Annotated in this window: 52 protein-coding genes, 2 tRNA genes, 3 rRNA genes and 1 pseudogene (2 of these 58 cut by a window edge); 44 read left to right on the plus strand and 14 right to left on the minus strand. The window is 39.0% G+C overall.

Annotated features, from left to right (window positions below):
• From ilvN to BTR42_RS02110, 4 genes are all read left to right on the plus strand, one after another.
• Nucleotides 1-317, plus strand: the 3' portion of a protein-coding gene (gene ilvN / locus BTR42_RS02095; RefSeq protein ID WP_009853388.1) for an acetolactate synthase small subunit. It extends 166 nt beyond the left edge of the window; only the last 317 of its 483 coding nucleotides appear in the window; the start codon falls outside the window, past its left edge; its stop codon occupies nucleotides 315-317.
• A 69-nt stretch (nucleotides 318-386) separates the two neighbouring features.
• On the plus strand, nucleotides 387-1409 hold the full coding sequence (gene ilvC / locus BTR42_RS02100; protein WP_012961418.1) for a ketol-acid reductoisomerase: 1023 nt from the start codon (nucleotides 387-389) through the stop codon (nucleotides 1407-1409).
• 132 nt (nucleotides 1410-1541) lie between these two features.
• Nucleotides 1542-2792 (plus strand): threonine ammonia-lyase IlvA, encoded by a 1251-nt coding sequence (gene ilvA / locus BTR42_RS02105; RefSeq protein ID WP_077496192.1) that lies wholly within the window; start codon nucleotides 1542-1544, stop codon nucleotides 2790-2792.
• Between the two features lie 214 nt (nucleotides 2793-3006).
• Nucleotides 3007-3891: an SPFH domain-containing protein gene (locus BTR42_RS02110; protein ID WP_061459100.1), complete on the plus strand. Its 885-nt coding sequence runs from the start codon at nucleotides 3007-3009 to the stop codon at nucleotides 3889-3891.
• Nucleotides 3892-3979: 88 nt separating this feature from the next.
• Here BTR42_RS02110 and BTR42_RS12490 read toward each other — a convergent pair whose 3' ends face one another.
• The 4 genes from BTR42_RS12490 to BTR42_RS02125 form a co-directional block, all read right to left on the minus strand.
• On the minus strand, nucleotides 3980-4099 hold the full coding sequence (locus BTR42_RS12490; protein ID WP_009853392.1) for a putative metal homeostasis protein: 120 nt from the start codon (nucleotides 4097-4099) through the stop codon (nucleotides 3980-3982).
• Nucleotides 4100-4194: 95 nt separating this feature from the next.
• A complete protein-coding gene (locus BTR42_RS02115) occupies nucleotides 4195-4803 on the minus strand; it encodes a VanZ family protein (protein ID WP_061459101.1) in 609 nt (202 codons plus the stop codon).
• 175 nt (nucleotides 4804-4978) lie between these two features.
• The gene (locus BTR42_RS02120; RefSeq protein ID WP_077496193.1) at nucleotides 4979-5719 is read right to left on the minus strand and encodes an amino acid ABC transporter ATP-binding protein; all 741 of its coding nucleotides are present in this window, start codon (nucleotides 5717-5719) and stop codon (nucleotides 4979-4981) included.
• Nucleotides 5719-7290 (minus strand): ABC transporter permease subunit, encoded by a 1572-nt coding sequence (locus BTR42_RS02125; protein WP_009853395.1) that lies wholly within the window; start codon nucleotides 7288-7290, stop codon nucleotides 5719-5721. The genes BTR42_RS02120 and BTR42_RS02125 overlap by 1 nt, the downstream gene beginning before the upstream one ends.
• Nucleotides 7291-7422: 132 nt before the next feature.
• On the opposite strand from BTR42_RS02125, the gene BTR42_RS02130 reads away from it, so the two are divergent.
• The 9 genes from BTR42_RS02130 (at nucleotide 7423) to sufB (ending at nucleotide 17539) form a co-directional block, all read left to right on the plus strand.
• A complete protein-coding gene (locus tag BTR42_RS02130; RefSeq protein WP_077496195.1) occupies nucleotides 7423-9318 on the plus strand; it encodes a DUF2207 domain-containing protein in 1896 nt (631 codons plus the stop codon).
• A 51-nt stretch (nucleotides 9319-9369) separates the two neighbouring features.
• Nucleotides 9370-10209, plus strand: coding sequence for an undecaprenyl-diphosphate phosphatase (locus BTR42_RS02135; RefSeq protein ID WP_003063292.1), 840 nt, complete (start codon nucleotides 9370-9372; stop codon nucleotides 10207-10209).
• A gap of 100 nt (nucleotides 10210-10309) precedes the next feature.
• Complete coding sequence (gene mecA / locus BTR42_RS02140) at nucleotides 10310-11065, plus strand: adaptor protein MecA (RefSeq protein WP_009853397.1); 756 nt, start codon at nucleotides 10310-10312, stop codon at nucleotides 11063-11065.
• Nucleotide 11066: 1 nt separating this feature from the next.
• Entirely contained in the window at nucleotides 11067-12230 is a 1164-nt protein-coding gene (locus BTR42_RS02145) for a glycosyltransferase family 4 protein (protein WP_077496197.1), read from the plus strand.
• Between the two features lie 113 nt (nucleotides 12231-12343).
• Nucleotides 12344-13114, plus strand: a complete 771-nt coding sequence (gene sufC / locus BTR42_RS02150) for a Fe-S cluster assembly ATPase SufC (RefSeq protein ID WP_003063299.1) — start codon at nucleotides 12344-12346, stop codon at nucleotides 13112-13114.
• A 73-nt stretch (nucleotides 13115-13187) separates the two neighbouring features.
• On the plus strand, nucleotides 13188-14450 hold the full coding sequence (sufD, locus tag BTR42_RS02155; RefSeq protein ID WP_077496199.1) for a Fe-S cluster assembly protein SufD: 1263 nt from the start codon (nucleotides 13188-13190) through the stop codon (nucleotides 14448-14450).
• A 1-nt stretch (nucleotide 14451) separates the two neighbouring features.
• A complete protein-coding gene (locus tag BTR42_RS02160) occupies nucleotides 14452-15684 on the plus strand; it encodes a cysteine desulfurase (protein WP_077496201.1) in 1233 nt (410 codons plus the stop codon).
• On the plus strand, nucleotides 15671-16108 hold the full coding sequence (gene sufU, locus BTR42_RS02165; protein ID WP_077496203.1) for a Fe-S cluster assembly sulfur transfer protein SufU: 438 nt from the start codon (nucleotides 15671-15673) through the stop codon (nucleotides 16106-16108). The genes BTR42_RS02160 and sufU overlap by 14 nt, the downstream gene beginning before the upstream one ends.
• A gap of 12 nt (nucleotides 16109-16120) precedes the next feature.
• A complete protein-coding gene (sufB, locus tag BTR42_RS02170; protein ID WP_009853401.1) occupies nucleotides 16121-17539 on the plus strand; it encodes a Fe-S cluster assembly protein SufB in 1419 nt (472 codons plus the stop codon).
• 49 nt (nucleotides 17540-17588) lie between these two features.
• Here sufB and pbp3 read toward each other — a convergent pair whose 3' ends face one another.
• Nucleotides 17589-18827, minus strand: coding sequence for a D-alanyl-D-alanine carboxypeptidase PBP3 (pbp3, locus tag BTR42_RS02175; RefSeq protein WP_077496204.1), 1239 nt, complete (start codon nucleotides 18825-18827; stop codon nucleotides 17589-17591).
• Nucleotides 18828-19000: 173 nt separating this feature from the next.
• Here pbp3 and BTR42_RS02180 point away from each other — a divergent pair, with 173 nt between their 5' ends.
• The 11 genes from BTR42_RS02180 (at nucleotide 19001) to BTR42_RS02230 (ending at nucleotide 30858) form a co-directional block, all read left to right on the plus strand.
• Complete coding sequence (locus BTR42_RS02180) at nucleotides 19001-20656, plus strand: peptide ABC transporter substrate-binding protein (protein WP_077496206.1); 1656 nt, start codon at nucleotides 19001-19003, stop codon at nucleotides 20654-20656.
• A 110-nt stretch (nucleotides 20657-20766) separates the two neighbouring features.
• Nucleotides 20767-21681: an ABC transporter permease gene (locus BTR42_RS02185; RefSeq protein ID WP_009853404.1), complete on the plus strand. Its 915-nt coding sequence runs from the start codon at nucleotides 20767-20769 to the stop codon at nucleotides 21679-21681.
• Nucleotides 21682-21691: 10 nt separating this feature from the next.
• Nucleotides 21692-22723, plus strand: coding sequence for an ABC transporter permease (locus tag BTR42_RS02190; RefSeq protein WP_009853405.1), 1032 nt, complete (start codon nucleotides 21692-21694; stop codon nucleotides 22721-22723).
• A gap of 11 nt (nucleotides 22724-22734) precedes the next feature.
• The gene (locus tag BTR42_RS02195) at nucleotides 22735-23781 is read left to right on the plus strand and encodes an ABC transporter ATP-binding protein (protein ID WP_009853406.1); all 1047 of its coding nucleotides are present in this window, start codon (nucleotides 22735-22737) and stop codon (nucleotides 23779-23781) included.
• Nucleotides 23781-24710, plus strand: coding sequence for an ABC transporter ATP-binding protein (locus tag BTR42_RS02200; protein ID WP_077496208.1), 930 nt, complete (start codon nucleotides 23781-23783; stop codon nucleotides 24708-24710). Before BTR42_RS02195 ends, BTR42_RS02200 begins: the two co-directional genes overlap by 1 nt.
• A gap of 502 nt (nucleotides 24711-25212) precedes the next feature.
• Nucleotides 25213-26761 (plus strand): 16S ribosomal RNA (locus BTR42_RS02205).
• A gap of 57 nt (nucleotides 26762-26818) precedes the next feature.
• Nucleotides 26819-26891 (plus strand) — tRNA-Ala (locus tag BTR42_RS02210).
• Between the two features lie 144 nt (nucleotides 26892-27035).
• Nucleotides 27036-29934: ribosomal RNA gene (locus tag BTR42_RS02215) — 23S ribosomal RNA — on the plus strand.
• An 82-nt stretch (nucleotides 29935-30016) separates the two neighbouring features.
• Nucleotides 30017-30132: ribosomal RNA gene (rrf, locus tag BTR42_RS02220) — 5S ribosomal RNA — on the plus strand.
• Together the 16S, 23S and 5S rRNA genes with 2 tRNA genes alongside form the textbook arrangement of a ribosomal RNA operon.
• A gap of 5 nt (nucleotides 30133-30137) precedes the next feature.
• Nucleotides 30138-30211 (plus strand) — tRNA-Asn (locus BTR42_RS02225).
• Nucleotides 30212-30369: 158 nt separating this feature from the next.
• Nucleotides 30370-30858 carry a sigma-70 RNA polymerase sigma factor region 4 domain-containing protein gene (locus BTR42_RS02230; protein ID WP_077496210.1) on the plus strand — a complete coding sequence of 163 codons (489 nt, stop codon included), beginning with the start codon at nucleotides 30370-30372 and terminating at the stop codon, nucleotides 30856-30858.
• A gap of 110 nt (nucleotides 30859-30968) precedes the next feature.
• Here BTR42_RS02230 and BTR42_RS02235 read toward each other — a convergent pair whose 3' ends face one another.
• Both BTR42_RS02235 and BTR42_RS02240 read right to left on the minus strand, forming a co-directional pair.
• Nucleotides 30969-32591, minus strand: coding sequence for a glycoside hydrolase family 5 protein (locus BTR42_RS02235; protein WP_077496212.1), 1623 nt, complete (start codon nucleotides 32589-32591; stop codon nucleotides 30969-30971).
• A gap of 448 nt (nucleotides 32592-33039) precedes the next feature.
• Nucleotides 33040-34401, minus strand: a complete 1362-nt coding sequence (locus BTR42_RS02240) for an aspartate kinase (RefSeq protein WP_077496214.1) — start codon at nucleotides 34399-34401, stop codon at nucleotides 33040-33042.
• 93 nt (nucleotides 34402-34494) lie between these two features.
• Here BTR42_RS02240 and BTR42_RS02245 point away from each other — a divergent pair, with 93 nt between their 5' ends.
• The 14 genes from BTR42_RS02245 to BTR42_RS02310 all read left to right on the plus strand — a co-directional run bounded on the left by BTR42_RS02245 (nucleotide 34495) and on the right by BTR42_RS02310 (nucleotide 46111).
• The gene (locus BTR42_RS02245; protein ID WP_009853410.1) at nucleotides 34495-35142 is read left to right on the plus strand and encodes an HAD family hydrolase; all 648 of its coding nucleotides are present in this window, start codon (nucleotides 34495-34497) and stop codon (nucleotides 35140-35142) included.
• 209 nt (nucleotides 35143-35351) lie between these two features.
• A complete protein-coding gene (locus BTR42_RS02250; protein ID WP_009853411.1) occupies nucleotides 35352-36140 on the plus strand; it encodes an enoyl-CoA hydratase in 789 nt (262 codons plus the stop codon).
• 115 nt (nucleotides 36141-36255) lie between these two features.
• Entirely contained in the window at nucleotides 36256-36690 is a 435-nt protein-coding gene (gene fabT, locus BTR42_RS02255; protein ID WP_012961424.1) for a fatty acid biosynthesis transcriptional regulator FabT, read from the plus strand.
• Between the two features lie 2 nt (nucleotides 36691-36692).
• Entirely contained in the window at nucleotides 36693-37667 is a 975-nt protein-coding gene (locus tag BTR42_RS02260) for a beta-ketoacyl-ACP synthase III (RefSeq protein ID WP_077496216.1), read from the plus strand.
• Between the two features lie 62 nt (nucleotides 37668-37729).
• Nucleotides 37730-37954: an acyl carrier protein gene (locus BTR42_RS02265; RefSeq protein ID WP_003063346.1), complete on the plus strand. Its 225-nt coding sequence runs from the start codon at nucleotides 37730-37732 to the stop codon at nucleotides 37952-37954.
• A 162-nt stretch (nucleotides 37955-38116) separates the two neighbouring features.
• Nucleotides 38117-39073 carry an enoyl-[acyl-carrier-protein] reductase FabK gene (gene fabK, locus BTR42_RS02270; protein WP_009853414.1) on the plus strand — a complete coding sequence of 319 codons (957 nt, stop codon included), beginning with the start codon at nucleotides 38117-38119 and terminating at the stop codon, nucleotides 39071-39073.
• 60 nt (nucleotides 39074-39133) lie between these two features.
• The gene (gene fabD, locus BTR42_RS02275; protein ID WP_009853415.1) at nucleotides 39134-40054 is read left to right on the plus strand and encodes an ACP S-malonyltransferase; all 921 of its coding nucleotides are present in this window, start codon (nucleotides 39134-39136) and stop codon (nucleotides 40052-40054) included.
• Between the two features lie 9 nt (nucleotides 40055-40063).
• On the plus strand, nucleotides 40064-40798 hold the full coding sequence (fabG, locus tag BTR42_RS02280) for a 3-oxoacyl-[acyl-carrier-protein] reductase (protein ID WP_039694857.1): 735 nt from the start codon (nucleotides 40064-40066) through the stop codon (nucleotides 40796-40798).
• A gap of 62 nt (nucleotides 40799-40860) precedes the next feature.
• On the plus strand, nucleotides 40861-42093 hold the full coding sequence (gene fabF / locus BTR42_RS02285) for a beta-ketoacyl-ACP synthase II (RefSeq protein ID WP_009853417.1): 1233 nt from the start codon (nucleotides 40861-40863) through the stop codon (nucleotides 42091-42093).
• 2 nt (nucleotides 42094-42095) lie between these two features.
• A complete protein-coding gene (accB, locus tag BTR42_RS02290) occupies nucleotides 42096-42581 on the plus strand; it encodes an acetyl-CoA carboxylase biotin carboxyl carrier protein (RefSeq protein WP_043878624.1) in 486 nt (161 codons plus the stop codon).
• Nucleotides 42578-43000, plus strand: coding sequence for a 3-hydroxyacyl-ACP dehydratase FabZ (gene fabZ, locus BTR42_RS02295; protein ID WP_009853419.1), 423 nt, complete (start codon nucleotides 42578-42580; stop codon nucleotides 42998-43000). The genes accB and fabZ overlap by 4 nt, the downstream gene beginning before the upstream one ends.
• Nucleotides 43001-43095: 95 nt before the next feature.
• On the plus strand, nucleotides 43096-44466 hold the full coding sequence (locus BTR42_RS02300; RefSeq protein ID WP_061459038.1) for an acetyl-CoA carboxylase biotin carboxylase subunit: 1371 nt from the start codon (nucleotides 43096-43098) through the stop codon (nucleotides 44464-44466).
• A gap of 8 nt (nucleotides 44467-44474) precedes the next feature.
• Nucleotides 44475-45341, plus strand: a complete 867-nt coding sequence (accD, locus tag BTR42_RS02305; RefSeq protein ID WP_077496218.1) for an acetyl-CoA carboxylase, carboxyltransferase subunit beta — start codon at nucleotides 44475-44477, stop codon at nucleotides 45339-45341.
• On the plus strand, nucleotides 45338-46111 hold the full coding sequence (locus BTR42_RS02310) for an acetyl-CoA carboxylase carboxyl transferase subunit alpha (protein WP_009853422.1): 774 nt from the start codon (nucleotides 45338-45340) through the stop codon (nucleotides 46109-46111). Before accD ends, BTR42_RS02310 begins: the two co-directional genes overlap by 4 nt.
• 132 nt (nucleotides 46112-46243) lie before the next feature.
• Here BTR42_RS02310 and serS read toward each other — a convergent pair whose 3' ends face one another.
• The 6 genes from serS to BTR42_RS02340 form a co-directional block, all read right to left on the minus strand.
• Nucleotides 46244-47521 (minus strand): serine--tRNA ligase, encoded by a 1278-nt coding sequence (gene serS, locus BTR42_RS02315; protein WP_009853423.1) that lies wholly within the window; start codon nucleotides 47519-47521, stop codon nucleotides 46244-46246.
• Between the two features lie 251 nt (nucleotides 47522-47772).
• Entirely contained in the window at nucleotides 47773-48144 is a 372-nt protein-coding gene (locus BTR42_RS02320; protein ID WP_009853424.1) for a DUF956 family protein, read from the minus strand.
• Nucleotides 48145-48220: 76 nt separating this feature from the next.
• A complete protein-coding gene (locus BTR42_RS02325; protein WP_077496220.1) occupies nucleotides 48221-49132 on the minus strand; it encodes a PTS system mannose/fructose/sorbose family transporter subunit IID in 912 nt (303 codons plus the stop codon).
• Between the two features lie 14 nt (nucleotides 49133-49146).
• Nucleotides 49147-49950, minus strand: coding sequence for a PTS mannose/fructose/sorbose transporter subunit IIC (locus tag BTR42_RS02330; protein ID WP_009853426.1), 804 nt, complete (start codon nucleotides 49948-49950; stop codon nucleotides 49147-49149).
• A gap of 159 nt (nucleotides 49951-50109) precedes the next feature.
• A complete protein-coding gene (locus tag BTR42_RS02335) occupies nucleotides 50110-51093 on the minus strand; it encodes a PTS sugar transporter subunit IIB (RefSeq protein ID WP_077496222.1) in 984 nt (327 codons plus the stop codon).
• Nucleotides 51094-51420: 327 nt separating this feature from the next.
• Complete coding sequence (locus BTR42_RS02340; RefSeq protein WP_074658685.1) at nucleotides 51421-52233, minus strand: HAD family hydrolase; 813 nt, start codon at nucleotides 52231-52233, stop codon at nucleotides 51421-51423.
• An 89-nt stretch (nucleotides 52234-52322) separates the two neighbouring features.
• On the opposite strand from BTR42_RS02340, the gene BTR42_RS02345 reads away from it, so the two are divergent.
• The 6 genes and pseudogenes from BTR42_RS02345 to lytR all read left to right on the plus strand — a co-directional run bounded on the left by BTR42_RS02345 (nucleotide 52323) and on the right by lytR (nucleotide 57478).
• Nucleotides 52323-52907, plus strand: coding sequence for a hypothetical protein (locus BTR42_RS02345; RefSeq protein ID WP_009853429.1), 585 nt, complete (start codon nucleotides 52323-52325; stop codon nucleotides 52905-52907).
• A 144-nt stretch (nucleotides 52908-53051) separates the two neighbouring features.
• Nucleotides 53052-53651: a DUF1361 domain-containing protein gene (locus BTR42_RS02350; RefSeq protein WP_077496224.1), complete on the plus strand. Its 600-nt coding sequence runs from the start codon at nucleotides 53052-53054 to the stop codon at nucleotides 53649-53651.
• Between the two features lie 104 nt (nucleotides 53652-53755).
• Complete coding sequence (locus tag BTR42_RS02355) at nucleotides 53756-55177, plus strand: NCS2 family permease (protein ID WP_009853431.1); 1422 nt, start codon at nucleotides 53756-53758, stop codon at nucleotides 55175-55177.
• A 184-nt stretch (nucleotides 55178-55361) separates the two neighbouring features.
• Complete coding sequence (gene tsaE, locus BTR42_RS02360) at nucleotides 55362-55805, plus strand: tRNA (adenosine(37)-N6)-threonylcarbamoyltransferase complex ATPase subunit type 1 TsaE (RefSeq protein WP_009853432.1); 444 nt, start codon at nucleotides 55362-55364, stop codon at nucleotides 55803-55805.
• A pseudogene (locus BTR42_RS02365) lies at nucleotides 55798-56310 on the plus strand (GNAT family N-acetyltransferase). Before tsaE ends, BTR42_RS02365 begins: the two are co-directional and overlap by 8 nt.
• Before the next feature lie 10 nt (nucleotides 56311-56320).
• A complete protein-coding gene (gene lytR, locus BTR42_RS02370; protein WP_009853434.1) occupies nucleotides 56321-57478 on the plus strand; it encodes a glycopolymer--peptidoglycan transferase LytR in 1158 nt (385 codons plus the stop codon).
• Between the two features lie 165 nt (nucleotides 57479-57643).
• Here the strand turns inward: lytR and BTR42_RS02375 are convergent, their stop codons facing one another.
• A protein-coding gene (locus BTR42_RS02375) for a hypothetical protein (RefSeq protein ID WP_077496226.1) crosses the window boundary here: on the minus strand, nucleotides 57644-57671 show its 3' end. 275 nt of this gene lie beyond the right edge of the window; only the last 28 of its 303 coding nucleotides appear in the window; its start codon lies off the right edge, out of view; the stop codon is at nucleotides 57644-57646.

Raw genomic sequence — 57671 nt, forward strand, 5'->3', positions numbered from 1 at the left:
AAGAAGTTGAACAGATTATTAAACAGTTAAATCGTTTAATTGATGTTCTGCGTGTCCGTGATATTACGGATATTCCTCACTTAGAACGTGAAGTCATTTTGGTTAAGTTAACGGCGCCAACAAGCAAACGTGCTGAAATTCTGGCTGTTATTCAGCCATTCCGTGCCAGTGTTGTTGATGTTGCTCCAAAATCAATTACGATTCAGGTAACAGGTGATGCGGATAAAATTGAAGCACTTCTTCGTGTAGTAAAACCGTATGGTATTCAAAATCTTGCTCGCACAGGTGCGACAGGATTCTCAAGAGATTTTTCTTGATAAACATTAATTTAGTTAACTCTGATGCCTTGGGCATTTAAAATAAAAAATAGAAAAGAGATATTTATTATGGCAGTAACAATGGAATACGAAAAAGATGTAAAAGTAGCAGCTCTTGATGGTAAAAAAATTGCTATTATTGGTTATGGCTCACAAGGTCATGCCCATGCACAAAACTTGCGTGATTCAGGTCATGATGTTATCATTGGTGTTCGCCATGGTAAATCATTTGATAAAGCAAAAGAAGATGGTTTTGATACTTATGAAGTAGCAGAAGCAACTAAACTTGCAGATGTTATCATGATTTTGGCACCAGATGAAATTCAAGCGGACCTTTATGCCAAAGAAATTGCTCCTAACCTTGAAGCTGGTAATGCTCTTGGATTTGCCCATGGTTTCAATATCCGCTTTGAATACATTAAAGCTCCAGAAACTGTAGATGTCTTTATGTGTGCTCCTAAAGGACCTGGTCACCTTGTACGCCGTACTTACACTGAAGGATTTGGTGTACCAGCACTTTACGCTGTTTACCAAGATGCTACTGGTAATGCTAAAGATATTGCTATGGACTGGGCTAAAGGTGTTGGTGCTGCGCGTGTTGGACTTCTTGAAACAACATTTAAAGAAGAAACTGAAGAAGATCTTTTCGGTGAACAAGCAGTTCTTTGTGGTGGTTTAACTGCCCTTATCGAAGCTGGTTTTGAAGTTCTTACAGAAGCTGGTTATGCTCCTGAATTGGCATACTTTGAAGTTCTTCATGAAATGAAACTTATCGTTGATCTTATTTACGAAGGTGGTTTCAAGAAAATGCGTCAATCAATTTCAAATACAGCTGAATTTGGTGACTATGTATCAGGACCACGTGTTATCACTAAAGATGTTAAAGAAAATATGAAAGCCGTTCTTGCTGATATCCAATCTGGTAAATTTGCAGAAGACTTTGTTAATGACTATAAAGCAGGTCGTCCAAAACTTGAAGCTTACCGTAAAGAAGCTGCAGACCTTGAAATCGAAAAAGTGGGTAGCGAACTTCGTAAAGCGATGCCATTTGTTGGACAAAACGATGACGACGCATTCAAAATTTATAACTAATTTTTGAAGAAACCTACTGATAAAATGCCGATGTTTGTCATCGGTTTTTTATCTATTGGTTGTTTAAATGGTTTTAAGTTTTCTATGCGTGCATAGAAAAATCGAAATTTTTGAATATAAGAAGGTTGGTTTATGATTTTAGCTAAGGATGTTGTCAATGCCTATGACGTTTTAAAGGGTGTTGTTGAGCGTACACCGCTTGATTTTGACCGCTATTTGTCAGAAAAATATGGTGCAACAGTTTATTTAAAACGTGAAAATATGCAAAAAGTGCGTTCGTTTAAAATTCGTGGGGCATATTATGCTATCCATGAGTTGTCTGATGAGGAGAAAAAACGTGGTGTGGTTTGTGCTTCTGCTGGAAACCATGCACAAGGTGTTGCTTTTACTTGTCACGAGATGAAAATTCCTGCAACAATTTTTATGCCTGTTACGACGCCGCAACAGAAAATTGGACAAGTTAAATTTTTTGGTGGACCTTACGTCACTATTAAGCTTGTTGGTGATACTTTTGATGCTTCCGCACAAGCTGCACAAGAATTCACTAAGTCGGAAGGGATGACCTTTATTGATCCGTTTGATGACGAAGATGTTCAAGCTGGTCAAGGAACGGTCGCTTATGAAATCTATGAGCAAGCCCAAGAAGAAGGTGTTGTTTTTGATCAAATTTATGTTCCAGTTGGTGGAGGAGGTTTGATTTCAGGAGTAGCCACTTACATTAAAGATGTGGCACCTGAAATTGAAGTCGTTGGTGTGGAAGCTTCGGGTGCTCGTAGTATGCGTGCTGCCTTTGATAAAGGGCATCCTGTCAAATTAGAAGAAATCGATAAATTTGCAGACGGTATTGCCGTGCAAAAAGTCGGAGATAAAACATTTGAAACAGCTCGCAAGTATGTTGATAATTTGGTCGGTGTGGACGAAGGTTTGATTTCTGAAACATTGATTGATATGTACTCTAAACAAGGGATTATCGCAGAACCTGCTGGAGCAGCGTCAATTGCAGCACTTGAAGTGATGAAAGATGACATCAAAGGAAAAACAATTGTTTGCATCATTTCTGGCGGGAACAATGACATTAATCGTATGCAGGAAATGGAAGAGCGTGCGCTTATTTACGACGGTGTCAAACACTACTTTGTGGTCAATTTCCCACAACGTCCAGGTGCGTTACGTGAATTTGTAAATAATATTCTTGGACCAAATGATGATATTACGCGTTTTGAGTACATCAAACGTGCCAATAAAGGAAGAGGACCAGTTCTGATTGGTATTACTTTAGGTGATAAAAATGATTACAATGCTTTGATTGATCGTTTGTCAGCATTTGATCCTTCTTACATCAATTTACATGGGAACGAAAGTCTTTATAATTTGCTCGTTTGATAACGACGAAGCCTAGTTATGGTTTACACCCTGACTAGGTTTTTTTATGTCTTTTTGCTTGACTTTTTAGAGAAATGAAATATAATTGTATTAATTAATGGGTACAAGAGGGGATCATATGAATACAGTGTGGTTTATTATTTTTTGTTCTTTTATTACTATCGGATGTGCGATTTTTAGTAGTAAAAAGAAATAATTTTAAAGGAGATTTATCATGATTTTAATTGTTTTAGCTATTTTTCTTATCGTTGTTTTGAGTGTTGTTGCTAGCACGCTGTATGTGGTACGTCAACAAACTGTTGTTATTATCGAACGTTTTGGGAAATACCAAACAACATCTGGTAGTGGTATGCATGTGCGTCTGCCGTTTGGGATTGATAAAATTGCTGCGCGTATTCAGTTGCGTCTTTTGCAATCTGAGATCGTTGTGGAAACGAAAACCAAGGATAATGTTTTTGTGACTTTGAATGTTGCTACACAATACCGTGTTAATGAACAGAATGTTACCGACGCTTATTACAAACTCATGCGTCCAGAAGCTCAAATTAAGTCATACATCGAAGATGCCCTACGTTCATCAGTACCAAAATTGACTTTGGATGAATTATTTGAGAAAAAAGATGAAATTGCGCTTGAAGTACAGCATCAAGTGGCTGAAGAAATGTCAACTTATGGTTATCTTATCGTTAAAACATTGATTACTAAAGTTGAACCAGATGCTGAAGTTAAACAGTCAATGAATGAAATCAATGCGGCACAACGTAAACGTGTGGCAGCTCAAGAATTGGCTAATGCTGATAAGATTAAAATTGTCACAGCTGCCGAAGCTGAAGCAGAAAAAGATCGTTTGCATGGTGTTGGTATTGCACAACAACGTAAAGCTATCGTGGATGGTCTTGCTGAATCAATCCAAGAATTGAAAGATGCTAATGTTGGAATGACAGAAGAACAAATCATGTCTATCCTTTTGACCAACCAATACCTTGATACGCTAAATACTTTTGCGGCTAAAGGCAATCAAACACTTTTCTTGCCAAATCACCCAGAGGGAATCGAAGATGTTCGTACCCAAATTTTGTCATCATTGAAGGCAAAATAATAACCAAAAAAAGACCTATTGCAGGCGGAAGGAAGCCTTGCAATAGGTCTTTTAATCTGGCAATGTTAGGGATTAATAATGTAAGGAATTAATTTGCTTTTCTGAAGCGTTTATAATCATGAATGATTTTCAACGCACGTTTTCGTGTTTTTATATTGGGACTTTTTAATCTACGATAAGCAGATGCTAAATCAACTTTTTCAGCCATACCAACCTCCTTGTGATAGATTTATTAACGTTAACAGAAAATAGTATAACACAAATTACTTAACCAGTAAAGTAATTTGTGTTATACTAAATTTTTTAAGAGAATTTGATTATTTTTTGTGTGATATGTTGACTTAACCATTTTCTTAAAGCGGTTTGATGTAGCATAGTGCCAATACCAATGCTCAAGAGGTTAAGGGTGACATCTCCTAAATCAAAAATACCAAGGTGGAAAACGTATTGGGCTGTTTCAATCGTCAGTAAACCAAAGAAAGCTAGGATAAAATTTTCTTTGGAAGGTCGGAAAAGAAAGCCCAACGGTATAAACATCACAAGGTTCATAATAGGAACAAAGCGGCTACCACTTGTAAAGTCAGAAATAAACGATAATGGATTAAAAGAATAGCCTTGGATACCGATATTTTTCAGCAAAATCACGTAAATCAAAATCATAAAATAAATGAAGTAAGAGACAGCGACTGTCAAACTTGTAATCTTCTTAGTATAAACTAAGTGCATTAGAATGAACGTGAAATAAGTTAAAATCAGTGTAATAATAGTATTTAAGGCAAGGGTAAATGAGACACCATAAGAGGAAATGTAATGGGTATAAGTCATCAGATAGTGTTCATAAAACCAACTTGAAAAAGCAAAAGATACAAGAGTTAATGCGATATTGATGATACTTCTTTTTAAAGTTGCCATTTTGCTTTCCTCCTTCTAGTGATTAATAGTCGGGTTAATTTTTATTATCGTTAGTATAAGCTAGGAAACTTATAATTACATTAAAAAGATTTTTTGGAAAAATGTTAGCAATTTTATGCTATTTAGAAACTAAAAAAAGCTGGGACGTTGTTGTCTCCAGCTTTGTATTTAAACTTTATTTTAAGAAACGTTGTAAGAAAACTTTTGTACGTTCTTGTTGTGGATGTTCAAAGATTTGTTCAGGTGTTCCCTCTTCGGCGATAACGCCTTTATCCATGAAAATCACACGGTCAGAAACTTCTTTGGCGAATTCCATTTCGTGAGTAACGATAATCATTGTTAAACCAGATTTGGCAAGGTCTTGCATTGTTTTTAAAACTTCTCCGACCATTTCTGGGTCAAGGGCTGAAGTTGGTTCGTCAAAGAGCATTGCTTCAGGGTTGACAGAGAGGGCGCGTGCGATAGCCACACGTTGTTTTTGACCACCAGAGAGTTGTTTTGGTTTTGCTTTCCAGTATTGCTCTGTTATACCGACTTTTGTAAGATTTTCTTTGGCGATTTTTTCAGCTTCGTCACGTGAACGTTTGAGAACAGTTGTTTGGGCAACGATGGCATTTTCTAAAACATTAAGATTTTCAAAAAGGTTAAATGATTGGAAAACCATGCCTAATTTTTCACGATATTCTGTCAAATTATAATCTTTTTCAAGAACATTTTGACCGTGAAAGAGGATCTCACCAGCTGTTGGTTCTTCTAAAAGGTTGATAGAACGAAGAAATGTCGATTTTCCTGAACCTGATGAACCGATAATCGAAATAACTTCACCTTTAGTTACTGAAAGTGAAATATCTTTGAGGACTTCATTTTGTCCGTAAGATTTTTTTAAATGTTTAATATCAATGATAGCTTGTGTCATTATTTCACCTCTTTCGTTTGGTTTTGGTTAGCACCAGTTGTGTAAGTGTCCGCATCGAAACGACGTTCAATAAATCGTAGGATACGTGTCACAGTAAAGGTGAGGACAAAGTAAATAATCGCGATAATAGTAAATGTTTGGAAATATTGATAAGTTTGTGTCGCAACGGTGTTACCTGAGAAGTAAAGTTCGACAACGGAAATAACGTTCAATACAGAAGTATCTTTGATATTGATGACAAATTCGTTACCTGTTGCTGGCAAAATATTGCGGACAACTTGTGGAAGAACGATTTTGCGCATGGTTTGTCCGTGGGTAAATCCGAGTGCTGTTGCGGCTTCGAATTGACCTTTATCAACGGCGAAGATACCACCGCGGACGATTTCACTCATGTAAGCACCAGTATTGATTGAAACGATAAGGACAGCGGCTAAGGTACGGTCAATTGAGATTCCAAAAGCTTGAGCAGTACCATAGTAAATAACCATCGCTTGTACAATCATTGGCGTACCACGAAAGACTTCAATATAGACATTGAGTACCCAACCGAAAGCTTTTTGAAGTCCAGCTAATACTTTATTGGCAGCTTTTGGAGCGGTACGATAAACACCGATGAGAAGTCCGATAAAGAGACCGACAACTGTACCAATAATTGAGATGAAGAGTGTCACTCCAGCACCACGTAAGAATTGATTCCAGTTATTTTTGAAAATTGTCCACATGTCAGTGAAGAAGTTGCTGTTTTCATCTTCTTCAGAATTATCAGATGGTTGTTCTTCAATCATTTTATCCATGAGTTCCAAACGTTCATCTTCTGAAATACCAGCTAAAACAGCGTTGACTTTAGCGAGCATTTCTGTGTCGTCTTTGCGAAGACCAACGGCAATAGCTGTATCAGATTCTGATGTTGAAAAACCTTGACCTTCTTCAAAGGAAATCATCTTGAAGTCGCTATTAGCGTTTTCGGCTGAGATGGCATCTGGACGTTCAGAAACATAACCATCAATGATACCAGATTCAAGGGCTTGACGCATTTGGTTGAAGTCACCCATGGCAGTTTCTTTAGTTGCACCGCTAATTTGGTCAATGAGGTTATAAAGGTAAACACCTTGTTGAGATGTTAATTTTGCACCTGAAAAGTCAGCTAGAGATGTTGCATTGGCATAATCGCCTTTTTTAGAAACAACGATTACGGGATAACTTGTGTAGTAACTATCTGAAAAGGCAATTTCTTTTTTGCGTTCATCAGTTGGGCTCATTCCGGCAGCAATCATATCGATTTTCCCAGAAGTAAGTGCAGGAATTAACCCTGTCCAAGTTGTTTTGACAACGAGAAGTTCCTTGCCTAAACTGTCTGCAATTTTCTTAGCAATTTGGACATCATATCCGTTAGCATATTGATTAGTTCCTTCAATAGGAACAGCTCCGTTAGAATCATCATCTTGTGTCCAGTTAAAGGGAGCGTAGGCAGCTTCCATACCGACACGAAGGTATTCGTCAGCGTGTATGCTAGTCATTCCTCCAAAGAGAAGAAGAACAGCTGCAAAACAACTTAAAAGTAACTTTTTCATTTAAGACTCCTGTCTATTCTTATACCCTACCATTTTACAAGAAATAGATTTTGATTTCAATATAATCATCCTAAAAATAGAATATTTATACAATGAAATATGGTAAAATAAGGGAGAGGAAAGGAGTAGGAGATGATGAAAAAATTAACATTATTTTTGTTTGCTATTGTTACATTTTTGGGATTGTCCGTTCAGGTTAATGCTGATGTTGACTACAGTATTAGCCATTATGACGGTGTCTTAGAAATACATGACGATAATTCAGCTGATTTTATTCAGACGATTACGTATCAGTTTGATTCGTCTTATAATGGGCAAATTGTAACATTGGGAGAAGCTGGTAATATGCCAGATGGTTTTTCGGTAAATAGTCAACCTGAAGTTTCGGCAGAAGTTAATGGAACTAGCAGAGAAGTTGACACTAGAATTTCTAATCTTGGTGATGGTTATGAAGTGAAAATTTATAATGCTGGTTCAAGCGGTGATACTGTTGTGGTCACTGTGCACTGGCAATTATCGCAATTGTTGTTTCCGTATTCAGATGTTGTCGAATTAAACTGGGTACCAATCAGTGATTGGGATGAAACCTTGCATAATGTGAATTTTACAGTAACCACGGATAAGTCCACTTCTAATCGCCAATTGTGGGCACATACAGGTTATCTGAATTCAACAACAGTTACCAAAACGTCGAATGGCTATCAGATTTCAGCTAAAAATGTTAGTGGCAAATTGGAGTTACACGCTTATTGGGACCATTCAATTTTTGAAAATGTTAGTTTACTGTCTAAGAATCGAAAGTCAGCTATTATCAAACAAGAAGCTAAAATTGCTCGTAGAAGTCAAGTTTTACAGGTATTGTTATTTTATGTCTTGCCAGCAGTTGTTATTGTATTGATAGTGGGTGCTTTAGTGGTATTTTTCAGAGCATTCAGACTGGCTAGACGATACGAACATTTTGATAGAAAAATACGTTCTTACGAAGCACCAGAAGATTGGTCGCCACTTTTAGTATTGAAATACATTTATGATGTAGATCTGCAACATTTGGATACTAAAGGCAGTTCAATTCCACAAAAATTTAATTTTGAGACAGCTATGCAAGCAACCTTGCTTGATTTGATTGACCGTAAGGTTATTAGCGTTGATGATAAGGAGTTGTTCTGTCATCTTGATATGCCGATGATGGATTATGAAGCCGAAGTGATTGATATGGCATTTGGTGGAAAAGAGAAAATAATTATTGATGATCTCTTTGCTGATTACCATTTTGATGATACTTTGCTGAAGAAGTATAAAAAACAATATAAAGGTAAAACACTAGAAAGCAAGCTTAATAAGATAGGAAATGATTTTAATCGCCGATACAATGCTAAATTGAATAGCATTAATAAGTTAGTGGAAAAAGAGGTGACGAGTCAAAACTTACCAGCTATTCGTCAAGAATTATCTGAAGGAACTAAGAGTACCATTTCGTTGGCACGTCGCTTCCTACTGGTAGCAATGCTCGTAGTAACTTTAAGCGGCGTTTATTCATTTATGCAGGAGCATTGGATTTTTCTCATATACGGTACTTTACTAGCAATTGTGATTTTCATGCTGCTTTACATTAACCGAAAAATGCATTATTCTACCGAACATGGAATCATAACAGCTGAAGGTCAACAACGTGTGCAAGCATGGGTTAGCTTTACCAATATGATGCGTGACATTGATAAATTTGATAAAGTTGATATTCAAGGTGTCGTTGTTTGGAATCGTATCTTGGTTTATGCTACTTTATTTGGTTATGCTAAGCGAGTGCAAAAATACCTTGATTTTAATGATATCAAGCTTGCAAATGAATCGGTTATTTTAACCAATCAAGAACTAGGTTATATGATTGGTATGCATACTCATCAGCTAGGTTTAGCTAGTCACAATGCGAACATGGCTGCTCATTTTTCCGTTTCCTCTGGTAGCTCTGGCTCAGGTGGCGGGGGAGGATTCTCTGGCGGCGGAGGCGGAGGTGGAGGCGGAGCGTTTTAAAAACGCTTCAAATCTGCTATAATTGAAGAGATATAAATTTAAGGAGAACTTATGTTATTTTTCGAACTACTAAAGGCTATCTTTTTAGGGATAGTTGAGGGAATTACAGAGTGGTTGCCTGTTTCAAGTACAGGACACTTGATTTTGGTTCAAGAGTTTATCAGTTTGAACCAAAGCAAAGCGTTTTTGGATATGTTCAATATTGTTATCCAATTGGGAGCAATCTTGGCTGTTATCGTAATTTACTTTAAACGTTTGAACCCATTTCAACCTGGTAAAACAGCGCGTGAGGTCCAATTAACATGGCAATTATGGTTAAAAGTTGTTATTGCTTGTATTCCATCAATTTTGATTGCGTTGCCGCTTGATGATTGGTTTGAAGCACATTTTAATTACATGGTTCCAATCGCCATTGCTTTGATTGTTTATGGGATTGCTTTTATCTGGATTGAAAAACGCAATGCTAATGTTGAACCGCAGGTTACTGAACTTGCTCGTATGCCTTATTTAACCGCTTTTTGGATTGGTTGCTTCCAAGTTCTTAGTATTATTCCAGGGACAAGTCGTTCAGGTGCTACAATTCTAGGGGCAATTATTGTGGGAACAAGTCGTTCAGTTGCTGCTGACTTTACTTTCTTCCTCGCTATCCCAACAATGTTTGGTTATAGTGGTTTGAAGGCGGTTAAGTTCTTCTTAGATGGAAATGTTCTTAGTTTCAGTCAATTTTTAATTTTAATGGTTGCTAGTGTAACAGCATTCCTTGTCAGCCTTTACGTTATCCGCTTCTTGACTGACTATGTTAAAAAACATGATTTCACTATTTTTGGTAAATATCGTATCGTTTTAGGTTCGATTCTTATTGTTTATAGTATCTTGAAAGCTATCTTTTAATAACTAAGCAGCCTCTCAAGGGCTGCTTTTATAGCGTAAAAATTGAAAAAGTCCGACTTTTCTTGTATAATAAAATGACTACTCGTGCGAGGTAATTAGTATGGAAATGAAACAGATTAGCGAGACAACGCTAAAAATAACGATTAGTATGGAAGATTTAGAAGAACGTGGCATGGAGTTGAAAGACTTTTTGATTCCACAAGAAAAGACAGAAGAGTTCTTCTACTCAGTAATGGACGAATTAGATTTACCAGATAATTTCAAAGATAGTGGAATGCTTAGCTTTCGTGTGACACCAAGAAAAGACCGTATTGATGTCTTTGTTACAAAATCTGAGATCAATAAAGAAATTAATTTTGAAGATTTAGCTGCATTCGACGACGTGTCAAACATGTCACCTGAGGAATTTTTCAAAACATTGGAACAAACAATGCTTTCTAAAGGTGATACTGAGGCGCATGAAAAATTAGGAAAAATCGAAGAAATGATGGAAGGTGCTGTTGAGGAAGTTCTCACAGAACAAGCTCAAGCAGAGCCAACAGAAGAGGATATTAATCCATCTGATTATGTTCATTATGTCCTTGATTTTCCAACACTTGAAGCTGTCGTAGCTTTTGCTAAAGCAATTGATTTTCCAGTTGAAGCATCAGAACTCTACAAAGATGGCGGTCTTTACCACATGACCATTTTACTTGATTTGCAAAATCATCCGTCTTACTATGCGAATTTGATGTATGCTCGTTTGTTGGAATATGCTAGCGCAGGTACAAAAACGCGTGCTTATTTGCAAGAGCACGGTGTTGAAATGTTAGCAGATGACGCTGTTGCAAAATTAAAAATGATTGAGTTGGTATAATATGGCACCCTTTACAATTGAATATGTTCTTGTTTTAATCGGCGCTTTCTTACTGTCATTATTTTTGACACCGATTGTTCGTTTTATTGCATTTCGTGTTGGAGCTGTTGATAATCCAAATGCTAGACGTGTCAACGAAGTACCTATGCCAAGTAGTGGTGGATTAGCGATTTTTATCTCTTTCTTAATTTCAGCCTTAATTCTAATGCCAAGGGTTTTGAAAGAGCCGATATGGACAACATCTTATTTTGATTATATTTTGCCAGTTGTTATTGGTGGATTAATTATCACAACGACTGGTTTTATTGATGATATTTACGAATTGAAACCTAAGACAAAAATGGCAGGCATTATTCTTGGAGCTGTTGTTGTCTGGGCATTTACAGATTTCCGCTTTGATAGTTTTAAAATACCATTTGGCGGTCCCTTGCTCGAATTTAATTCAGTGATTACTTTCTTTTTAACCGTCTTTTGGATTATTTCGATTACCAATGCAATGAATTTGATTGACGGTTTAGATGGTTTGGTTAGCGGTGTATCAATCATTAGCCTTGTTACAATGGCTTTGGTTTCGTATTTCTTTTTACCGCAAACTGATTTTTACCTAACGTTGACAATCTTACTCTTGATTGCTTGTATTGCAGGTTTCTTCCCTTATAATTACAACCCTGCGATTATTTATCTGGGAGATACAGGTGCCCTGTTTATAGGGTTTATGATTGGTGTTTTATCATTGCAAGGGTTGAAAAATTCAACAGCTGTTGCTGTGGTAACGCCTGTTATCATCCTTGGTGTGCCAATACTAGATACTACTGTGGCGATTATTCGCCGTAAATTGTCAGGGCGTCCAGCGACGGAAGCAGACAAGATGCACTTGCATCACCGCCTTTTGGCAATGGGGTTCACGCATCGTGGAGCGGTTTTAGTGGTTTATGGTATTGCCATTCTCTTTTCACTTATCGCCTTGTTGCTAAATGTTTCTAGTCGCCTCGGTGGTGTGCTTCTAATGGTTGGTGTTGCCTTTGCTTTAGAAGTCTTTATTGAAGGGCTAGAAATTTGGGGAGTAGGGCGTACACCACTCTTTGATATGCTTAAATTTATCGGAAATAGCGATTATCGCCAAGCAACCATGCTAAAATGGAAAAATCGCAAAAATAATAAGTGATTGAAAAGCCTATTATGGCTTTTTTTTGATATAATGATTAGTAACCCTATAGAACTGCGGTAATTTTCAGAAAAAAGTTACTGTCGTATTTGATTAATTGGAGGAATGTACACATGTCTGTACTTGAAATAAAAGATCTTCATGTTTCTATTGAAGATAAAGAAATTTTAAAAGGTGTCAATCTAACCCTTAAGACTGGTGAGATTGCTGCGATTATGGGACCTAATGGTACTGGTAAATCAACTTTATCAGCAGCTATTATGGGAAATCCAAATTATGAGGTTACTCAAGGGGAAATTTTGCTTGACGGTGAAAATATCCTTGAACTGGAAGTTGACGAACGTGCACGTCTCGGGCTTTTTCTTGCTATGCAATACCCATCTGAAATCCCAGGAATCACCAATGCTGAATTTATCCGTGCAGCTATGAATGCTGGAAAAGAAGATGACGATAAAATTTCAGTTATGGATTTCATTACAAAACTTGATGAAAAAATGGAATTTCTTGGCATGAAAGAAGAAATGGCAGAACGTTACCTTAACGAAGGTTTCTCAGGTGGTGAGAAAAAACGTAATGAAATTCTTCAACTGCTAATGCTCGAACCTAAATTTGCACTTCTTGACGAAATTGATTCAGGACTTGATATCGATGCTCTTAAAATTGTTTCAAAAGGTGTTAACGCTATGCGTGGCGATAATTTTGGAGCTATGATTATCACTCACTATCAACGACTTCTCAACTATATTACACCAGATGTGGTGCATATTATGATGGATGGACGTGTTGTTCTTTCAGGTGATGCTGAACTTGCTGCCCGTCTTGAAAAAGAAGGTTATGCAAAAATTGCAGAAGAACTTGGACTAAAATACGAAGAAGAAGTGTAATTGATGATGTCAAAGTCTGCTTTTGGCAGACGATACTCGTATGATGACTATGAAAAGGAGTAAACATCAAATTATGACGAAAGAATCTATCCTAAATTTTTCACAAACAAAGGCAGAACCTTTATGGCTACAAGAACGTCGTTTGACTGCCTTTGATAATATAGATAAATTGCCATTACCTGAAATCAACCGTGTTAAATTTCACCGCTGGAACTTAGGTGATGGGACGATTTCAGAGGACCAAGCACTTGCTAATGTCCCTGATTTCACAGCACTTGGAGACAATCCAAAACTTGTTCAAGTCGGTACACAAACCGTTTTAGAACAATTACCAACTGATTTGATTAATAAAGGTGTTATTTTCACCGATTTCTATACAGCTTTGGAAGAAATTCCTGATATTATTGAAAAGTATTTTGGAGCAGCGCGTGATTTTAAGGAAGATAAGTTAGCTGCTTATCATACCGCTTATTTTAATAGCGCAGCTGTTCTTTACGTTCCTGATAATGTTGAGATTGAAGAGCCAATCGAAGGCTTATTTTATCAAGATAAAGCTAGTGATGTGCCGTTTAACAAGCATATTTTAATCATTGCAGGACGCAATAGTCGCATTAATTATTTGGAACGCTTTGAAACAATTGGTGAGGGTGATGTTCAAGCAACAGCGAATATCAGCGTTGAGGTTATTGCGCTTGATGATAGCCAAGTGAAATTTTCAGCGATTGACCGTCTGGGTGAGAATGTCACAACATACATTAGTCGTCGTGCTCGCCACGGTAAAGATGCTAGTGTCGATTGGGCACTCGGTGTCATGAATGAAGGCAATGTTATCGCTGATTTCGATTCAGATTTGTATGGAAATGGTAGCCATGCCAATCTTAAAGTTGTTGCAGCATCATCAGGACGTCAAGTTCAAGGCGTGGATACACGTGTGACAAACTACGGCTGCAATTCAATTGGTCACATTTTACAACATGGTGTTATTTTAGAACGTGGGACACTGACATTTAACGGTATTGGACATATTATCAAGGGAGCAAAAGGAGCAGATGCGCAACAAGAAAGCCGTGTTTTAATGCTTTCTGATAAAGCACGTTCTGACGCCAATCCAATTTTGTTAATTGATGAAAATGATGTAACGGCAGGTCATGCGGCTTCAATTGGACAAGTTGACCCAGAAGATATGTATTATTTGATGAGTCGTGGACTTGATAAGGATACAGCAGAGCGCTTGGTTATTCGTGGTTTCTTGGGCGCTGTTATTACGGAAATTCCTGTAAAAGAAGTCCGTGATGAAATGATTGCGGTATTAGACCGTAAATTGGAGAATCGTTAGAATGTCAGCATTAGATGCGCATAACATTTATCAAGACTTTCCTATTCTTGACCAAATTGTCAATGATGAACCATTAGTTTACCTTGACAATGCGGCAACAACACAGAAACCACAACAAGTTCTTGATACACTTAACGATTATTACCATAAGACAAATGCCAATGTTCACCGTGGTGTTCATACTTTGGCTGAACGTGCAACGGCTGCTTACGAAGCTAGTCGCGAAAAGGCACGCCAATTTATTAATGCCAAGTCAACAAAAGAAATTCTTTTCACACGAGGCACTACAACTGGACTAAACTGGGTAGCACGTTTTGCAGAAGAAGTGCTCCAAAAAGACGATGAAGTTCTCATTTCAATCATGGAACACCATTCTAATGTCATTCCATGGCAAGAAGCTTGCCGTAAAACGGGAGCAAAATTAGTCTACGCTTACCTCAAAGACGGACAACTTGACATGGCAGACTTGCAAAGCAAATTGTCACCCAAAACAAAATTTGTTAGTGTTGCCCACGTTTCAAATGTCCTTGGTTCAATTCAACCTGTCAAAAAAATAGCAGAGCTAGCTCACCAAGTTGGGGCATATATGGTTGTTGACGGTGCGCAATCAGCACCTCACATGAGCATTGATGTTCAAAATTTGGACTGCGATTTCTTTGCTTTTTCGGGACATAAAATGCTAGGACCAACGGGTATTGGTGTCCTTTATGGTAAAGAAGAATTGTTTAATCAAATGTCACCAGTCGAATTTGGTGGCGAAATGATTGATTTTGTCTATGAACAAGAGGCAACATGGAAAGAATTACCATGGAAGTTTGAAGCAGGAACACCCAATATTGCGGGGGCTATTACTTTGGGAGCAGCTATTGATTACTTAACCGATATTGGTATGGACGCCGTATATGCTCACGAACAAGAATTAGTAAATTACGTCCTTCCGAAATTGCAAGCTATTGATGGTTTGACGGTTTACGGACCACAAGACCCAAGTCAACACATGGGAGTAATTGCCTTTAACTTAGATGGCTTACACCCACATGATGTGGCAACGGCACTAGATTATGAAGGTGTCGCTGTGCGTGCAGGACACCATTGTGCACAACCATTGATTACTTATCTTGGTATTCATTCAGCGGTGCGTGCAAGTTTTTATATCTATAATACGAAAGAAGATTGTGATAAACTGGTAGAAGCAATTCTTAAAACAAAGGAGTTTTTCAATGGCACTTTCTAGATTAGATAGTCTTTATATGGCGGTAGTTTCTGACCACTCCAAAAGTCCACATCACCATGGAAAATTAGAAGATGTTGACCAAGTCAATCTTAACAATCCAACTTGTGGCGATGTGATTTCTTTATCAGTGAAGTTTGACGGTGATCGTATTTCGGATATCGCCTTTGCAGGTGATGGTTGTACCATTTCGACAGCTTCATCAAGCATGATGACAGATGCCGTTATCGGTAAAACAAAAGGAGAAGCACTTGAACTGGCTGAGATTTTTTCTAAAATGGTTCAAGGTGAAAAAGATGACGCTCAAAAAAGACTAGGCGAAGCTAGTTTTTTAGCAGGGGTTTCAAAATTTCCACAGCGAATCAAGTGTTCAACACTTGCTTGGAATGCTCTGAAAAAAGCTATTGAAAACGATAGTAAGGATTAGAAAGGTAACTAGATGCCTGAAAAAAATGAAAAAGTAACCCCAAAGCCAATTGATATCGGTGATTATCAATTTGGTTTTCATGACGATGTAACGCCTATTTTTTCGACAGGAAAAGGAATCAGCGAAGCTGTTGTTCGTGAAATGTCAGCAGAAAAAGGCGAACCAGAATGGATGCTTGAGTTCCGCTTGAAATCATTGGAAATTTTCAATAAAATGCCAATGCAAGATTGGGGACCTGATTTGTCAGACATTAATTTTGATGAGATTAATTATTATCAAAAAGCTTCTGACAGACCAGCACGTTCATGGGACGATGTTCCAGATAAAATTAAAGAAACGTTTGAACGTATCGGAATTCCTGAAGCCGAACGTGCCTACCTTGCAGGAGCGTCAGCTCAGTACGAATCAGAAGTCGTTTATCATAACATGAAAGATGAGTACGATAAGTTAGGAATCATTTTCACAGATACGGATTCTGCTTTGAAAGAGTATCCTGACCTCTTCAAAAAATATTTTGCCAAACTAGTTCCGCCAACGGATAACAAATTAGCAGCTTTGAATTCAGCGTTTTGGTCAGGTGGAACATTCATCTACGTGCCAAAAGGGGTTAAGGTCGATATTCCTTTGCAAACTTATTTCCGTATTAACAATGAAGCAACAGGGCAATTCGAACGAACATTGATTATCGTTGATGAGGGGGCAAGCGTTCATTATGTCGAAGGATGTACCGCACCAAATTATTCATCAGCAAGTCTGCATGCTGCTATCGTTGAAATTTTTGCACTTGAAGGCAGTTATATGCGTTATTCAACGATTCAAAACTGGTCAGACAACGTGTATAACTTGGTAACAAAACGTGCCACAGCCAAGAAAAATGCAACTGTTGAATGGATTGACGGTAACCTTGGTGCGAAAACAACCATGAAATACCCATCTGTTTACCTTGACGGCGAAGGTGCGCGTGGCACAATGTTGTCAATTGCTTTTGCTAATAAAGGGCAACACCAAGACACAGGTGCAAAAATGATTCACAATGCACCACACACCTCATCTTCGATTGTTTCAAAATCCATTGCCAAAGGTGGCGGAAAAGTTGACTATCGTGGTCAAGTGACTTTCAATAAGGAATCTAAAAAATCAGTTAGTCATATTGAATGTGATACCATTATCATGGATGATATTTCACGTTCAGATACCATTCCTTTCAACGAAATTCACAATTCACAAGTTGCACTTGAGCATGAAGCTAAAGTTTCAAAAATCTCAGAAGAACAACTTTATTATCTTATGAGCCGAGGGCTTTCAGAACAAGAAGCAACAGAGATGATTGTTATGGGATTTGTTGAACCATTCACAAAAGAATTACCAATGGAATACGCCGTTGAACTTAATCGATTGATTAGTTATGAAATGGAAGGTTCTGTTGGGTAATAGACTAAAAGAGACAAGCCAAAGGCTTGCCTCTTTTATATATATGAAATTAAAGTTTTTCATTAACAAAAGTAACGAAATGGTTCCACCATACCTTGAAGAAAATACTTCTATCAACATCTGTCTTAGCAACCGCAGTTACGCTTGGTTCAGAATCAAGATAACCAGTTCCTACAATTTGGGTGTCATTATAAGTAATGGTTCCAACTTTTTGCCCTTTAGTAATAGGAGCATCATAGCCGTCTGCATTAGTTGAAAAATCAGCAGAAACATCAGTATTAATACGACGGACAACTTTTAAATCTTCAGAAGCGACAGCAGCAACTGATTTTGCTTTACCGTCATTAATCGTAGCTTTACTACTTTGGTAAGATTTCCCTGCTTTAACAAGTGTCACCATTTCATAGTTTGATTTGACATAATCTAGCAAGTCATTTGTTGCTTCAAAACGAGCGTATTCATCATCTTCCCAACCATCTGCATTCATAACAACAGAAATAATACGCATACCATTTTCAGTTGAAGTAGCCACAAAAGAAGCGCCAGCTAATTCTGTCGTACCTGTTTTAAGACCGTCAACCCCTGAGCGTTCATATGGCATACCTTCTAACATATAGTTGTAGGTATTCATCGTAGTGCCATCAAAGTCAGCAGTTGTTTGACTTGTGATTTTTAAAATATCAGGATATTCAGTGATTAAGTGTTGAGCGATAATAGCAACATCTCGAGCACTCATCATATTTTCATCGGTCGAACTTGAACCTGGGTAGATATTGTCACCAAGATAGCTATTATTAAGACCAGAAGCATTGACGATTGTGGCGTCTGTGATGCCCCATTCTTCCAATTGTGCTTTCATCATATCGACAAATTTACTTTCAGTACCGCCGATTTGTTCCGCAAGGGCAATGGCTGCGCTGTTTGCACTAGCGACCATTGCTGCATTTACAAGTTGTTCAACCGTATATTCGCGTGCTTCCATAGGGACATTACTAGCATCAGAATTCGCTGTTAAATCATAAGCATAATCTGAAATAGAAACTTTGGTATCCCAAGAAAGTTTTCCTTCATCAATAGCTTTATAAACTAAGTAAACAGTTAAAATCTTAGTCATAGATGCAATGCCGTCAGGTGTGGTTGCATCTTTTTCATATAATACTTTTCCTGTGGTAGCTTCAACAGCAATAGCGTGTTCGGCAGCTACATCAAAATCATCATCTGCGCTAACTTTGCTTCCTACTGCAAGAAAAGTCAGAAAAATTGCAAAAAACGCAAAAATCTTCTTCATTAGAAGTTCCATCCTTTGTAAAAAAATTAATCATTATGATTATACCATATAATTACCGTGTTAGATAATCTGACAAAAAATTCTGACAAAAGTATTTTCTTTAAGAAAAGTTTATGATATAATTCTATTTGTCAAATAATATAATTTAGAGAGAACACCAGGAGGGGCGTCACGTGTTATTAAAAAGTAAAACATGGAAACGCATTGGCTTGGGGGCGGTTACGCTAGTTTCTGCAGCTGTTTTGGCAGCTTGTGGGGGTAGCAGTTCATCGTCATCTTCAAGCAGTGATGAAATTAATTGGTATGTGCCAACAGAAATTAGCACTTTGGATATTTCAAAAGTTACAGATACTTATTCGTCAATTGCTATTGGTAACTCAGGAAGTAACCTTCTTCGTCGTGATGAAGATGGTAATTTACAACCTGACTTAGCTGAAAGCGTTGAGGTATCTGATGACGGTTTGACATATACAGCAACATTACGCGACAATTTAAAATGGTCTGACGGTAGCGATTTGACTGCTGAAGACTTCGTTTATACATGGCAACGTATTGTTGATCCATCAACAGCTTCAGAGTATGCTTATCTTGTATCAGATGCGCACGTTTTAAACGCTGAAGAAGTTATTGCAGGAACTAAAAGTGTTGACGAACTAGGCGTTAAAGCTGACGGAAATAAAGTCATCTTTACATTGTCTAGCCCATCACCACAATTTGAAAGTCTTCTTTCATTTGCAAACTTTATGCCACAAAGCAAAGAGTTTGTTGAAGAACAAGGAGATGATTACGGAACAACTTCTGACAACGCTTTGTACTCAGGACCATATACTGTTGAAGATTGGGATGGTACGAGCGGAACATTCACACTTGTGAAAAACAAATATTATTGGGATGCTGATAACGTTAAAACTAAAAAAGTAAACGTTCAAACTGTTAAGAAAGCTGACACAGCCGTACAAATGTATAAAGACGGTGAGCTTGATACAGCTAGCATTTCAGGAACAGATGCAATCTATAACGCTAATAAAAACCGCGATGATGTTGTAGATGTTCCAGAAGCAACAACAGCTTACATGGTTTACAATGAATCCGGTTCAACAGAAGCTTTGACAAATACAAAAATTCGTCAAGCACTTAACTTGGCAACTGACCGTGAAGGTATTGTAAAAGCAGCTATTGATACAGGTTCTACGGCAGCTAATGCTTTGGTTCCAACAGGACTTGAAACATTACCTGACGGAACTGACTTGTCTGATTATGTTGCTGCTGATTACAGCTATGATGAAGACGAAGCTGCAAAACTCTTCAAAGAAGGTTTGGCAGAGCTTGGTACTGACTCAATTACATTGACAATCACAGCTGATTCAGATAACGCTGTTGCTAAAGCTGCAGTTGACTATATTAAACAAACATGGGAAAATGCTCTACCAGGTTTGACAATTGAAGAAAAATTCGTCACTTTCAAACAACGTCTGCAAGACTCTAAGAATCAAAACTTTGATATTGTAGTATCGCTTTGGGGTGGTGACTATCCAGAAGGTTCTACTTTCTACGGATTGTTTACTTCAACATCTTCATACAACTATGGTCAAATTTCTGATGCTGCCTACGATGCTGCTTACCAAAAAGCTCTTACAACAGATGCTTTAGATCCAGCTGCAGCAGCTGAAGATTATAAGACAGCGGAAGCAGAGCTTTATAACAATGCTCACTATAACCCACTTTACTTCCGCAGTACAAAATCACTTCAAAACCCATCAATCAAGGGACTTGTTCGTAATTCTACTGGATTACAAGTTGACTTTACATACGCTTATAAAGAGGATTAATCTTTAATAGTGACTATATTGGGCAAGAATTGGTTGCGACCAATTCTTGCTTTTGTTGACAGGAAATTTTCTTCTCCTGCCAACAAAAGCAATAAAGAGAAGGAAATATTATGGTAAAATACATTCTTAAACGTGTTGCGATTCTGCTTGTAACACTCTGGGTCGTGGTTACCCTGTCGTTTTTCCTCATGCAAGTTATGCCTGGGACACCTTACAATAACCCAAAACTAACTGATGAGATGATTGCTCTAATGAACAAACAATATGGTTTGGATAAGCCAGTATGGCAACAATACCTTACTTATCTTTGGAATGTTCTTCACGGTGACTTTGGTACAAGTTACCAATCAATTAACCAACCAGTATCACGTTTGATTTCACAACGTTTGGGTGTTTCTATCCAACTTGGTGTTCAAGCACTTGTTATTGGACTTATTGCTGGTATTTTGGTTGGTGCTGCTTCAGCACGTAACAAAAATAACTGGATTGACGGTGTCCTTAGTGTCATCTCAACATTAGGTATTTCTGTGCCTTCATTCATTATCGGTCTTTTCCTTTTGGTACTTCTTGGTTTCAAATGGAGCTTATTCCCACTTGCTGGTTGGGGAACATTTGCACAGACTGTCATGCCATCAATTGCCTTGGCAATTCCAGTATTTGCTCAAGTAACACGTTTCTTCAGGGGACAAATGATTGAAACATTGAGTTCAGATTATATCCAATTAGCAACTGCTAAAGGGTTGACTAAACGTCAAGTAACTCGTAAGCACGCTTACCGTAACTCAATGATTCCAGTATTAACTTTGGTTGGACCTATGGCGGCAAACCTTTTGACAGGTTCAGCATTGATTGAACAAATTTTCTCAATTCCAGGAATTGGTCAACAATTTGTCACATCTATTCCAGCTAAAGACTACCCAGTAATCATGGGGACAACTATTGTATATGCAATGATGTTGATGGTTGCCATTTTGGTAACAGATATTGCAACAAGTATCGTTGACCCTCGTGTACGCTTGCAGTAAGGAGAATAACATGGCAGAAAAAAATAGAGAATTTAAACTTGTTGGCGTTGGTTCAGCCAGCTCACAAGAAAAAATCGAAAAGCCTGCTCTTTCTTTCATGCAAGATGCTTGGCGTCGTTTGAAAAAAAATAAATTAGCTGTCGTTTCAATGTGGTTCTTGGCTATCTTGATTGTCTTTTCAATGATTTCAGTCGTTTTAGTTCCGCGTGATGATGCTAATGCATTTAACACAAAAGAAGTTACGACATATCGTAACCTTCCACCAAAAATTAGTGATAATCTTCCATTCTGGAATGGTACAATTACTTATTCTGGAAATACAGAAGCAACAGATGTTTATGCTGACCAAGGTGTACCAGAAGGAACAAAATTCATTTTAGGTACTGATAATTTGGGACGTAGTATCGCCAAACGTATTATTGTCGGTGTTCGTATTTCCCTTCTTATCGCAATCGTAGCTACTTTGATTGACCTCTTGATTGGTGTAACATACGGTTTAATTTCAGGTTATGTCGGTGGTAAAGTCGATATGATTATGCAACGTATCATTGAAGTTATTTCATCAATTCCTAACTTGGTTATTGTAACAATGCTAGGACTTTTGCTTGGTAATGGTGTCACATCAATCATCATTTCAATCGCTATCGTCGGTTGGACTTCAATGGCTCGTCAAGTGCGTAACTTAACACTTTCTTATCGTGAACAAGAGTTTGTCCTTGCAGCTCGTTCATTGGGTGAAAGTGCGCCAAAAATTGCCTTTAAACATATTCTTCCAAACATTTCAGGGATTATTATTGTTCAAATCATGATGACAGTTCCAAGTGCCATCATGTACGAAGCTGTTCTTTCAGCTATCAACCTTGGGGTGAAACCACCTACAGCATCACTTGGTTCATTGATTACTGATGCCCAAGAATATTTACAATATTACCCTTATCAAGTTATTTTACCAGCCCTTGCTTTGGTATTGATCTCACTTGCTTTCATCTTATTAGGTGATGGACTTCGTGATGCATTCGATCCAAAATCTGGTGATCGTTAGGAGGAAAAACTATGACTGAAGAAACAATTTTACAAGTTAAAAACCTCCGTGTAGATTTCCATACCTATGCTGGGGAAATTAAAGCTATTCGTGATGTCAGCTTTGACTTAAAAGAAGGTGAAACGCTTGCCATTGTTGGTGAGTCAGGTTCAGGTAAATCTGTAACAACAAAAACGTTGATGGGCTTGTCAGCTTCAAATGCAGAAGTTACAGGAGACATCGATTTCAAAGGTAAAAAATTAACAGAATTAAAAGAAGACGAATGGATTAAGGTTCGTGGAAATGAAATTGCAATGATTTTCCAAGACCCTATGACAAGTCTTGATCCAACAATGAAAATTGGTCAACAAATTGCTGAACCAATTATGATTCATGAAAAAGTTTCTAAACAAGAAGCTTTAAAACGTGCTTTGGAACTCATGAAAAATGTCGGTATTCCAAATGCAGAAGAACATATTAATGATTATCCGCACCAATGGTCAGGTGGTATGCGTCAACGTGCTGTTATTGCGATTGCCTTGGCAGCAAACCCAGATATTTTGATTGCTGATGAACCTACAACAGCCTTGGACGTAACCATTCAAGCACAAATTTTGAATTTGATGAAACAAATTCAAAAAGAACGTGGTTCATCAATCGTCTTTATCACACATGACCTTGGTGTTGTTGCGGGTATGGCTGATCGTGTTGCTGTTATGTATGCTGGTAAGATTATTGAATATGGAACAGTAGATGAAGTATTCTATAACCCACAACATCCATATACTTGGGGGCTTTTGAATTCAATGCCAACAACTGATACTGAAGCAGGAAGCCTTCAATCTATCCCAGGGACACCGCCAGATCTCCTTAATCCACCAAAAGGTGATGCTTTTGCACCACGTAACGAGTTTGCTTTAGATATTGATTACGAAGAAGAACCACCAATGTTTAAAGTTAGTGATACGCATTTTGCAGCTACATGGTTGTTAGATGAACGTGCACCTAAAGTAACACCACCATTACCAATTCAAAAACGTTGGGCAAAATGGAAAGAACTTGAAGGGAGAAAAGCTTGATGACTGAAAATAGAAAAAAGCTTGTTGAACTTAAAAATGTATCATTGACTTTTAATGAAGGTAAAAAGAACGAAGTAAAAGCTATTGATAATATCAGTTTTGATATTTACGAAGGTGAAGTTTTCGGTCTTGTTGGAGAATCAGGTTCTGGTAAGACAACCATTGGTCGTGCTATTTTGAAATTGTACGACATTAATAAAGGTGAAATTGATTTTGATGGCGAAACTATCTCTCACCTTAAAGGAAAAGAATTGCACGAATTCCGTAAAAATGCTCAAATGATTTTCCAAGACCCACAAGCTAGTCTTAATGGTCGTATGAAAATTCGTGACATTGTTGCGGAAGGACTTGACATCCATAAATTAGTTAACAGTAAAGAAGAACGTGACCAAAAAGTTCAAGATTTACTTGCTTTAGTTGGACTTAACAAAGACCATTCAACACGCTATCCACATGAATTTTCAGGTGGACAACGTCAACGTATTGGTATCGCTCGTGCTCTTGCTGTTGAACCAAAGTTCATCATTGCCGATGAACCAATTTCAGCCCTTGACGTGTCAATCCAAGCTCAAGTTGTTAACCTTATGCAAAAACTTCAAAGAGAACAGGGGTTAACATATCTCTTTATCGCTCACGATTTGTCAATGGTTAAATACATCTCAGATCGTATTGGGGTTATGCACTGGGGTAAAATGCTTGAAATTGGAACATCTGATGATGTCTATAATCATCCAATTCACCCATATACTAAGAGCTTATTGACTGCAATTCCAGAACCAGACCCAGAATCTGAAAGAAATCGTATCCATGAAGAATACGATCCAAGTGCAGAACTAGATGGCCAACCACGTGAAATGCGTGAAATTACACCTGGCCACTTTGTTCTTTGTACAGAAGCAGAAGCAGAAGCTTATAAACAAGAATTATAAGACAAAGAGAAGGGGTTCCTTCTCTTTTTTTGCATATCTAAATTTCAGCCTCTAATCGCTCTCTTTCCCCACTCTACACCCTTTCTACAAGCTCCTTAGTCAATAATCTTACCACCCCCACCCAAAAGGGAACAAGGCACACTTAAAAAAGTTCAGAGAATCGGTTGACAGTTTTTCCTAAGTTTAGTATACTAGATGAGCTGTCGCAAGAGGGCAGGTCTTAGGTTTACAGAAAAGCTAAAAAAGTTCTTGACAAAGTAAGCTTGAGATGATACACTAATATAGCTGTTGTCCGAGAGGGGTGCGGCGGAAATCGGATTGAAACAGAGTTGAAAAAAACTTGAAAAAGTAGTTGACAAGCTGTTTCAGATTTGATAGAATATAGAAGTTGTCTCGCAAGAGGCAAAGACCTTTGAAAACTGAACAAGACGAACCAAACGTGCGGGTTGAGAAATCGACCTGTTAAGAAAATAAATCTGTCAGTGACAGAATGAGAACAAGATTAAATGAGAGTTTGATCCTGGCTCAGGACGAACGCTGGCGGCGTGCCTAATACATGCAAGTAGAACGCTGACTACTTTAGCTTGCTAGAGTAGAAGGAGTTGCGAACGGGTGAGTAACGCGTAGGTAACCTGCCTACTAGCGGGGGATAACTATTGGAAACGATAGCTAATACCGCATAACAGTGTTTAACACATGTTAGATGCTTGAAAGATGCAAATGCATCACTAGTAGATGGACCTGCGTTGTATTAGCTAGTTGGTGGGGTAACGGCCTACCAAGGCGACGATACATAGCCGACCTGAGAGGGTGATCGGCCACACTGGGACTGAGACACGGCCCAGACTCCTACGGGAGGCAGCAGTAGGGAATCTTCGGCAATGGGGGCAACCCTGACCGAGCAACGCCGCGTGAGTGAAGAAGGTTTTCGGATCGTAAAGCTCTGTTGTAAGAGAAGAACGTGTGTGAGAGTGGAAAGTTCACACAGTGACGGTAACTTACCAGAAAGGGACGGCTAACTACGTGCCAGCAGCCGCGGTAATACGTAGGTCCCGAGCGTTGTCCGGATTTATTGGGCGTAAAGCGAGCGCAGGCGGTTTAATAAGTCTGAAGTTAAAGGCAGTGGCTTAACCATTGTTCGCTTTGGAAACTGTTAAACTTGAGTGCAGAAGGGGAGAGTGGAATTCCATGTGTAGCGGTGAAATGCGTAGATATATGGAGGAACACCGGTGGCGAAAGCGGCTCTCTGGTCTGTAACTGACGCTGAGGCTCGAAAGCGTGGGGAGCAAACAGGATTAGATACCCTGGTAGTCCACGCCGTAAACGATGAGTGCTAGGTGTTAGGCCCTTTCCGGGGCTTAGTGCCGCAGCTAACGCATTAAGCACTCCGCCTGGGGAGTACGACCGCAAGGTTGAAACTCAAAGGAATTGACGGGGGCCCGCACAAGCGGTGGAGCATGTGGTTTAATTCGAAGCAACGCGAAGAACCTTACCAGGTCTTGACATCCCGATGCTATTTCTAGAGATAGAAAGTTTCTTCGGAACATCGGTGACAGGTGGTGCATGGTTGTCGTCAGCTCGTGTCGTGAGATGTTGGGTTAAGTCCCGCAACGAGCGCAACCCCTATTGTTAGTTGCCATCATTCAGTTGGGCACTCTAGCGAGACTGCCGGTAATAAACCGGAGGAAGGTGGGGATGACGTCAAATCATCATGCCCCTTATGACCTGGGCTACACACGTGCTACAATGGTTGGTACAACGAGTCGCAAGTCGGTGACGGCAAGCAAATCTCTTAAAGCCAATCTCAGTTCGGATTGTAGGCTGCAACTCGCCTACATGAAGTCGGAATCGCTAGTAATCGCGGATCAGCACGCCGCGGTGAATACGTTCCCGGGCCTTGTACACACCGCCCGTCACACCACGAGAGTTTGTAACACCCGAAGTCGGTGAGGTAACCTTTTAGGAGCCAGCCGCCTAAGGTGGGATAGATGATTGGGGTGAAGTCGTAACAAGGTAGCCGTATCGGAAGGTGCGGCTGGATCACCTCCTTTCTAAGGAAAAAACGGAAGCACGTTTGGGAAGTCTTGTTTAGTTTTGAGAGGTCTTGTGGGGCCTTAGCTCAGCTGGGAGAGCGCCTGCTTTGCACGCAGGAGGTCAGCGGTTCGATCCCGCTAGGCTCCATTGAATCGAAAGATTCAAGATGATTGTCCATTGAAAATTGAATATCTATATCAAATTCCACAATTAGAAATAATTGTAGAAAGTAACAAGAAATAAACCGAAACGCTGTGATTTAATGAGTTTAAGGTCAGAAGACCAAAATAAGGTTAAGTTAATAAGGGCGCACGGTGGATGCCTTGGCACTAGAAGCCGATGAAGGACGTGACTAACGACGAAATGCTTTGGGGAGTTGTAAGTAAACATTGATCCAGAGATGTCCGAATGGGGGAACCCGGCATGTGATGCATGTCACTCATTACTGTTAAGGTAATGAAGAGGAAGACGCAGTGAACTGAAACATCTAAGTAGCTGCAGGAAGAGAAAGCAAACGCGATTGCCTTAGTAGCGGCGAGCGAACTGGCAAGAGGGCAAACCGATGTGTTTACACATCGGGGTTGTAGGACTGCGTTGTGGGACGCAAGATTATAGAAGAATTACCTGGGAAGGTAAGCCAAAGAGAGTAACAGCCTCGTAATCGAAATAGTCTTAAACCCTAGCAGTATCCTGAGTACGGCGAGACACGAGAAATCTCGTCGGAATCTGGGAGGACCATCTCCCAACCCTAAATACTCTCTAGTGACCGATAGTGAACCAGTACCGTGAGGGAAAGGTGAAAAGCACCCCGGGAGGGGAGTGAAATAGAACCTGAAACCGTGTGCCTACAACAAGTTCGAGCCCGTTAATGGGTGAGAGCGTGCCTTTTGTAGAATGAACCGGCGAGTTACGATATGATGCGAGGTTAAGTTGAAGAGACGGAGCCGTAGGGAAACCGAGTCTTAATAGGGCGGCTTAGTATCATGTCGTAGACCCGAAACCATGTGACCTACCCATGAGCAGGGTGAAGGTGAGGTAAAACTCACTGGAGGCCCGAACCAGGGCACGTTGAAAAGTGCTTGGATGACTTGTGGGTAGCGGAGAAATTCCAAACGAACTTGGAGATAGCTGGTTCTCTCCGAAATAGCTTTAGGGCTAGCGTCGATGTTAAGTCTCTTGGAGGTAGAGCACTGTTTGATTGAGGGGTCCATCCCGGATTACCAATATCAGATAAACTCCGAATGCCAATGAGATATAATCGGCAGTCAGACTGCGAGTGCTAAGATCCGTAGTCGAAAGGGAAACAGCCCAGACCACCAGCTAAGGTCCCAAAATATATGTTAAGTGGAAAAGGATGTGGGGTTGCACAGACAACTAGGATGTTAGCTTAGAAGCAGCTATTCATTCAAAGAGTGCGTAATAGCTCACTAGTCGAGTGACCCTGCGCCGAAAATGTACCGGGGCTAAAACATATTACCGAAGCTGTGGATACCTTTTAGGTATGGTAGGAGAGCGTTCTATGTGTGAAGAAGGTGTACCGTGAGGAGCGCTGGAACGCATAGAAGTGAGAATGCCGGTATGAGTAGCGAAAGACAGGTGAGAATCCTGTCCACCGTAAGACTAAGGTTTCCAGGGGAAGGCTCGTCCGCCCTGGGTTAGTCGGGACCTAAGGAGAGACCGAAAGGTGTATCCGATGGCCAACAGGTTGATATTCCTGTACTAGAGTATATAGTGAAGGAGGGACGCAGTAGGCTAACTAAAGCGTGCGATTGGAAGAGCACGTCTAAGCAGTGAGGTGTGATATGAGTCAAATGCTTATATCTATAACATTGAGCTGTGATGGGGAGCGAAGTTAAGTAGCGAAGTTAGTGATGTCACACTGCCAAGAAAAGCTTCTAGCGTTAATTATACTCTACCCGTACCGCAAACCGACACAGGTAGTCGAGGCGAGTAGCCTCAGGTGAGCGAGAGAACTCTCGTTAAGGAACTCGGCAAAATGGCCCCGTAACTTCGGGAGAAGGGGCGCTGGCTTAGAGTCAGCCGCAGTGAATAGGCCCAAGCAACTGTTTATCAAAAACACAGCTCTCTGCTAAATCGTAAGATGATGTATAGGGGGTGACGCCTGCCCGGTGCTGGAAGGTTAAGAGGAGCGCTTAGCGTTAGCGAAGGTGTGAATTGAAGCCCCAGTAAACGGCGGCCGTAACTATAACGGTCCTAAGGTAGCGAAATTCCTTGTCGGGTAAGTTCCGACCCGCACGAAAGGCGTAATGATTTGGGCACTGTCTCAACGAGAGACTCGGTGAAATTTTAGTACCTGTGAAGATGCAGGTTACCCGCGACAGGACGGAAAGACCCCATGGAGCTTTACTGCAGTTTGATATTGAGTATCTGTACCACATGTACAGGATAGGTAGGAGCCTACGAAATCGGGACGCTAGTTTCGGTGGAGGCGTTGTTGGGATACTACCCTTGTGTTATGGCTACTCTAACCTAGATAGGTAATCCCTATCGGAGACAGTGTCTGACGGGCAGTTTGACTGGGGCGGTCGCCTCCTAAAAGGTAACGGAGGCGCCCAAAGGTTCCCTCAGAATGGTTGGAAATCATTCGCAGAGTGTAAAGGTATAAGGGAGCTTGACTGCGAGAGCTACAACTCGAGCAGGGACGAAAGTCGGGCTTAGTGATCCGGTGGTTCCGCATGGAAGGGCCATCGCTCAACGGATAAAAGCTACCCTGGGGATAACAGGCTTATCTCCCCCAAGAGTTCACATCGACGGGGAGGTTTGGCACCTCGATGTCGGCTCGTCGCATCCTGGGGCTGTAGTCGGTCCCAAGGGTTGGGCTGTTCGCCCATTAAAGCGGCACGCGAGCTGGGTTCAGAACGTCGTGAGACAGTTCGGTCCCTATCCGTCGCGGGCGTAGGAAATTTGAGAGGATCTGCTCCTAGTACGAGAGGACCAGAGTGGACTTACCGCTGGTGTACCAGTTGTCTTGCCAAAGGCATCGCTGGGTAGCTATGTAGGGAAGGGATAAACGCTGAAAGCATCTAAGTGTGAAGCCCACCTCAAGATGAGATTTCCCATGATTTAATATCAGTAAGAGCCCTGAGAGATGATCAGGTAGATAGGTTAGGAGTGGAAGTGTGGTGACGCATGTAGCGGACTAATACTAATAGCTCGAGGACTTATCCAAAGTAACTGAGACGAATTGACAGCGCGTCGGAAACTTGTTAGAATATATAGGTATTCAATTTTGATTGGATAATCAATCAGAGTTAAGTGATGATAGCCTAGGAGATACACCTGTTCCCATGCCGAACACAGCAGTTAAGCCCTAGAACGCCTGAAGTAGTTGGGGGTTGCCCCCTGTTAGATATGGTAGTCGCTTAGCTTTTATCCGCCATAGCTCAGTTGGTAGTAGCGCATGACTGTTAATCATGATGTCGTAGGTTCGAGTCCTACTGGCGGAGTAAAGAAGACGGTGACAATAGCTGAGGCTGTTGTTTTTTTCTTACTTCATAAGCACTTTTGTGACCATGACAAAAATGTCATGGTCTTTTTGCGCTTTCCTTTTTATAATGGGATTACCTTTTAAGTAAGGGAAACTAACTGTCAAGGAGATTTGAAAATGATGGAAACCTTTGAAAGCTATTTTGAAAAGGTCAAACCGATTGTGCTTAAGTTGCGTCGTCACTATTTTGTCAAATTATGGGACTATGATGATTGGTTACAAGAGGGACGGGTGGTTCTGTTCCGTCTCCTGCAAGAAAAGCCAGACTTGTTGCAGGACGACTTGTCCCTTTATGCCTATTTTAAAACGAAGTTTTCCAACTATCTCAAGGATGTGATTCGCCATCAAGAGAGTTTGAAACGCAAGTTTAATCAGCTGCCATATGAGGAGATTAGTGACGTGGGGCATTGTTTGGCGCAAGCAAGCTTTCTGGATCTGGCGGATTATGTGGCTTATCAGGAGCGGCTGCAGGCGGTTGAGCAGCGACTGGGAGTAGGGGCACGAGAGAAATTGGCGAAGGTGATGCGAGGGGAGCGCTTTGAGGGCAAGAAGGCGTTTCTAACCCAAATTGAGCCCTTCTTTAACGAGTTTAAAAATAATTTCTAGATATTGAAAATATTATTTGGAGAGCACAAGGCTATAGAATAATAGAGATGCAAAAAAGCAGTTCGATATGAACTGCTTTCATAGACTACATATTATTATAAGTCAAATTCTTAGACTGGTGCGGCATAAACACCGTAAATTTCGGTATATGCAGATGTAAATGCTAAAACTTTTCCCATGTCATAGATACTTACGCCATATTTTGAAAAGGCCGCTGCAATGTCACTGTAATTATAGTAGGCAACATTATTTTCACCATATTCAATAGAGCTTGGTTCAACGGTAACGTCCCAACTATAAGAATAAGCATTTTCCACAACGAGTTTCGGTGCGTTTTGCCCCCTATATAAAACTACGATTTTATAATCGTTGTTAATGTAGTTTAGAGCATTAGGAATTTCTTGTGATTGCCAAGCTTGCAAGCAAGCTGCTCCATTGGCACCAAACAAATCTTTCCATGAATAGTCCTTTTCTGAACCTGAATTATCACCAGTATTATCTGTACTGCCTGTGTTACCAGTATTGCTAGTATCAGTTGAGGTATTCTTTTTAGCGTAGTTAATGAGTGTTGAAACGACACTTTTAGCGTTGTCATAAAGTTCGTTGGTTGAACGGTTAATAAATCCGAAATTCTCGCTTGATGAGTAGTCATTATCAGCATTATTATCCCAAAGGACACATACAAAGCCAGCGCTAGTAGCCTGAGTCATGTAGTCTTTTGCCCAAGCAACGCGTTCGTCTGTATTGTTGAAATCTGAGGCACCAAATTCACCGATAATAATTGGAGCATTTTTTTCGCTTTGAATCTTTTTAAGGTCGTTCATGATACTTTTTAGAGTATCTGGATTATAGCCCCCGTATTTGTTGTTGCTTTGGTATTTATGGCTTTCGCTACTATCCATTGTAAATGAATATGGTTCATAGGCATGGACGGAAATGGCGATATTTCCGCTGTTGCTAGGAATGTCAAGATGACTTAGCGCTTCGTAATTATCGGCTGCATGGTAAGAAGGAATCATTAGCAAACGTTCAGAGTTATAGCCAGAGGAATTGCTTCTTACGGTTGAAATGAACGTGCTGTTAAGTTGGTTAATATAATCCCACGAATATGAATCTCCATTTCCCCATTCTACAGAGGAGTTATAAGTTTGTCTTGGCTCGTTCATTCCTTCAAAAATAAGACGTTGGTCATAATTAGCAAAGGTAACTGAAAGCTGTTGCCAAATGTCTTTGAGTTTTGTTTTTGCGGTAGCAAGATTTGAATCATTAAAGTAATCTACGTTAACCCAATTTTCATGGTGAACGTTGATAATAACAAACATGTCATTATTGTAGGCGTAGTCAACTGTTTTTTTGACATAATCCAACCAATCTTGATTGATTTCGTAAGTTTGTGTGGCATTATTGTAGGTAAGATGTTGATACCAAGTTACTGGTATTCTCACTGTGTTAAATCCTAAAGATTTTACCTTGTCAAAAAGTTGTTGTGTTGGTTCAGGGTTTCCCCAAGCGGTAACGGATTGGACTGGAGTAGGATTGTCAGTCCAATAGGTTGCATCAAGTGAATTTCCCAAGTTCCACCCAATAGTCATTTTACTTGTGATTTCCCAAGAGTTAAGTCCAGTAGTTGCGGCATAAGCCACTTCAGTATTACTGTCAATAGCAAAGAGTGCCACTAGCGCTAGTATTAAAGCTGTAGTGATTTTTTTTAGATTCTTTGTTACTTTGTACATGTTTAGCTCCTCTGTTAGAATGTAAAAAGTTTTTAGTATAAACGTTTATAGCAATGTTAACGATTTGCCTGGTATGAATTATAATCAGGACATTCCGCTAGATAGCGGTTACATATGTATAATATTAGCCTATAGCAATTACTTTCTTATGTCAATACAGGTAAAATAGTGTTTGTTACCCGATAAAGTAGAGGTTTTGAATTGTTGTTTCTTATAAGGGAAAAATGTTTTGAACAGAAAAAGTATTTTGCTAATTTTTCAGTTTAGGCTTCAAGTACTGGAGATTTTGAGTTATGCCAATCTAATAAAAGGGAGAAAACTAAGAAACATAAAAATAATGACAACTTTAGTCAGTTTGAATTTTCTATATATCACAGTTTGATTAGTAGGGTTTATCATCAAAAATAAAACTCTGAGACTTTATTGCCTCAGAGTTTCGTGTGTAGAATTAATTTTGTTCTTCTGTGAAGAAAGCATTATATAAAGCGCGGACGGCTTGTTTTTCTTGTTCTGTTTGGGTTACAAACATGACAGAAACTTCACTTGAACCTTGAGAAATCATTTCAAGGTTGATGTGTTTATCTGAAAGAGCTTTGGTTGCTGTAGCAGTTACCCCGATATGGTTTTTCATATCTTCACCAACAATCATGATGATTGAAAGATTGTGCTCGATATCAACTTCATCAACACCTAACTCTCGTGTGAGGTAAGAGATGATTTCTTGTTCTTTGATTGGTGTTAATTCGCGTTCACGGACGATAACTGACATATCGTCGATACCTGTTGGCATGTGTTCCCAACGGATATTGAGGTCTTCTAAAATTTGGAGGACTTTTCGACCAAATCCGACTTCGCGGTTCATGAGGTATTTAGACATGTTGATACTTGCGAAGTTATCATCTGCAGCGATACCGATGACAGGAATTGTAGGTCCGCTGTGTTTTAAAGTAATACGTGTCCCTGGGTGGTCAGGATTATTTGTATTTTTAATGACAAGTGGAATTTTACCACGGTAGGCAGGAATCAACGCTTCGTCATGTAGGACAGAGAACCCTGCATAGGCAAGCTCACGCATTTCTCTGTATGTTAATTCTTTAATAGTGTGGGGTTTATGGACAACGCCTGGGTGGGCTGCAAAAATACCATTAACATCAGTAAAGTTTTCATATAAATCAGCTTTGACACCAGCGGCAACGATAGAACCTGAAATATCTGACCCACCACGTGAGAAGGTACAAATTTGCCCATCAGTTGTTACACCAAAGAAGCCAGGGATAACAAGGACTTCTTCAGAATCACGTAATTCTTCAAGCTTGTCATAACTTGACGGAAGAATACGAGCGTTTCCTGGTTCACTAGATACGATGATTCCAGCCTCTTTAGGGTGAACATAACGAGCAGCAATACCGTTTTTACGGAAGTATTCCGCAACGAGTTTTGCGTTATTGTCCTCACCAGCTGCTAGGAAGGTATCATAAAGAAAATCATTTCCGTCAATAGGAAGAGTTGCAAGATTTGTAATGGCACCAGCAATTTTGCTCACGATAGAAGAGTTTAAACCGAGTTCTTCTGCCATGGCTTGATAACGATTGATGATCCATTCTTGCGCAGCAGTAACGTCATCGCCAGCTGTATATGCTTTATAGTATTTAATAAGGGCGTCTGTTACCTTGGTATCTTCAGCGTTACGCTTACCTGGGGCAGACACAACGACAAAGCGTCGTTCTGAGTCTGATTTAACAATGTTCAATACTTTTTTGAGTTGCTCAGCAGAAGCGAGCGAGCTACCACCAAATTTGATTACTTTCATGACTTCTCCAAAATTTAAATTTGTAAACAATTATAGCAAAATTCTGAAAATTTGTCAGTAGTTTTTAAAAGAAAAAGATAGTATAATAGAGGAATGGAAAATTTTAATGCTATTATTTTTGATATGGACGGTGTATTATTTGATACAGAGACTTTTTATTATCATAGACGTGAAAAATTTTTAGCTGAAAAAGGAATTAGTATCAAGCATTTACCACCTAGTTTTTTTATTGGTGGAAACATGAAACAAATTTGGCGAGATATTTTACGTGATGATTATGAGAATTGGGATATTCACCAATTGCAAGAAGAATATACAACCTATAAGCATAATCACCCACTTCCTTATAAGGATTTAATTTTTCCAGATACTTTTGAAGTGATTAAGAAGCTTTATGATAATGGTTATCGTTTGGGCTTAGCATCAAGTTCAACAAAACATGATATTTTAAAGGCTTTAGACGATACAAAGATGAGAGCGTATTTCTCAGTTATTTTATCGGGGGAAGAATTTCCAAAAGGAAAACCTCATCCAGCTATTTATCAGGAAGCTGCTCGGCAATTAGGAACGAATCATGATAATATTTTGGTTGTTGAGGACAGTGAAAAAGGTATTCAAGCAGGTGTTTCTGCTGACTTGCAAGTTTGGGCAATTGAAGATAAGTTATTTGGAATGAACCAAAGCAAGGCAAATCGCTTGGTTGACAATTTGACTCAGATTTTTGAAGAACTTGTTGATTAAAGTAAGAAAAGGCGTGGAAAGGTAGCAATTATCGCTAGTTTTCCATTTTTTTATTACAATCATTTGATTGTTGAATTATTTATATATCAAATTATTTTTGTGAAATAAGTAGTTTTTACTTGATAAAAAAAGAAATAATATGCTAAAATAGCACTTGCTAAATAGTTAAATCATCAAACTATTTTTGTCCTATTTATTGGAGGTAATAGATGTCTTTTAATAATGTTATTTATGAAAAGGGCGAAGTGGCAACTTTAACCTTGAATCGTCCTGATATTTCAAACGGTTTTAATATCCCGACATGTCAAGAGATTCTTGAGGTTTTAGATAACGTTAAATCAGATGATTCTGTCAAGATTTTGGTTATTAAGGCAGTTGGAAAAGTTTTTTCAATTGGCGGTGATTTGGCAGAAATGCAACGTGCCGTAGAATCTGACAATGTTGAATCATTGGTTGAAATTGCTAGTTTGGTTAATAAAATTTCATTTGCAATGAAAAAATTGCCAAAGCCAGTTATTATGAGTGTAGATGGTGCGGTTGCGGGAGCAGCTGCAAATATGGCTGTCGCTGCAGATTTTGTTGTTGCTAGTGAAAAAGCTAAATTCATTCAAGCTTTTGTTGGTGTAGGTCTTGCGCCAGATGCTGGAGGCCTTTTCTTAATGAGCCGTGCGATTGGTACAACTCGTGCCATTCAATTGGCAATGACTGGGGAAGGTTTAAATGCCCAAAAAGCGCTTGAATATGGCATTGTTTACCGACTATGCGAGTCTGAAAAGCTTGAACGAACAACAAATCAACTCACAAAACGTTTGCTACGAGGCTCAGCAAATTCTTACCGTGCGATTAAAGAAATGTCATGGAAGGCATCTTTTGAAGGTTGGGAAGATTATACGTCACTTGAATTGCAACTTCAAGAAGAACTAGCATTTAAGGAAGATTTTAAAGAGGGCGTCCGTGCTTTTGCTGAAAAACGTCGTCCAAAATTTTCAGGAAAATAATGTAAGAAGATGATTCGATTTTCAAATTATTGAATGGAAGAATCTTAAATATCTTGCAAAATGTTTTGATGTTTGATATACTTTGACTGTCAAAGTTTATTTAGGAGGTGAAATCTTGGATTATAATAGAATCAATGAATACCTTGTTGATATTTTTAATCGTGTTCAAGTCATTGAAGAGACAAGTCTAAGAACAAGTCAGTTCAATGATGTTTCATTAAAAGAAATGCATACCATTGAGATTATTGGTAAAAATTCTAATGTTACTCCAAGTGATATTGCTCGTGAGTTGATGTTAACGCTCGGAACAATAACCACTAGCCTGAATAAACTTGAGGCAAAAGGTTATATTGAAAGACGACGTTCAAAATTGGACCGCCGTGTTGTTCACTTAACTTTGACAAAAAAAGGAAGATTACTAGACAGACTTCATCATAAATTCCACAAAAATATGGTTATCCATATTGCGGAAGATATGAATGAAGAGGAATTTGAAGCCTTGGCTCAAGGGTTGAAGAATCTTCATAAGTTTCTTGAGGAGTTAATGTAATAATGGTATTTGCAAGAATTGCTCAGGCAGCAGCCTATGCCCCTGAACAAGTGATTACAAACGATGATTTGTCGAAAATTATGGATACTAGTGATGAGTGGATTTCATCACGTACTGGTATCAAAAGACGACACATCACTCGAAATGAAACAACTAGTGATTTAGGGACACAAGTTGCCAAGCAACTGATTTCTAAAGCTGGTTTATCGGCTGAAGATATTGACTTCATCATTGTTGCAACGATAACCCCTGATAGTTTAATGCCTTCTACGGCAGCACGTATTCAAGCGAATGTTGGTGCGGTTAATGCCTTTGCAATGGATTTGACGGCAGCATGTAGTGGTTTTGTATTTGCTTTGGCAACTGCGGATAAATTCATCCAGTCAGGTATGTACAAAAAAGGAATTGTGATTGGCGCTGAGACTTTGTCAAAAACGTTAGACTGGTCTGAACGTAGCAGTTCGGTTTTGTTTGGCGACGGTGCTGGTGGTGTCTTGATTGAGGCTTCTGAAACAAAACATTTCTTAGCTGAATCACTCCATACAGACGGCAGTCGTGGGCTTAGTTTGACTTCAGGGAAAGTTGGCTTGTCTTCGCCATTTTCAGAAGAAGAAACTGATGATAAATTCTTAAAAATGGATGGTAGAGCAATTTTTGATTTTGCAATCCGTGACGTTTCTAAGAGTATCAAGGCTTTAATTGAAGCTTCTGATGTGGCAGCTGAAGATTTGGATTATTTGTTTTTACACCAAGCTAATATCCGTATTTTAGATAAAATTGCTAAAAAAATTGGTGTTGATGTAGATAAACTTCCAGCTAACATGATGGAATATGGAAATACCAGTGCAGCAAGTATTCCGATTCTTTTATCTGAGTATGTTGATAAAGGATACATTAAATTAGACGGTTCACAAACAGTTCTTTTCTCTGCTTTTGGTGGAGGTTTGACATGGGGCAGTCTAATTGTTAAAATCTAGTTACAAACTTGTGTATAAGCACAAGATAAAATTTTTATTTATATTTATAAGGAGAAATAATCATGGCAGTATTTGAAAAAGTACAAGAAATTATCGTTGAAGAACTTGGTAAAGAGACAGATGAAGTAAAATTGGAAACTACTTTCGATGAACTTGATGCTGATTCACTTGATGTTTTCCAAGTTATTTCAGAAATCGAAGATGAATTCGACATCCAAATTGAAACTGAAGAAGGTCTTAATACTGTAGGTGACTTGGTTGCTTACGTTGAAGAAAAAACAAAATAATAGCATGGCTGGAGTTGGTGCTAAAAACTAACTCCACTATATTTAGTAGGAAGGGTTGTGGGATATGTAACTAAGACATTAGTGCTTATCTTACTCCCTCTCTTCTTATTATGATAGTTTGACTATCAAATTATTGTTTTATAAAGACTAAGAAGGTTTAATATGAAAACACGTATAACAGAATTATTAAATATAAAATATCCAATTTTTCAAGGAGGAATGGCATGGGTTGCTGATGGTGATCTAGCTGGTGCTGTTTCTAATGCTGGTGGTTTAGGTATTATCGGTGGTGGTAATGCCCCAAAAGAAGTTGTTAAAGCTAATATCGATAAAGTTAAAGAAATTACAGACAAACCTTTTGGTGTCAATATTATGCTTTTATCACCATTTGTTGATGATATTGTAGATTTAGTCATTGAAGAAGGTGTAAAAGTTGTCACAACAGGTGCTGGTAACCCTGGTAAATACATGGAACGTTTCCATGAAGCAGGTATTACAGTTATTCCAGTTGTTCCAAGTGTTGCTCTTGCAAAACGTATGGAAAAATTAGGTGCTGATGCAGTTATCGCAGAAGGTATGGAAGCTGGTGGACACATCGGTAAATTGACAACAATGACACTTGTTCGTCAAGTTGTGGATGCGGTAAATATTCCTGTTATTGGTGCTGGTGGTGTTGGTGATGGACGTGGTGCTGCAGCGATCTTTATGCTTGGTGCGGAAGCTATTCAAGTTGGAACACGCTTTGCAGTTTCTAAAGAATCTAATGCACACCAAAACTTTAAAGATAAAATCTTGAAAGCAAAAGATATTGATACCGTTATTTCAGCGTCAGTTGTTGGACACCCAGTTCGTGCTGTCAAAAATAAATTAACAACATCATATGCACATGCTGAAAAAGATTTTCTAGCTGGACGTAAGACGGCAGAAGATATTGAAGTGCTTGGTGCAGGTGCTTTACGTAATGCGGTTGTTGACGGTGATGTTGTTACTGGTTCAGTTATGGCCGGTCAGATTGCAGGGCTTATTCGTAAAGAAGAAACTTGTGAAGAAATCTTGAAAGACCTTTACTATGGCGCTCAAGAAGTCATCTTGGAAGAAGCTAAACGTTGGTCTGATTAGTGATAAAGACTAAAAAACTTTAATATAAAATAAACCAATTTTCCCGCTTAGGAGGATTTAATGACAAAAACAGCCTTTTTATTTGCCGGTCAAGGGGCTCAAAAACTTGGAATGGCAAGTGATTTATATGAGAAATATCCTATTGTTAGAGAAACTTTTGAACAAGCTAGCAGCATTCTCGGATATGATATTCGTGAATTAATTGACAATGAGGAAGATAAGCTCAACCAAACTCGCTATACTCAACCAGCGATTTTGACAACTTCGGTTGCCATTTTCCGCTTGTTGCAAGAAAAGGGATATCGTCCTGATATGGTGGCTGGTCTTTCTCTTGGTGAATATTCTGCTTTGGTGGCTTCAGGTGCTTTAAGTTTTGAAGATGCCGTTGCGCTTGTTGCTAAGCGTGGTGAATTTATGGAAACAGCAGCGCCAGCTGGTACTGGGAAAATGGTTGCTGTCATGAATACAGAGGCTTCATTGATTGAAGAAATTTGTCAAAAGGCTTCTAGCAAGGGAATTGTGACACCTGCTAACTACAATACACCTGCACAAATCGTTATCGGTGGAGAAACAGAAGCCGTTAATTATGCCGTTGAGTTGCTAAAAGAAGCAGGCGTAAAACGTTTAATTCCTTTGAAAGTTTCAGGACCTTTCCATACTGCTTTACTACAATCTGCTAGTGAACGTTTGGCAGAGGTTCTTGATAAGGTGACATTTTCTGAATTTCAAGTTCCTTTAATTGGCAATACAGAAGCAAAAGTTATGGACCATGCTGATATTAAAGCTTTACTTGCTAGACAAGTTAAGGAGCCTGTTCGTTTTTATGATTCTATCGAAACAATGCGTGAGCTTGGAATGACAGAAGTTATCGAAATTGGTCCTGGTAAAGTTTTGAGCGGATTTCTTCGTAAAATCGATAAGGCTATTCCAGCCTCAACGGTTGAAGATGAAGCTAGTTTAGAAGCTTTGCTAGAAAAATAGGAGAAAATCATGGAAATCAAAGATAAAAATGTTTTCGTAACGGGTTCAACTCGTGGAATTGGTTTAGCTATCGCACGTCAATTTGCTAGTCTTGGCGCTAATATTGTCCTTAATGGGCGTTCTGAAATTTCGCAAGATTTGATTGATAGTTTTAAAGACTATCACGTTAAAGTGATTGCTATTTCGGGTGATGTGTCAAATTTTGACGATGCTAAGCGTATGGTTGATGAAGCTATCAACGAGCTTGGTTCTGTTGATGTTTTAGTTAATAACGCAGGTATTACCAACGATAAATTAATGCTAAAAATGTCAGAAGCTGATTTTGAGTCTGTGCTTAAAGTTAATTTGACTGGTGCGTTTAACATGACACAATCAGTCTTAAAACCGATGACACGTGCTCGTCAAGGTGCTATCATTAACTTATCAAGCGTTGTTGGTTTGACTGGTAATGTTGGACAAGCTAACTACGCTGCTTCAAAAGCTGGTTTGATTGGTTTTACGAAATCAGTTGCTCGTGAAGTAGCTGCGCGCGGTGTTCGTGTCAATGCTATTGCCCCTGGTTTTATTGAATCAGATATGACTGATGCGATTCCTGAAAAAATGCAAGAAGCGATTTTGGCAGGAATTCCAATGAAACGCATTGGTAAAGCTGAAGAAGTGGCTTCTGTTGCTAGTTTCTTAGCACAGCAAGATTACTTGACAGGTCAAGTGATTGCTATCGACGGTGGTATGACAATGCAATAATCGATTGCTTTGTCTTGATGATTTTAATTAGAGTTGAAAATTTCTCTTAAAAGGAGACAAAAATGACATTAAATAGAGTTGTAGTTACAGGCTACGGTTTAACATCCCCTATTGGAAATACACCAGAAGAGTTTTGGAATAATCTTCACGACGGTAAAATTGGTATTGGACCAATCACTAAATTTGATAATTCTGAAATTCCTGTTCACAACGCTGGTGAAATTCACGATTTTCCATTTGATAAATACTTTGTTCGCAAAGATAAAAATCGTATGGACCAATATTCACTTTATGCGATTTATGCGACTTTAGAAGCTCTTGAAAATGCAAAACTGGATATGGACACTGTTGACCGTGACCGTACAGGTGTTATCGTGTCATCTGGTATTGGTGGTTTGCAAGAAATGCAAGAGCAAATTATTCGTATGCACGAAAAAGGAATCAAACGTATTCAACCAATGTTCATTCCGAAAGCTTTGTCAAATATGGCTGCAGGAAACATTGCTTTGCGTATTGGTGCTCGTGGTGTATGTAAATCAATCACAACAGCTTGTGCCTCATCTAATGATGCAATCGGTGAAGCTTTCCGTGAAATTAAATTCGGTTATCATGATGTGATCTTAGCTGGTGGTGCTGAATCAACAATCAATGAAATCGGTATTGGAGGTTTCAACGCCTTGACTGCCCTTTCAACAACAGAAGACCCAGCTCGCTCTGCTATTCCATTTGATAAAGACCGTAACGGTTTTGTGATGGGTGAAGGTGCAGGTGTCCTTGTTCTTGAAAGCCTTGAACACGCTCAAAAACGTGGTGCAACAATCCTTGCTGAAGTTGTTGGTTATGGTAGCAACTGTGACGCTTATCACCAAACAACACCAACACCAGACGGTTCTGGTGCGGCTAAAGCGATTAAATTGGCTATTAAAGAAGCAGGTATTTCTCCAGAAGATGTGGACTATGTCAATGCACACGGTACTTCTACACAAGCCAATGAAAAAGGCGAAAGCAAAGCTATCGTAACAGTTCTTGGTAAAGATGTTCCAGTTTCTTCAACAAAATCATTTACTGGTCACCTTCTTGGTGCTGCTGGTGCTGTTGAAGCTGTTGCTACTATCGAAGCACTTCGTCATAACTACATTCCAATGACAGCTGGTACACGTGAGTTGTCAGAAGATATTGAAGCCAATGTCGTTTATGGACAAGGTCAAGAAGCAGAGCTAGAATATGCTATTTCAAATACATTTGGCTTTGGTGGACACAATGCTGTTTTAGCATTTAAACGTTGGGAGGCGTAATGGTGAATATTTCAGAAGTAAAAGATTTGATGGCACAATTTGACCAATCAAGCTTACGTGAATTTTCATTTAAAACAGGTGAAGCTGAATTGACATTTAGCAAAAATGAATACACTTCACCAGTAGTACCACAACAAGCTAGTCAAGCTCCTGCTGCGGCACCAGTTGAAGTAGCAGCAACTGCTCCTGTGGCACCTGCGCAAGCAGCAAGCGATTCTGAAGAAACAGTTGTTGATACTGATATTTTTGCTGAAGGTGATGAAGTAACAAGTCCGCTTGTTGGTGTGGCTTATCTTGCTCCAGCTCCTGATAAACCAGCCTTTGTTTCAGTTGGAGATTCTGTTAAAAAAGGTCAAACATTGTTGATTATTGAGGCAATGAAAGTGATGAATGAAATTCCAGCTCCAAACGATGGTATTGTCACAGAAATTATGGTAAATAACGAAGATGTTGTTGAATTTGGACAAGGATTGGTACGTATTAAATGATTGATATTAAACAAATTCGTGAAGCTTTGCCACACCGTTACCCAATGCTTTTGGTTGACCGTGTGCTTGAAGTGAGTGACGATGAAATTGTTGCAATTAAAAATGTGACAATCAATGAGCCGTTTTTCAATGGTCATTTTCCAGAATATCCAGTAATGCCAGGCGTTCTTATTATGGAGGCTCTTGCGCAAACTGCTGGTGTTTTGGAACTTTCAAAAGAAGAAAATAAAGGGAAACTAGTTTTCTACGCTGGAATGGATAAAGTTCGTTTCAAGAAACAAGTTGTTCCAGGTGACCAATTGGTGATGACAGCAAAATTTGTCAAACGTCGTGGTACAATTGCTGTAGTTGAAGCAAAAGCAGAAGTTGACGGGAAATTAGCAGCTTCTGGCACATTGACATTTGCTATTGGCAGTTAAGAAGAATAGTAGTTTAACGTAAACTGTGACAACATAAAGAATTTTGACAAGGGTTGCAAAGATGCAATTCCTGATAGGAGGATAAAAGCAGACGTATGTTTAAAAAATTATTAATTGCCAATCGTGGTGAGATTGCGGTGCGTATTATTCGTGCAGCGCGTGAATTGGGAATCAATACGGTAGCTGTCTATTCTGAAGCGGATAAAAATTCTTTGCATACAATTTTGGCTGATGAAGCAATCTGTATCGGTCCAGCTCGTTCAACCGATTCTTATCTTAATATGAATGCTGTCTTGTCAGCTGCTATTGTGACAGGAGCGCAAGCCATTCACCCAGGTTTTGGTTTTTTAAGTGAAAATTCAAAATTTGCTACCATGTGTGAAGAAATGCACATCAAATTTATCGGTCCTAGTGCTGAAATCATGGATAAAATGGGTGATAAAATCAATGCTCGTGCTGAAATGATTGCTGCAAACGTACCTGTTATTCCTGGTTCTGACGGTGAGGTATTTACTGCAGAGGAAGCACTTGAAGTGGCTGATAGACTTGGTTATCCTGTTATGCTAAAAGCTTCTGCTGGTGGCGGTGGTAAAGGAATTCGAAAAGTCGAATCTGCAGAAGAACTTGTACCTGCCTTTGAATCAGCTTCACAAGAAGCTTTGGCGGCTTTCGGTAACGGTGCTATGTACATCGAAAAAGTCATCTATCCAGCTCGACACATCGAAGTTCAAATTTTAGGTGATTCTCATGACAATGTCGTTCATCTTGGTGAACGTGACTGCTCTCTTCAGCGTAATAACCAAAAAGTTTTAGAAGAAAGTCCATCAGTTGCTATTGGTAAAACCTTGCGTGCTCAAATTGGCGATGCCGCTATTCGTGCCGCAAAAGCAGTTCACTATGAAAATGCAGGTACGATTGAATTCTTGCTTGACGAGAAAACATCAGAATTTTACTTTATGGAAATGAACACACGTGTTCAGGTAGAACACCCTGTCACTGAGTTTGTTACTGGTGTTGATATTGTTAAGGAACAAATTCGTATTGCAGCAGGTCAACCATTATCTGTGACACAAGATGATATTACAATCACAGGTCATGCGATTGAATGTCGTATTAATGCTGAAAATCCGAAATTCAATTTTGCACCGAGCCCTGGTAAAATTACAGATTTGTATTTGCCAAGTGGTGGTGTTGGATTACGTGTTGATTCAGCTGTTTACAATGGTTATAGTATTCCACCTTATTATGACAGTATGATTGCTAAAATTATTGTTCATGGTGAGAATCGATTTGATGCTCTGATGAAAATGCAGCGTGCCCTTTATGAGTTAGAAATTGAAGGTGTTACCACAAATGCAGAATTCCAAATGGATTTAATTTCAGATGAGCATGTCATCGCTGGAGACTACGATACGTCATTCTTGATGGAGACTTTCTTGCCAAATTATAATAAAGAAAATGATTAGGAGATTTCATGGCTTTATTTAGTAAAAAAGATAAATACATTCGAATTACTCCCAATAACTCCCTAAACCAATCAGCGCCTCGTGAAGTACCAGAGGTACCTGATGAATTGTTTGCAAAGTGCCCAGCTTGTAAGCATATGATTTATCAAAAGGATTTAGGAGTGGCAAAAATTTGTCCAGCTTGTTCTTATAATTTTCGAATTTCTGCCAAAGAGCGCTTAGCTATTACCGTAGATGAAGGAAGTTTTGAGGAACTCTTTGCTGGGCTACAAACGCAAGACCCTCTTAAATTCCCAGGTTACCAAGAAAAATTAGCTAAAATGCGTGAAAAAACTGGACTTGATGAAGCTGTTTTGACTGGTAAGGCTTTGATAAAGGGGCAAAAAGTGGCGCTTGCCATTATGGATTCAAACTTTATCATGGCATCAATGGGGACAGTTGTTGGTGAAAAAATAACACGCTTATTCGAATTAGCAATTGGAGAAAAACTACCTGTTGTCATTTTCACAGCATCAGGTGGCGCTCGTATGCAAGAAGGTATTATGAGCTTGATGCAAATGGCAAAAATTTCAGCTGCTGTTAAGCGTCATTCTGAAGCTGGTCTGTTTTATTTAACGATTTTGACCGACCCTACAACGGGTGGTGTGACAGCAAGTTTTGCTATGGAAGGTGATATTATTATTGCTGAACCACAAGCTTTAGTCGGCTTTGCTGGACGACGTGTTATTGAAACGACTGTTCGAGAAAACTTGCCTGAGGATTTTCAAAAGGCAGAATTCCTTTTGGAACATGGTTTTGTTGATGCGATTGTTAAACGCACGGAAATGCCAGATGTTATTGCCAAATTAGTTGCGTTTCATGGAGGTGCTAAATGAGTAGCGATGTATCAAGAATATTGAAAGAAGCGCGTGACCAAGGACGTTTGACAACCTTGGAATACGCTGAACTCATTTTTGATGATTTCATGGAACTTCATGGTGATCGTCATTTTGCCGATGACGGTGCCGTTGTTGGCGGTATCGCACGCCTAGATGGTCGTCCTGTGACAGTTATTGGTATTCAAAAAGGAAAAAATTTACAAGAAAATCTCAAACGCAATTTTGGTCAACCAAATCCAGAAGGTTACCGTAAAGCATTACGTTTGATGAAACAAGCTGAAAAATTCGGTCGTCCTGTCGTTACGTTTATCAATACAGCGGGAGCTTATCCTGGTGTTGGTGCTGAAGAACGTGGGCAAGGGGAAGCCATTGCACGCAATCTACTTGAAATGAGCGACCTTAAAGTGCCAATTATCGCTATTATCATTGGTGAAGGGGGCTCTGGTGGTGCTCTTGCACTCGCTGTAGCTGATAAGGTTTGGATGCTCGAACACAGCATGTATGCGATTTTGAGTCCAGAAGGCTTTGCCTCTATTCTTTGGAAAGATGGCTCTCGTGCGACAGAAGCCGCTGAATTGATGAAAATCACAGCTGGTGAGCTTTATAATATGGGAGTAGTTGATAGAGTTATTCCCGAACATGGCTATTTTTCAAGTGAAATTGTTGAAATGATTAAAACAAATCTAATCACTGAATTAGATGAGCTTAGTCAACTACCATTGGAACAACTCCTTGAAAGTCGTTATCAACGTTTTAGAAAATATTAAAAAATCCCGCTTGTGCTAGCCTCAAATCCTGAAAAATTTCTTGGTTTGAGGATGGTTCAAGGGGATTTTTATTGTATTCTGGTTTCTTTAGTAAAAAACACCTGCTAGTCAGTTGGCTAGCAGGATATTTTATTATTTAGGTGAGATGACTTCAGCTCCACCCATGTATGGACGAAGAACTTCTGGAATTGTTACAGAACCGTCTTCGTTTTGGTAGTTTTCAAGGATTGCAGCGACTGTACGTCCAACGGCAAGACCTGAACCGTTAAGTGTGTGAAGAAGTTTAACTTTGCCGTCTGCTTCGTCACGGTAACGGATTTGGGCACGACGGGCTTGGAAATCTTCAGTATTTGAACAGCTTGAGATTTCACGGTAAGTATTTTGTGCTGGAATCCAAACTTCTAAATCATAAGTTTTAGCAGCTGAGAATCCCATATCGCCAGTACAAAGTGTGATAACACGGTATGGCAAACCAAGTTTTTGAAGAATGTTTTCAGCGTTAGCCACCATTTTTTCCAATTCGTCGTATGATGTTTCTGGTTTAGAGAATTTCACCATTTCAACTTTGTGGAATTGGTGAAGACGAATCAAACCACGTGTGTCACGACCAGCTGAACCAGCTTCTGAACGGAATGATGGGCTCATTGCTGTGAAGTAAACTGGAAGTTCTTTACCGTCAAGGATTTCACCACGGTAGTAGTTTGTAAGTGGCACTTCCGCAGTTGGGATAAGAACGTAGTCAGAGTCAGCTAATTCAAATGTGTCCTCTTTGAATTTTGGATATTGACCAGTACCGAACATTGAGTCATGGTTGACCATGTAAGGTGGGATAACTTCTGTGTAACCTTCTTTAGCGTGTTCATCCAACATAAAGTTGTAGATAGCACGTTCTAGGCGAGCACCAAGTCCTTTGTAGAAAAGGAAGCGAGAGCCAGTAACTTTGGCACCACGTTCCCAGTCAAGAATACCGAGGTCTTCACCAAGGTCCCAGTGAGCTTTGATGTCAAAGTCAAAGTCACGAGGTGTTCCCCAACGGCGAACTTCTACGTTTTCATCTTCGTCAGCCCCGACAGGAACATCAGCGGCTGGGATATTTGGAAGTGTAGTTGTGAATTCGGCTAATTTGTCATCGATTTCAGCTAATTCAGCATCAGTAGCTTTGATGTCTGCTGATAATTTTTGCATTGCGGCAATTTGTTCAGAAGCGTCTTCTTTGTTGCGTTTTGCTTGAGCGATAGCGGCAGATGCTGTGTTGCGTTCAGCCTTAGCTGATTCAGATTTGACAAGCAATTCACGGCGTTTGTCGTCAAGTTCTTTTAATTCAGCTAATTTTTCAGCAGCAACGCCACGTGTTGCTAATTTTTTAGCGACTTCGTCAAAATCATTACGAATACGTTTGATGTCTAACATAGTTTTCCTCCAGTAGTCTTCAGCGTTCATATGGCTAAATAAAGCTCAGATGAACAAAAAGCACAGCATGTAAACTTGCTGGAGCGCAATCGCGCGGTTCCATCCAGCTTCACATCCTGTGCACTTAATTTTCTATTTTTAAATGATATAACGGTAGAATTTCGGAATTATCACTCTATCTGCTCACAGCAACCGCAGACTTTCTGAAAGAGCTCCACTCTTACTTATCCGTACTCTTTATTATACTAGATTTATTTCCTTTTGACAAATCTTGATAGTCTTTTAATAATGGTTTGAACCAAGGTTAGCATACGGACAACTTTGTCGTTTCCGATATGTTGGCGAGCTACTTTTAGAATCTTTCCTGAATCTTTTGAGGCAAAAAGAAATTTACCTTTGTCAGTAAAGACTTCAAAGTGACGGCTGACTTTATTGCGAGAAACATTTGCTCCGATTTTTTCAATATTTTCCCAAGGAATTTGAATGTAATCTTCAACATTAGCATCGCTGTAAAATTCTAAGCCTTTATTTCCTAAAAGAAATTTGCCAACTTTTCCCCCCATACCGAGGTAAGAAACACCAGTAGTCGTTAATTCTACCGTAGAATTAATTGATTGTGCCATGTCATCTCCTCTGATAAGCTTTTAGTCTATTATAACATAATAAAAAAAGAAGGATCGAAATCCTTCCTTTCTTTTATTACATGATTCCGAAGAAGCGAGCGATGATACCAACGATGAACAATCCAATGATGATTGTGATTGGTGAAACTTTTTTCTTAAGCAACCACATACAGAAGAATGTGAGAAGAAGTCCCATCAAACCAGGAATCAATGAGTCTAATTGACTTTGAAGGGTATTAGTTTGTGTAGAAGTCAAGCTAAGTCCGTTAGCGACATCACCAAGAATACCTTGAAGTTCAGTACCTGTTACGTTTCCTTTAGGGAATTCGATGTAAGCACCCTCTGACAATTGAGTTGAAGGAAGATTTACAGTAAATGTAATTGATACCCAACGTTCAACCAAGACAGCAAGGATGAACATACCAAGGATTGAAGCACCTTTAGTGATTTTTTGGATAATACCACCTGAAAGGTCTTTAGTGATTTCAGAACCAGCTTTATAACCAAGCTCTTGAGTGTACCACAAGAATGCCATACGAATGATGTTCCATCCAAAGAAGAATAGGAGTGGACCAACAATGTTACCTGCCATAGCAAGTGAAGCACCAAGGGCACCAAGGATAGGACGAACAGTAAACCAGAAGACTGGGTCACCGACACCAGCAAGAGGTCCCATCATACCGATTTTAACCCCTTGGATAGCTGTGTCATCAATTTCAGCACCATTTGCGCGTTCTTCTTCAAGGGCAAGAGTTACACCGATGATCGGAGCAGCAACGTATGGGTGAGTATTGAAGAATTCCAAGTGACGTTCAAGAGCAGCAGCTCGGTCTTCTTTAGATGTATAAAGTTTTTTGATGGCAGGGATTAAAGCATATGCCCAACCTAAGTTTTGCATACGTTCGTAGTTCCAAGAACCTTGAAGGAAAGTTGAACGCCACCAAACTTTTTGACGGTCAGATTTTGATAATTGAAGTTTTTCAGTCATGTTTGTGCCCCTTTCTAGTAGTCTTCTAGGATATCGCCAATTGGGTCACCAGAACCTGAAGCAGTTCCGCCACCGTTTCCACCTTTTTCTGAAAGGTTAAGGTAGATGAAGGCAAGGGCAACACCGATTGTACCAAGTGCGATAAGAGTAAGATCAGAGACAGCTGCTACTGCAAAACCGATAGCGAAGAATGGCCATACTTCACTTGTAGCCATCATGTTGATAACCATAGCGTAACCTACGGCAACAACCATACCACCACCGACAGCCATACCACCTGACAACCAGTCTGGCATAGCGTTAAGAACAGATTGTACTACTGATGTTGGTACTGCAAGAAGAAGTGCAGCAGGAACAGCAATACGAAGTCCTTGAAGGAAAAGAGCAACTAAGTGAGTGCGTTCAACAGCAGCGATGTTTCCTTCTTTAGCGGCAGCGTCAGCACCGTGAACAAGGGCAACAGAAGCTGTACGAACAAGCATTGTAAGGAAAAGACCAGCAACAGCAAGAGGGATAGCAGTCGCAGTTGCAACAGCGATACCTTTAGTTGTGAAATCTCCACCTTTGACCATGATAATGGCAGCAGCTACTGAGGCGAGGGCAGCATCAGGCGCAACAGCGGCACCAATGTTAGCCCAACCAAGAGCGATCATTTGAAGTGAACCACCAAGGATGATACCTGCTTCAAGGTTACCAGTAACAAGACCGATAAGCGTGCAGGCAACTAGTGGTTGGTGGAATTGGAATTCGTCAAGGATACCTTCAAGACCAGCGAAGAAGGCAACTACAACGACTAAAATCATAGAAATAACTGACATTATTCTAGTTCCTTTCGTTTATAAAAGTTTTCAATGTGCAATAGGTAAGCCAGAAACCACGGCTTACTTAATTTGGATAAAAACAGGATGTTGAGTTTGTGTTTATGATAATCGGTAATGTATAGAAACGCTTACTTTTTATGTTAAACACAGCTCATATTATTGAACGTTTGCTTTTTTGATAAGATCAAACAAGTCTTTCTTAGAATCATTAGGGACTTTACGTACGTCAAATGTTACGCCAAGGTCACGTAATTTTTCAAATGTGGCAACATCATCTTTATCCATAGATAAAACGTTGTTAACCATTGTTTTACCTGTTGAGTGAGCCATTGAACCAACGTTAAGTTCTTTAATTGGCACACCGCCTTCGATAGCTTCAAGAGCTTCTTGAGGTGTTTCAAACAAGATAAGTGCATGTGTGTTACCAAAACGAGGGTCTTTAGATGCTTCAATCAATTTCTTGATTGGAACAACGTTTGCTTTAACACCGTTTGGCGCAGCTTGTTTAATCAAACCTTTACGCAATTCGTCTTTAGAGACTGTATCAGAAGCAACGATGATACGATCTGCTTTAGACGCTGGTGTCCAGTTTGTTGCAACTTGTCCATGAAGAAGACGTGTGTCGATACGAGCGAGGTTAATTTTAAGTTTACCATCACCGATGACAGTTCCTTCTGGGATAGCACCTTGAGGTGCAGCTTGTGCAGCAGCAGCTTCTTCAGCTGGGTTGAGTTCTTCAGGAAGTGCTTTAACACCGTCTTTAGACTCTTTAATGATATTTGCAACAACTTGTTCAACACCTGCATTAGCGTCCATCATACGCTCTGTGTAGGCTTGGATAAGCATTGGCAAATTGAGACCTGTAATGATAGCCATCTTGCGGTCTGGATTTTCACCCATCACGCGACTAGCTTGGTTAAATGGAGAACCACTCCAAAGGTCAGCTAGTACGAGGATTTCATCATCAGCATCAAATTGTGCGATAGCATCGTTGAAGTGTGCATACAAATCATCTGGTCCTTCGCTTGGCATGAAAGTTACGACTTGAACTTTCTCTTGTTCGCCAAAAATCATAGAACCTGATTGATGAATACCTTCAGCAAATTTACCATGGCTGGCAATAATAATACCGATACCCATTCTTGTTCTTCCTCCTTTTAAATATTTTTCGTTGAAACAAAAAAGAATAATCTCCTTCCAAGCGAACTTGGCAATTCTTTTCCGTTTCAACGAAATTTAAGAACGATATTATTGTAAAACGTTTTCAATAAAAAAGCAATAGCTTTTTGAGAAAAAATAGCACAAATCATGAAAAATTTTCAGAAACGCGCAGGATAAGACGACTGAATTTGACAGAAAAATAGCATTTGTTCGGATACTGCCGATCAAAAAATGAAAATGCTGTGAAAACGTTTTGAAAAGAATGAAAAAAAGAAAAAACTTCCCAAAAGAAGTTTTTTCATAAATTTATAGAAAAATTTTTTCAAGTTCTTTGGCAACACCGTCTTCTTCATTAGAAAATTCAGTTTGTTTATCGGCAAATGGCAGAAGAATGTCACTTGCATTTTTCATAGCGTAGCCTGTTCCAGCAAATGATAACATCTCGGTGTCGTTATGTTCGTCGCCAAAAGCAATCAAGTTATCTTGAGAGATATTGAGTGCTTTTAGGAGATATTTCAAAGCGTAAGCTTTGTTGATGCCTTTTGGTGAAAATTCGAGAATGTTAAGCGGACCACCCCAAGAATCAATTTCGATTTCGTAATTGAAGTGTTTACGCATTTCGTCAGCAAGAGCGTATTTATCTTGGTGACGTGTTTGCATGAGAATGCCGTTCGGATTTTCAGTGATTTTTTTGATGTCCATTGACATTTTTTCAGTAATTTCTGGGACACCGAAAAGTTGAGGATTTACGCGATTGTGGTCTTGGGCGCTAATATAGAATTTTTTTCGGTACTCGCTGGCAATAAAATCCGCTTCAATGCTTTGTTGCATATCAAGAACATCAAGCAGGTATTGCTTGTCAATCGTAACGCTATGTTCCCATTCCCATTTTTTCTCGGGTAAATGTGTGAGCGAGCCATTGAAAGAAATCATCGGAGTTGATAATTCAAGGCGGCGATAGTGTTCAAGTGCCATACGATAAGGACGTCCAGTTGCAATAACGACCTTATGCCCTTTGTTTTGAATTTTTTTAATCGTTTCAACGGTATAATCTGAAATGGTATTGTCGCTGCGCAACAATGTACCGTCTAAATCAAGTGCAATCATTTTCTTTGTCATAGCTGTTATTATAACAAAAAAGACTATTAAATTAAAAGAAAAGATTTCTATGCTATAATAGTAGTAATAAAAAATGAGGTTTTGGATTCATGTATAAAATTGTTTGGAGTCATTTATTTGCCCTAGGCATTATTTTGGGAGTTGTTTATTATCAGTCTAACATTGATGGCTTGATGAATGACGTCTTGTTTTCGTTGCTGACTTTGGAGATGGGATTTTTATTCTATTATTTTAAACACGTTTTGTTACGTGGCTTGGTTTTAATATTTTGGTGCTTTTTCTATCCTTATAATTTGAACGTTTTGTTTAGTGTGGCTGACACGTCTTGGGATACTGCCGCTTTATGGACATCAAATGGGATGAAATCTTTCATGCTTTATTTGGCAGTTCTTGTATTTGCCTTGATTGCTGGAACATTGAGCATACGGTTGATTTTAAATGCATTTAAATTAAATCATTACATTCAAGTATTCTTTGTAATGGGAATTGCATTTTTTGCTAGTCTGATGTTTCAAATTTTACGAACATTGGGAATTACTTGGAAAGTGATTTTATCACAACACCTCAATATTTTTGAGCAGGTCTCAAAAGCTCTGACAACAATTAATATGCCATTTATTCTAGGGTTAATGGTTGTGCAGGTGATGATGTTTGTTTTGTTGGATAATGATTAATTAAGCTAAGGAATTGTCCTTGGCTTTTATTTTTCAGTATTTTATCGCTTTGTTCTTGTGGTTATGCTTACTTTGTTTGTTAGTTTTAAAGGGCTTTTTAAGCTCTTTTTTGCTATAATGTCTGTTTAAAGAAAGGAGAAAAATATGGCTAAGAAAATTGTTTTTATTCATCTCTTTTTCGGGGTTATTGCTTTTGGCATTTACCATTATCATCTTGAAGGACCAGACCTTGTTTGGAATATGTTTTTAGCTTTGGTGGCTCTTGATTTTTCACTTGTTTCCTATTATATAAGTAAAAAAGTTGTAAGGGGATTAGGAGCTATTCTGTGGCTATTTTTTTATCCTAATACCTTCTACATGTTAACGGATATTGTTCATATGCAATTTACAAGTACAGTATTGTGGAACAAAACGAGTTTGATTTTGTATATGCTATATGTGTCTAGTATTTTGTTTGGTGTTCTTTGTGGGATTGAAAGTGTTAAAAATATTGTTCTTACTTTTAAACTAAAAAATTATTCTTTACGGTTGCTTTTTATTGGTGTTTTGTCATTTATTTCAAGTTTTGCTATCCATATCGGACGTTACGCCCGCTTGAATTCTTGGGATATTTTCACACGTCCAAAAACTGTTATTAGTGAAATTCTAGACGTTGTTAGCTGGGATGCTGTTCATTTTGTGTTAGGGTTTACATTTATTCAGATTTTATGTCTGGTATTTCTTGACCGAGAAAATTTCAAATAAAGTTATTGAAAAGTGAACAATCTTTTGGTAAAATATGTAAGTCGTTCGGAAATAGAACAAAAAGCGACTATTATTAACCTTATCAAAGGAGAAACCATTTTAAAATGGAAAAGTTTTTTAAACTTAAAGAACATGGTACAGATGTTCGTACAGAAGTAACTGCTGGTTTGACAACTTTCTTTGCAATGTCTTATGTTTTGTTTGTCAATCCGTCAATCCTCTCACAAACAGGAATGCCTGCACAAGGTGTGTTCCTTGCTACTATTATTGGTGCTGTTGTTGGTACATTGATGATGGCTTTCTATGCTAATCTTCCATATGCACAAGCACCAGGTATGGGACTTAACGCATTCTTTACTTATACAGTTGTCTTTTCATTAGGATACACTTGGCAAGAAGCGTTAGCAATGGTATTCATTTGTGGACTTATTTCACTTGTTATTACAGTAACGAAAGTTCGTAAATTGATTATTGAGTCAATTCCTGCAACATTGAAATCAGCAATTTCAGCAGGTATTGGTATTTTCCTTGCTTACGTTGGTATTAAAAATGCTGGTTTCTTGAAATTCTCTGTTGATGCAGGAACATACACAGTGTCTGGAACAGGTGCTGACAAAGGTCTTGCTTCAATCACAGCTAATGCCTCAGCTACACCAGGTTTGGTTGCTTTCAACACACCAACTGTTATCCTTGCATTGATTGGTCTTGCTATCACTATCTTCTTTATCGTTAAAGGTATCCGTGGTGGTGTTATTCTTTCAATCGCTGTAACAACTATTGTTGGTATTTTCATGGGTGTTGTTGATCTCGGTTCAATCAACTGGTCAGCGACTAACTTATCTGCTTCAATCAATGATTTGAAACAAGTCTTTGGTGTTGCTCTTGGAAGTCAAGGTTTGGGGTCATTGTTCTCAGATGCTTCACGTATCCCAGGTGTTTTAATGGCAATTCTTGCTTTCTCATTGACAGATATTTTTGATACAATTGGTACACTTGTTGGTACTGGTGAAAAAGTTGGTATTGTTGCCACAACTGGTGAAAATAAAGAATCTAAATCACTTGACCGTGCCCTTTATTCTGATTTGGTTGGTACAACATTAGGTGCGATTGCAGGTACTTCAAACGTAACAACTTACGTTGAATCAGCAGCAGGTATCGGTGCTGGTGGTCGTACTGGTTTGACTGCTCTTGTTGTAGCTGTTCTCTTTGCTATTTCAAGCTTCTTTAGTCCACTTGTTTCAATCGTTCCTACACAAGCAACAGCACCTATCCTTATCATCGTTGGTGTGATGATGCTTTCAAATCTTAAAAATGTTAAATGGGATGATTTGAGCGAAGCTATTCCAGCTTTCTTTACATCAATCTTTATGGGATTCAGCTATAGTATCACTTACGGTATCGCAGCTGGATTTATCACTTACACATTAGTTAAAATTGTGAAAGGTCAAGCTAAAGATGTTCACTTTGTTATGTGGATTTTGGATTTCTTGTTCATTCTTAACTTTGTTTGCTTGGCAATTTTGTAAGAGATATAGTTTTAGACGAAAGTTGGAGGAGAAATTCCTCCAGCTTTTTTAAATCCTTTTTAGGCGGTATTGAGTAGCTGTTTTAAGGTGTTTGGAGGATTAGAATTTTGAAATTTTATAATGAAAATAGGAGAAAAGTCGGACGAGACTTGGAAGAGTTTCAGTTTTTTGATATAATAGTTCCATGTTTTATAGTCACAATGAAGATGAGTTGATTGCTTATGGAAATCGGCTCGGTCAAGAATTACAGGCAGGAGATATTCTTGTTTTAACAGGAAATCTTGGTGCTGGTAAGACAACCTTAACCAAGGGAATTGCTAAGGGACTTGATATTCACCAGATGATTAAGAGTCCAACATACACGATTGTTCGGGAATACGAAGGACGTTTACCACTTTATCATTTAGATGTTTATCGTATCGGAAATGATCCTGATTCTATCGATTTAGATGATTTTTTGTATGGTGATGGCGTAACTGTGATTGAGTGGGGTGAGCTTCTTGAGACTGACTTGCTTGGTGATTATCTAGAGGTTGTTATTACGCCGTCAGGAGATGGGCGTGAAATAACACTACATGCTAACGGTTCACGGAGTCAAACGCTTTTGGAGGCGATTGAACGTGGCTGAGCAGGAAGTTATCATTGAGGAAGCGCAGCCTTCAGATGCCAAAGCTTTGATTGATTTACTTAATCAAGTAAATGCAGAAACAGATTTTATCATTTTAGAGAAGAACTTATCTCTTGATGATATGCAGACTTTTTTACGAACACGTGCAGAAGTCTTAAATGAAATTTGTTTGGTTGTTAGAGTTGGGTCTGAGCTTGCGGGAGTGCTTAATATTGTTAGCACGAACTCACCACAAACTAATCATATTGGAGATATTTTCATTGCATTGCAAGAAAAATATTGGGGATACGGGCTTGGTTCGCTTTTAATGGAAGTTGCTCTTGATTGGGCAGAGCAAACGCCAATGATTCGCCGTTTGGAGTTAACAGTTTAAGCTAGAAATAGCAGAGCTGTTCACCTTTATGAAAAGTTCGGTTTTAAGATTGAAGCTACGAAAGAACGTGGCGCAAAAACTAAAGATGGAGAATTTCTTGACGTCTACTTGATGAGTAGGTTGATAGACTAAAAGTAAACAAATGAAACTCGGAAAAAAAATTCTGCTAATGATAGCAGCAATCTTTGTAACAACAATTGTTGCCTTAGGTGTTTATATTACAACAGCTTACAATTTCTCAACAAGTGAGCTTTCAAAAACGTTTAAAGACTACAAGACGTCTGATTCTAGTAGTAATGCTATTGAGCAAACAAAACCTATCTCAATTCTTTTAATGGGGGTTGATACGGGAGATTCAGAACGTACGTCAACGTGGGAAGGTAACAGTGACTCTATGATTTTGGTGACTGTTAATCCTGAAACGAAAAAAACAACGATGACTAGTTTGGAACGTGACGTTTTGGTGACACTTACTGGACCAGAAGATAATGATATGAATGGCGTTGAAGCTAAATTGAATGCCGCATATGCTTCTGGCGGTGCGCAAATGGCTATCATGACGGTACAAAGTTTGTTGGATATTACTATTGATTACTATGTCCAAATCAACATGCAAGGTTTGGTAGATTTGGTTGATGCTGTTGGTGGTATTACCGTAACCAATAATTTCGATTTTGCCATTTCGATTGCTGAAAATGAACCTGAATATACAGCAACCGTTGAACCTGGTACTCACAAGATTAATGGTGAACAAGCTTTGGTTTACGCACGTATGCGTTATGATGACCCAGAAGGTGACTATGGACGTCAAAAACGCCAACGTGAAGTCATTCAAAAAGTCTTGAAGAAAATTTTAGCGCTTGATAGTGTAAGTTCATATAAAAAAATCCTTTCTGCTGTAAGTAGCAATATGCAAACAAATATTGAAATTTCATCTAGCACGATTCCAAGTCTACTTGGTTATACAGATGCTTTGAGTGATATTGAAACCTACCAACTACAAGGTGAGGATGCGACGATTAATGGTACATCATATCAGATTGTCACATCAGATCATCTGCTTGAAATTCAAAATAATATCAAGAAACAACTTGGTTTGGATGAAAGTACAACCTTGCAAACAACAGCTGTTCTCTATGAAAATCTCTATGGTAGTGGAACATCAAGTTCTTATGATAGTGGCTATGGTGATTATAGTAGTTCTAGCGGCTATGACAGTGGTTATAGTGATTACAATAGTGGTGGTTATAGCGACTATAGCACAGATACTTATTCTGATTACAGTGCTTATTCATATTAAGATAATAGAAGCTGAGATAAAATCTCAGCTTTTTTAGTTTATTTACAAGTCGCTGTCAAGAAATATTAAAACAGCAATTACCAACTTGAGTCAACCTAGATTTTCCCATGTACAATTGATTAGGCATTATAAAACCACCAAGCTAAAAGGCTTGGTGGTTGTTGCTTAGTTTTCTTTTTGATATTTTGCTAGC

This window comes from Streptococcus gallolyticus subsp. gallolyticus DSM 16831 (assembly GCF_002000985.1).
Lineage (GTDB): Bacteria > Bacillota > Bacilli > Lactobacillales > Streptococcaceae > Streptococcus > Streptococcus gallolyticus.

Bases quoted from the DNA above. Each gene is read 5' to 3' on its own strand.
- BTR42_RS02260 (WP_077496216.1), top strand. From the start codon at position 36,693: ATGGTATTTGCAAGAATTGCTCAGGCAGCAGCCTATGCCCCTGAACAA.
- fabF (WP_009853417.1), top strand. From the start codon at position 40,861: ATGACATTAAATAGAGTTGTAGTTACAGGCTACGGTTTAACATCCCCT.
- BTR42_RS02135 (WP_003063292.1), top strand. From the start codon at position 9,370: ATGTTATTTTTCGAACTACTAAAGGCTATCTTTTTAGGGATAGTTGAG.
- BTR42_RS02110 (WP_061459100.1), top strand. From the start codon at position 3,007: ATGATTTTAATTGTTTTAGCTATTTTTCTTATCGTTGTTTTGAGTGTT.
- BTR42_RS02250 (WP_009853411.1), top strand. From the start codon at position 35,352: ATGTCTTTTAATAATGTTATTTATGAAAAGGGCGAAGTGGCAACTTTA.
- BTR42_RS02195 (WP_009853406.1), top strand. From the start codon at position 22,735: ATGACTGAAGAAACAATTTTACAAGTTAAAAACCTCCGTGTAGATTTC.
- BTR42_RS02265 (WP_003063346.1), top strand. From the start codon at position 37,730: ATGGCAGTATTTGAAAAAGTACAAGAAATTATCGTTGAAGAACTTGGT.
- BTR42_RS02345 (WP_009853429.1), top strand. From the start codon at position 52,323: ATGTATAAAATTGTTTGGAGTCATTTATTTGCCCTAGGCATTATTTTG.
- BTR42_RS02125 (WP_009853395.1), bottom strand. From the start codon at position 7,290: ATGAAAAAGTTACTTTTAAGTTGTTTTGCAGCTGTTCTTCTTCTCTTT.
- BTR42_RS02310 (WP_009853422.1), top strand. From the start codon at position 45,338: ATGAGTAGCGATGTATCAAGAATATTGAAAGAAGCGCGTGACCAAGGA.
- pbp3 (WP_077496204.1), bottom strand. From the start codon at position 18,827: ATGAAGAAGATTTTTGCGTTTTTTGCAATTTTTCTGACTTTTCTTGCA.
- sufC (WP_003063299.1), top strand. From the start codon at position 12,344: ATGTCTGTACTTGAAATAAAAGATCTTCATGTTTCTATTGAAGATAAA.
- BTR42_RS02300 (WP_061459038.1), top strand. From the start codon at position 43,096: ATGTTTAAAAAATTATTAATTGCCAATCGTGGTGAGATTGCGGTGCGT.
- BTR42_RS02235 (WP_077496212.1), bottom strand. From the start codon at position 32,591: ATGTACAAAGTAACAAAGAATCTAAAAAAAATCACTACAGCTTTAATA.
- sufD (WP_077496199.1), top strand. From the start codon at position 13,188: ATGACGAAAGAATCTATCCTAAATTTTTCACAAACAAAGGCAGAACCT.
- BTR42_RS02325 (WP_077496220.1), bottom strand. From the start codon at position 49,132: ATGACTGAAAAACTTCAATTATCAAAATCTGACCGTCAAAAAGTTTGG.
- mecA (WP_009853397.1), top strand. From the start codon at position 10,310: ATGGAAATGAAACAGATTAGCGAGACAACGCTAAAAATAACGATTAGT.
- accD (WP_077496218.1), top strand. From the start codon at position 44,475: ATGGCTTTATTTAGTAAAAAAGATAAATACATTCGAATTACTCCCAAT.
- BTR42_RS02340 (WP_074658685.1), bottom strand. From the start codon at position 52,233: ATGACAAAGAAAATGATTGCACTTGATTTAGACGGTACATTGTTGCGC.
- BTR42_RS02335 (WP_077496222.1), bottom strand. From the start codon at position 51,093: ATGGGTATCGGTATTATTATTGCCAGCCATGGTAAATTTGCTGAAGGT.
- BTR42_RS02355 (WP_009853431.1), top strand. From the start codon at position 53,756: ATGGAAAAGTTTTTTAAACTTAAAGAACATGGTACAGATGTTCGTACA.
- BTR42_RS02130 (WP_077496195.1), top strand. From the start codon at position 7,423: ATGATGAAAAAATTAACATTATTTTTGTTTGCTATTGTTACATTTTTG.
- BTR42_RS02115 (WP_061459101.1), bottom strand. From the start codon at position 4,803: ATGGCAACTTTAAAAAGAAGTATCATCAATATCGCATTAACTCTTGTA.
- BTR42_RS02145 (WP_077496197.1), top strand. From the start codon at position 11,067: ATGGCACCCTTTACAATTGAATATGTTCTTGTTTTAATCGGCGCTTTC.
- BTR42_RS02330 (WP_009853426.1), bottom strand. From the start codon at position 49,950: ATGTCAGTTATTTCTATGATTTTAGTCGTTGTAGTTGCCTTCTTCGCT.
- serS (WP_009853423.1), bottom strand. From the start codon at position 47,521: ATGTTAGACATCAAACGTATTCGTAATGATTTTGACGAAGTCGCTAAA.
- BTR42_RS02120 (WP_077496193.1), bottom strand. From the start codon at position 5,719: ATGACACAAGCTATCATTGATATTAAACATTTAAAAAAATCTTACGGA.
- sufU (WP_077496203.1), top strand. From the start codon at position 15,671: ATGGCACTTTCTAGATTAGATAGTCTTTATATGGCGGTAGTTTCTGAC.
- sufB (WP_009853401.1), top strand. From the start codon at position 16,121: ATGCCTGAAAAAAATGAAAAAGTAACCCCAAAGCCAATTGATATCGGT.
- BTR42_RS02190 (WP_009853405.1), top strand. From the start codon at position 21,692: ATGGCAGAAAAAAATAGAGAATTTAAACTTGTTGGCGTTGGTTCAGCC.
- fabD (WP_009853415.1), top strand. From the start codon at position 39,134: ATGACAAAAACAGCCTTTTTATTTGCCGGTCAAGGGGCTCAAAAACTT.
- fabK (WP_009853414.1), top strand. From the start codon at position 38,117: ATGAAAACACGTATAACAGAATTATTAAATATAAAATATCCAATTTTT.
- fabZ (WP_009853419.1), top strand. From the start codon at position 42,578: ATGATTGATATTAAACAAATTCGTGAAGCTTTGCCACACCGTTACCCA.
- BTR42_RS02245 (WP_009853410.1), top strand. From the start codon at position 34,495: ATGGAAAATTTTAATGCTATTATTTTTGATATGGACGGTGTATTATTT.
- BTR42_RS02230 (WP_077496210.1), top strand. From the start codon at position 30,370: ATGATGGAAACCTTTGAAAGCTATTTTGAAAAGGTCAAACCGATTGTG.
- ilvC (WP_012961418.1), top strand. From the start codon at position 387: ATGGCAGTAACAATGGAATACGAAAAAGATGTAAAAGTAGCAGCTCTT.
- BTR42_RS02350 (WP_077496224.1), top strand. From the start codon at position 53,052: ATGGCTAAGAAAATTGTTTTTATTCATCTCTTTTTCGGGGTTATTGCT.
- BTR42_RS02320 (WP_009853424.1), bottom strand. From the start codon at position 48,144: ATGGCACAATCAATTAATTCTACGGTAGAATTAACGACTACTGGTGTT.
- BTR42_RS02160 (WP_077496201.1), top strand. From the start codon at position 14,452: ATGTCAGCATTAGATGCGCATAACATTTATCAAGACTTTCCTATTCTT.
- tsaE (WP_009853432.1), top strand. From the start codon at position 55,362: ATGTTTTATAGTCACAATGAAGATGAGTTGATTGCTTATGGAAATCGG.
- BTR42_RS12490 (WP_009853392.1), bottom strand. From the start codon at position 4,099: ATGGCTGAAAAAGTTGATTTAGCATCTGCTTATCGTAGATTAAAAAGT.
- lytR (WP_009853434.1), top strand. From the start codon at position 56,321: ATGAAACTCGGAAAAAAAATTCTGCTAATGATAGCAGCAATCTTTGTA.
- BTR42_RS02200 (WP_077496208.1), top strand. From the start codon at position 23,781: ATGACTGAAAATAGAAAAAAGCTTGTTGAACTTAAAAATGTATCATTG.
- BTR42_RS02185 (WP_009853404.1), top strand. From the start codon at position 20,767: ATGGTAAAATACATTCTTAAACGTGTTGCGATTCTGCTTGTAACACTC.
- fabG (WP_039694857.1), top strand. From the start codon at position 40,064: ATGGAAATCAAAGATAAAAATGTTTTCGTAACGGGTTCAACTCGTGGA.
- BTR42_RS02240 (WP_077496214.1), bottom strand. From the start codon at position 34,401: ATGAAAGTAATCAAATTTGGTGGTAGCTCGCTCGCTTCTGCTGAGCAA.
- ilvA (WP_077496192.1), top strand. From the start codon at position 1,542: ATGATTTTAGCTAAGGATGTTGTCAATGCCTATGACGTTTTAAAGGGT.